The following is a 56,147-nucleotide window of genomic DNA, read 5'->3' as shown; positions in this document are numbered from 1 at the left end:
GGCTCGATCCAAAATACGCCGCCGCCTATAACCTCCGTGGCGAATCCTACCGGCGCAAGGGCGACCTCGATCGGGCGATCGCCGACTACGACGAAGCGATCCGACCGGTTCCCAGCGACTCGGATGCCATCAACAATCGCGCGATGGCCTACGACCAAAAGGGGGATTTCGACCGGGCCATCGCCGACTTAAACGAAGCGATCCGGCTCGTTCCGAAGTCCGTGATTTTCTACGGCAACCGCGGCGACGTCTACCGCCATAAGGGCGATCCCGATCGAGCTGTCGCCGACTATAGCGAGGTTCTCCGGCTGATTCCCGACGGCGCGTCGTCCCAGTACAGCGATCGCGGGATGGCCTACAACGACATGGGAGATTATGACCGCGCCATCGCGGACTTCAGCGAGACGATCCGGCGCATTCCGCACTACCAAGCCGCATATAGCGGCCGTGGATTTGCCTATGCCCGGCGCCACGATCCCGATCGTGCGATCGTCGATCTTGACGAGGCGATCAGGCGTGACCCGAACGATGCGACCGCCCATAGCCATCGCGGCAGCGCGCTCCTTGAAAAGGGCGACTTCGCCGGCGCTATCGCGGAACTCAACGATGCGATTCTGCTCGATCCGAAATATGCCGGCGGATATGTCGAGCGCGGCAATTATTTTAGGCAGCGCGGCGACTTTGCCTTTGCGATTAAAGACTACCAAGCGGCGCTGGCGATTAGGGCGAATTATCCCGAAGCGAGCAAAAATCTCGCCGAAGCCAAGGCGGCACTCGCTGCGGCCCCGTCAAAGCCATCGAAATAAATCAGGGGATTACGGATTACGACGGGCTATGCGCCGCCCGCGCGGCGGGCAAATATCGGTACAGGGTCGCTGGCGACACGCCGAGCCGGTCGGCCACGTCAGCACCGGTAATGTCGGGATTGGCGAGCAACGTCCTCGCTATGTCGAGATCGTCCTCGGTCAGCTTCGGCGGTCTGCCGCCCGTACGGCCCATAAGCTTTGCCGACTTGAGGCCCGCGCGCGTCCGCTCTCGAATGAGGGCGCGCTCGAACTCGGCGAGCGGAAAGATCAGGACTTCTTGCGGCGTGGTCGTGTCGATTGACTCGGTGAGGCTAGCGTCTACGATCCTTGATGGGCACTATCCCAGCGCCACAATCGCGCGGTTAGTTCCTACGCGAATCTCCATAAGGCGACCGTCACCGGAGGCTTACGTCTCTATCGACGCTTGCACGGGCGTTAAGGCCGAGGATCCCGGACGATGAGCTTCGAACGACGAACCGATAGCGCAGGATTCGCTTATTGGCTCACGTGAAAAAATATCGCGTCGCGTGAAAGAAGATCGGCGCCGCGAAGCTCACCGAATCCATCCGGTCCATCACGCCGCCGTGCCCTTTGATCATCGCGCCCCAGTCCTTCGCGCCCAGGCTGCGCTTGACCGCCGAGAGCACGAGGCCGCCAAGAAAGCCCATCAGCACGATGATCAACGCCATGCCGGCCGATTGGAGCGGCGTGAAGGGCGTGATCCACCACATCGCCGCGCCGATCAGCGTGGCGCTCGCCGCCCCGCCGACAAAGCCTTCGACGGTCTTTGACGGGCTGACGACAGGCGCGATCTTGGTTTTGCCAAACAGCTTGCCGAAGACATATTGCAGCACGTCGCTCATCTGCACGACGAGGATGAGATAGAACATCAGCAACGGATTCTGCCCGGAATAGCCGGGGATATCGAGCAGCAACAGCGCCGGCAAATGGCTGATGCAATAGATCGCGATCATCACGCCCCATTGAATCTTGGCGGTGCGCTCGAGGAAATTTTCCGTATCCTGCGTCAGCGCCGAAACCGAGGGAAGCAGCAGGAAGCCGTAAACGGGGATGAAGATCGTGAACAAACCGTACCAGTTCGTCGCGATCAGCAGATATTGAATGGGGATCATCGCGAAAAACGCCGCCGACAACGCGCGGCGATCGCCGATTCTCGTCGGCGTCAGCGTCAGGAATTCGCGCAAAGCGAAAAACGAAACGAGCGCGAACATGGCGATCGTCGCATTCTTGCCGAGCAGGAACGCGGCGGCGAAGATCGCCACCATCGACCACCAGGCGCGCACGCGCGCAATCAGATTGTCCACGACGGCGGCGCCGCTCTCGTCCTTGACGCGCAAACGCAGGACGCGCCCGATCAGCGAGGCGACGATCAGCAGCGCGACGACGCCGCCGATGAGCCAGTAGAGCTTGTGTTCGGGGTTCATTGAGCGAGCCCTATGACGGCGTTGCGCGCACGTTCGAGAAAGGCGGACTTGTCTTCATGGTCGAGGCGTCGCAGCGACGCGCCAAAGCGCACGGTGCAGATGAGCGGAATGGGAATGAAGGTTCCTTTGGGCATGCTGCGATGCAGATTTTCGAGGTAGACGGGAATGAGTTCGACCTGGGGAAAGCGCTCGGCGAGATGATAGAGGCCCGATTTGAACGGTCCAGGAAGAAGCTGGTCCTGGCGCGATCCCTCGGGAAAAATGATGATCGAATCGCCGCGCTCGAGCACGCCATAGAGCGGCTGCAGGGGGTCCGCGTTCGGGTCCGTCCGGTGGCGATCGATCAGCACGGCGTTCAGCCCCTTGAGGGCGATATAGCGCTTGAGCGCGCTGGCGCCCCAATAATCGGCCGCGGCGACGGGGCGGGTTTTTGCCCGCAATTCGGGCGGCAGCGCCGACCACAGCGCGACCGTGTCGATATGGCTTGTGTGGTTGGCGAAATAGATCCGCTGGGTCTGCGCGGGCTGCGCGCCCACCCAACGCGGCGTCGCGCCCAGAAGCGCGCGGACCGACCCGATCAGGATGTAGGACAGCCACATGTTATTTTCGCTGGAGTTGTGTAGCGATGGCGAGGGTGCGCGTCACGCAGGTCGCGACGGAGCCGGCCGCAATGACGACGACGGCCGCGCTGAGCGCATAATGGGTTCCGCTGATCCCATATTCGAGCGCGCCGGCGAGGCAGGCGAGCGTGAGCGCGGCCATTCGGTGCTGTTTGGCCATCGGCCCGCGAAAATCCTGCGGCAGCCCGAGCGAACCGCCAAAAACGCGGATATAGGCGGTCAGCGCCGCGGCCAGAGCCCCGAACCACCCCCATGCGGGCCAGCCGACGCTATAGCCCAGCGCGACGATGAAAAGAGAATCGGCGATGCGGTCGGGAAATTCATTGTAGAGTGCCCCGAGCGGCGATTTCTTGCCTCCCTCGATGGCGACCATGCCGTCCAGAAGATTGCAGGCGAGCCGGGCCTGGACGGCGAGCGCGCAGCCGATAAGGCCCCAGGCGTTAGGATAGAACGCAAGCAGCGCGGCTCCGATCGCGGCGAAGACGACGCTCGCCGCCGACACCTGATTGGGCGTGACCCGCGTTCGCGCCAGGAAAGACGCGGACGCCTTCGCCCAGCCCGACGATCGCGCTTCGATCGGGCGGCGGTTTGTTTCCTCTTCAGGCATGATCCCAGCCGCCTTGATTGGATGCGATCACGTTTACGGGATGTTTGAGCTTTCCCACGCCGCCAAAGAGATAAAGCAGGCGCGGCTAAGGAGGTAAAGCATTCAATTTATATGCAATTCTTGCTTCATCGGATGGCGCAAACACCCAGAATCCTAGAGACGGTCGGTCCTGCTGGGAACCGAACTGTGATCAGTCTAACGATCGATTGGAGCCGAGCGCCATCGCTTTAGCGCCCGTCCGGCGTGCGCAAGCCAAACCACTTGTCCTTGATCTGGTCGAAATGAACCTTCGGGTCATATTGAGTGGCGGCGAGTCCGAGATTGGCCGTCGACAACCGACCGATCGCCGACAGGACCGCGTAAGAGGCGACAACCTGGTCGTGTTGCGCCGAAACAAGCTGAACGCGCGCATTGAGAAGCGTCTGCTGCGCGGTGAGCACATCGAATGTCGTGCGTTGCCCGACCCTGGCTTCCTGGCGTATGCCCGCAAGCGCGATTTCGGCGGCGGCGACTTGCGCTTTCGCCGAACGGATGATGCTCACCGAATTCTCGTTCACGCCCCAGGCGGAAACGACCGCGGCGCGCACTTTGTCGCGTTGCAGATCGGTCTGCAATTCCTGTTGGCCGAGTTGTTCCTTGGCCTGGCGCGTCGAAGCGTAAGTCGCGCCGCCGTCGTAAATGGGAACATTGATCTGGCCGGTCGCCGAGGCTGTAAGAAAGCTGTTGGGCGCTGCGTAGCCCGTCAAGTCATATCGCTGGGAAACTTGGCCAGTCAGGCCGACGGTTGGATAGAGGCCCCCCTCGATAGCCTTGATATTGAGCGCCGCCGCATCGACGCCGTGCAGGGAGCCGACAATGGCGGGATGCTCCACCTGCGAAATGGCGATCGCTTCGGTGAGGGTCTTGGGCAACGGTTTGTCCAAGGGTTTGACCGGCGCGAGATTCTTGGGTTCATCGCCGATCGTCTGCCGATAATTGGCGATCGACGTCTGCAATGTCGATTGAGCGGCCAGGGCGGTCGCCTGAGCGCCGGCCAGACTCGCCTCCGCTTGGGCGACATCGGTCTGCGTGATGTCGCCCACCCTGAAACGATCTCTCGTTTGGCGCAATTGTTCTTGCAACACGTCGACGTTGTTGCGGTCGAGATCGAGAATCGCCGTGTCGCGCAAGACATTCATATAGAAGGTGACGCCGTCCAACAGGACGTTCTGCTCCGTGTTGCGCAGCGTCTCGCGCGCCGCCATCACGCCGGACTCGGCCTGGCGCACTGAGTTGAACGTGCGATCGCCGTTCCATAAGGTTTGATTGACGGTCAAACCGTAGCCGCGCGGCGTTGAATAAATCGAGCTTGTGCCTCCCGCCGCCGCCGGCAGAACAATATTCTCCTGCTCAATGCCCACGTCCGCTTCCCCACTGACGGTCGGTCGATAGGCGGCGGCGGCTTTTGGAACATTTTCGTCGGTGGCGCGAACGGCGGCGCGTTGCTGATTGATGTCGGGGTTTTTGAAATAGGCCTTGACCAGCGCCCCACCGATCGTTTCGGCATGCAGCGCTTCGGCGCCGAGCAACGCCGCAGCAAGAACCATCGTGAGCGCGATGTTGCGCGCAGCGCAATGGCGCTTCAAAACGAATGAACCCACAAACTAACACCCACAAACATCATCGCCACATGCTTGACTCATGTTGTTCAGCGCGCCGACATTTGGATATGTCCGCTGTCGACATGGGCCGTGCAGCGCTTTGTCATTTCAGGCCCCATTGCCTTCAGCGCCGACGAGGAGCTCGATATTTTATGTCCCCCGTGCACAGGGGCGTCTTCACGTTTCCGCCATTCACGCTTAGTTGAGACGCGCATCGCATTGGGTTCGTCCTGTTGCGGAGGAGCGAACGGAGTTCCCGCCGATCACGGTCAGACCTCTATGGCGGCGGCATGCGCGACGAGGCTAACCGTGCGGCCTCACGCGCGTGACAGCCGGCGGGGCGCTCATAGGAACGGGAGCAATTCTTGATGCGGGATATTGGATGGTCGGTATGATGGGGGGCGAGAGATAGGACGGGGTTGGCGTCGGACCAATGAGCGGCGGCGTGACGACCTCAGGGTTGGAGGTCCCGGTAAAGCCTCCGATGCCATTAGCGGCCAAACACGCCGTGTTTGGCGCGATAAACGCGACCAACAGCGCTCCACATTTGAAAAGATTGCTTGTCATAACCACCTCACACGCTGTCCTCACGAGGCTGGCGGGATAAGGCGAGCTCTTCGTTGGTCACGATGAGAAACCGGGGAAGCCGCCTTGTCGCCTATGCCGCCGGGTCCGGTGAACGCACCCGATCCCGCCAAGATAATTCGCCGCATCGCAGGAAGCTCCGTCGCGTGCAAATCAACAAATGGGGAACTCGCCGCAAATCTACACAAGCGCGCTGCGCCACTTGCCGAGCCTTTGGAGAAGGACATTTATAGCCGGACCCCATGAGACAAGGCGGCGGGCCGAAAGCATCGCCTATGACGTGGTCGCGCCCTTCGACCGGAATGAACGAAGCGCCCCCGCAGCGGAGCGACAAACCCAGCGCGACGATCGCGCTTCGATCGGGCGGCGGTTTGTTTCTTTTTCAAGCATGTCGATCTCGCCATATTGGGCAAACATCTCAGGATGGGGTGAGGCGCCACGAGGCCGCGCGAGTGAACATCAAGCGCCCTATCTTTCAAACTGAGACGCTAACCCGGTCGGGCGCCGTGAGCCCATTTCAAGTCCATTTGATTGGAGCCTTCACGTTGCCGGTGCTAATCTTGCGGCTGGTCGACAGAGCGGAGGTTTGCATCATGCGATCGAAGCTACTTGGACTCTTGGTGGGCTGCGGGCTCGTCGCCGCGACAATTGCGCCCGCGTTTGCCTGTCAGTTTCAGACGAACGCCTCTAACGATACCCCGCCGCCGCAACAAGGCGCCCAGGCGGAGACGAATTCAAGCTCGCAATAATAGGGCTATAGCGCTCAGAATCACACGGCCGCCGGCGTCAACGCCGGCCGGTTTTGTGTGCGCCGACGTTTTCCTTCAGCCGTTCCTTGCCATGCGCCGCGGCGGCGGCGCTGGCTCGCCCCTCAAAATGCGTTCGGTGCGCGTGATCGCTCGGGGACCCGGGGATGCTTTGGGCAGAGGATGACGTTCGTAAGCTTGTGGAGAAGCTCACCGCGTCATCACGCGGCGGCAGCGGCGCGAATCTGACGCCGGAAGACGTCGATATCGCCGTGGCCGCCCTCCGAGCTTACTGCGACAAGCTCCTCTCTCCTCCCGCCACCGGAGCGATTGTCAGTTTTCAAATCGAAGCTCTGGACGGCGTGGGTTTGCCGCGAGAAGCGCTGGCGACGACTGTCGACCCACGCGTGGCGCGCAGCGCATTTGCGAGAGCCAAGAGGCGATTCCCCGATCAAAAAATCGTGTTGCGGGGGCAGACCATCAGCGGCGAAAGAGTCCACCCGGACGATGCGTCATCTCGTTGGGAATACCAAACACAGCATTAAAATGGAACGTCGTGATCGCCCGCGACTGAGATCATCGCCGCAATCATGGTCAGAAAAAGTCGATGTTTCACTTGCGCGTGAGGACGGCCACGCGGGCGGCCGCCCGATGTTTTTTTTCCTCGTCCGCTCACTATGTTTTTCTTTCACGTCCTCCCATTTGGACGGACGAGCGATGGAGTAATCAATGCGCAATGTGCTCTTGGCCGGAACCGCCGGCCTGTTTGTTTCTCTTGCCGTGGCTGGCGCAGCAAACGCCGCAAATCCAAACACTCCGACATGGTCGCCCTATACGTTAATGTATGTTCCCGGCTCGGTTCCGGAAGTTACACCGACCAGCAACCCCGTATGGGCTTATAACCGCTACGCTATCGAAGGCCGTGCGGCCTATATCGACGAGGCGCCCCGCGCTCATCGCTATCGCTACAACGCGCCAGGGCAGCCTGACCAAATATTCGGCGACGGTAGCTCCGACAGTGACCATTTGATCAATCCGGACCAATAAGGTCGAAGGACATTAGGGCCGGCGAGGGAAACCTCCCGGCCTTTTTCTCATATCAGCGATCATCGCGGAAATGGGCGACTCGGTTCAACAGACCCACCTGGCCCCTCAGCATTATCGGGCGGACAGAAATTGCCGGCGCAGCGTCAATCTTTCCGCGCCTGGTTGGGCGTCGGAAGCTCATTCAATTCCGCAATGACTTGTTTTAGATCAGCGATCCCGCACCGCAAATTCTCGATATCGGCGACCAGGAAATCAACCTTTTCGCATTCATCGTCGGACCTCAAAATCCAGGCTAGTGGATCGTCCAAACGAGCGCCTCCAGAGCGGCAATACGGGAGATAAAATTGCACCTCGAATAATCGTCAAGCCGCCGCTGAAGCCTCAGAAGGGTTACGGAATTCTTGGCCACACCATTGCTTCCACATGTCCTGGAACGCGGCCTCCAGGGTCGGCGTAAAGAGAGCGCCGTTGCAGAGCGACGAAGCCGCCATTCGGGACCGCAATGCGCGCCGAATCTCCGTCAATCGGTTGGGATCGGCGGCGAGAGCGGTCGCGCAGGCGACATATTCGGCCAGCGATCGCGCCGCATAATCGCCGAGGCCGAGAAGGTTGAGAAACCCGATTGTTTGGCGCGAGGCCGGCCGGTCGCCCGGCAAAGTCACCACGGGAACGCCCATCCACAGCGCCTCGCAGCTTGTCAGGCCGCCCCCGAATGGAAACGGATCGAGCGCAATGTCGATTGCGCCATATTGCGCGAGCATCTCAGGATGGGGTGAAGCGCCGCGAAGATCCAGTCGCTCCGCGGCGACGCCAGCCGCGATGAAGGCGTCGCTGACGCGGCGGCGCTCGTTCTGATCGTCCAGCGACTTCCATTTTAGGATGAGTTTCGATGTCGGCGCCGCCCGCAAGACTTCGGCCCATAGCCCGACGACTTCGGGGCCAACCTTGGACATATTGTTGAAGCTGCCGAACGTGACGTAGCTTTGGCGGCGCGAAGGCGGGTCGACGGGAAGAGGCGCGTAGTCGGGCGGCGCGTAACAAAAGCGTCCATGGGGCAGCCGCACCACGGTCTCGGTATACCAACGCTCTTCGCCGTGCGGCACGGCCGCTTCATCCATCAGCAAATAGTCCATGGCGCCCAGACCCGTCGTCCCGAAATAGCCGAGCCACGAGACCTGGACGGGCGCGGGCCGGAGGGCGAACAGCGGCAGTCTGTTGTTGGCGGTGTGGCCGGAAAGATCGACGAGGATGTCGATGCGATCGTCCTGGATCAGCGCCGCCGCATCGGAATCCGACATGCGAAGAATATCGCGCCAATGACCAGCCGCCGCTTGCAGGCGCCGGGTCATATCGTCAACTTCCGTCTGGTTGGCGTAGCAGAAGACCTCTACCGCGCCGCGATCATGGGTCTCCAGCACCCGGGCGAGCAGAAACCCCACGGGGTGATTGCGGAAATCGCCCGAGACATAGCCGATGCGCAGCCGCCGGTTGACCGATCGATCGTTGGTGAAAGCCCTCGCCGCCGCACACCCCTCGAAACGCGCTCCAAATCGTCGAGCCGTCGCGAGAAGCTCGGCGTTCGAAACCCGACCGTCATAGTTCTGGGTCATCAGCAGGCTGCTGTGCGCCTCAGGAAAATCCGGGTTGAGGAGAAGGGCTTGCTCATAGGATGTAGCCGCCTCGGCTGACTTACCCTGCAACCTCAGCGTGGCCCCAAGATTATAATGGGCGTTGACGTTGCCGGGATGAAGGCGCAGCGCCGTCCGGAATGAGGAGGCCGCTTCGTCCAATTTCCCCTGGTCCGTAAGCGCGGCGCCAAGATTGCTGTGAGCGTTGACGTAATCGGGCTGCAAAGCGATCGCCCGGCGAAAGGAAACCTCCGCTTCCTGCGGATGGCCAAGGTCTTTCAACGCGCAGCCCAGACCGTTGTGAGCCGCGACCAGACCTGGCTCCAGCGCGAGCGCTCTTCGATAGGCTATCTCCGCTTCGCGTGATTTGCCTTGCTCTTTCAGCACGTTGCCGAGATTGCAGCGCGCCGCCGCGAAGTTCGGATTTATCGCCAAAGCCCGCCGATGGGAGGCCGCCGCCTCATCAAATCTGCGTTGAGCGTTAAGCGCGACGCCCAGGCTGTCGTGAAACGCCGGCTCACGACCTTTTAACGCAATGGCGTTCGCGATCATCGCGACCGCTATGTCGCTGCGGCCAAATTGCGTCGCAAGCACGCCGAGGTAATGGCAGCTTTCTGCGTGGCCGGGCTCTATAGCCAGAACCTGGCGATAGAGAGTTTCAGCCTCGACAAACTGGCCAGCGCGGTGGCGCGCCACAGCCGTTTCGAACAGAACGGAAGTCTTGTCCAGCGCCGCAGTCGACGCGATGGCGCGACTCTGTTTTGTCTCAGACCGTCGCTGTTGCCGGTTCATGCCGCCCCCGTCGACGCCGCCACTTGCCCAGCGGCCTCTGTTCAATCAGAGCATCGATACGAGAGAAAACTTGCGCGGCGCTGTGTTTCCCTATTCGCTCGACAGCGTGGCGGCGAGAATGGCGTGTCCTCAATCGCGCCCTTGTCCCCAAACGACAGTGGCATCAGCCGAGCTTTCAGCGACGCCGGACAATGCGGGAGACGGATCGCGGCAAAGCCGCCCCGTGCTGGCCAAGCGACTGTGCCAGGACCGGAGGCCGGCAAGTTTCGTATCTGGATTATCGTTTCTCGTTCAAAGACTTAGAACGATAGTGGCGGAGAGGGAGGGATTTGAACCCCCGATACGGTTGCCCGTATGCCGCATTTCGAGTGCGGTGCATTCGACCACTCTGCCACCTCTCCGGCGCTTCGCTTCGCCATGAGGCGATGGGTCGGCGCGGCGATTAGCATGACGCGGATGCGCGCACAAGGCGCTCGGATTTGGTGGGTCCCGGACGCCGGGCGCGCGCCGCGAAAGCATCGCGCGTAGCTTCCCCCTGAGACAGCGTGCGGGATGAGCCGTTTCACCACGCTTCGAAGGCGCGCTTCACCTCGCCCAGAAAGCGCGCGCGGCGCGCGGGGGTCGTATTGTTCATGTCGTAATGGGCGAAATATTCGCAGGTCGCGCCCAGGCCGAACAGGGAGCGCAGCGAGCGTTTGACGACTTTGCGCGGCGGATCGCCCATCAGCATCGTGCGCCAGCGGTTGCCGCCATAGGTGCAGACGGCGGCGAGCTTTTTCACGCCGCTGAGCTTCGGCTTGTAGTCGCCGTCCGGCGTCAAATCAAAGCTGACGCCAGGCAGAAACACTTTGTCGATAAAGCCCTTCAAAATCGCAGGAAAACCATAGTTCCAGACGGGAAAGACCAGGACGAGGGCCTGAGCGGCGAGCAGACGATCGACATAAGGCGCGACGCTTGCGCGATTCAGGGCCGGATCGTGATAGTCGATGCGATCCTGCCGGCTGGTCAGGGGATCGAATCCCTCCGCGTAGAGGTCGCAATCGTCGACGTCATGGCCGCGCGAGCGCAGCGCGTCGACAGCCTGGCGATGCAAGGCGGCGCCAAAACTCGTCTCGACCGGATTGGCGTAGAGAACCAGAACGCGCATCGCCTCAAGCCTCCGCTGCGCGCGCGCGCTCCTCAAGACCCGGGAAAAGGAAATTGCCTCCCGCGCGATAGTCGAAATCGGGGTCCGCCCAGGCGATCATCTTGCCCGGATTGAGCAGGCCGAGCGGATCGGCCTCTTTCTTGAAGGCGAGTTGCACCGAATCGGTCTGCTTCATGCCGCCCTCCTCCAGCGTGTAGCGATGCGGATTGAAGATCGGTGCGCCCATCGCTTCGTGAATCCGGATGATTTCGTTGAGCCGCTCGGGCGTGGTGAACCGCACCAGCGGCAATCCGAAACAGGTGATCTTGCCGTTGAAGCGGACGAATTCGAGATGGCCCATCACCTCGTCGCCGAAATGATCGTGAATAGCTTTGACTGTCGCCAGTTGGGTGGGGAAGGGATAGAGCGCCTGCAGATAGGTGATGGCCGGATCGACGCGCAGGCCGCGCAACGTGGTGTGGTTCCAGGCCAGTTCGTAATTGGGCGGCAGGCCCTTGCGCGCTTCGGGCGAGGCGAGCGAAGCGTCGAAGACGACGTCCGCGCCCTTGTAGCGGCGCGTGAAGGCGCGCAGCGCATCGAGCGAATGTTCGGCCGCCATGATCAGCACGAGGCTCTGACCCGGCGCCACGAGAGGACGATGACGCAGAAAATAGTCCTGCGGCACGGGGCTTGCGATCACGGTGATGAGTTTGGTGAGCAGGCCGTCCTCTTCGCCCAAAGCGTTGGCGTAGGCGCTCGCCGCTTCGAACGTCTCAAAGCCGACGATCACATCGACCCAATCATAGGCCGCGGCGAGTGGCATTTCGACCTCGGTGATGATGCCATTGGTGCCATAGGCGTGCGCCGCCTTGTGCAGATCCTCGCCCGTCAGTTCGAGGACGCGGGGCGAGGCTTCCATCGTCAGGACGCGCAAGCGCAAGATATTGCCGAAATCGCGCAATCCGCCCCAGTTGATCGACCCGACGCCGCCCGAGCCGCCCGCGACAAAACCGCCGATCGAGGCGGTCGCATAGGTCGAAGGGTGCATGCGCAGCTCTTGTCCGCCTGGCCGCGTTTGCTTGTCGATGTCGGCGAGGATGGCGCCGGGCTCGCTGACGAGCCGCCCGGGCGCAATCGCCCTGACCTTGTCCATCGCCGCCAGATTGAGCACGATTCCCCCCGCCAGCGGCATCGCCTGGCCATAATTGCCGGTGCCGGTTCCGCGCGGGGTGACGGGAATTTGCAAGGAAAATGCGGCGGCGAGGATGGCGACGACTTCGGCTTCGCTCCGGGGCGTGACGATCAGGTCGGCGGTGACGGCGTCGAGCTCGCGCTTGAGAATGGGCGAATACCAATAGAAGTCGCGGCTTTTCTGGCGCACCAGAATCGGATTGTCTTCACAGGGGATCGGCCCGATGGCCTTGCGAAACGCGGCAATGTCATAGGTCATGGACGGAGCCCCTCGAGACGATCAAGCCCGGCATAATCGGGAAGCGCAGCGTTGAGCGGCGCACCGGCGCGAAGCACGGTTCGATCGCTCTGCGGGCGCGCGAACAATTCCGTAAACGAGCGCGCGCGCGTCAGGATCATGTCGGCGGGCTTGCCGACCTCGAGCGCGCCGGCGTCAAGGCCCAAAGCGCGCGCGGGCGCGGTGAAGAGCGCGGGCGCCCAGGGCTCGGCGGGATGATCGAGATGAAGAATGCGCGCGCCCTCGCGCCACACTTCCATCATGTCGAGATCGCCATAGGCGTAGAAGGGATCGCGCGTATTGTCGCTGGCGATCATCGCGTTGACGCCCGCCGCCTTCAATTCGTGCAAGGCGGTGACGCCGCGCCAGCGCGGCGTGCCGGCGCCACGCCGGTCCTGCAGGTAAAGATTGCACATCGGCAGCGAGACGACGGAAAGACCGGCGCGCGCGACAAGATCGATCGTGCGTTTAACATGCTCTTCGTCCTGGCGGCTGAGCGAACAGCAATGGCCGACGAGAATGCGCCCGGCAAAGCGATGATCGAGCGCGGCCTGCGCGATCACGCCAAGCGAAATGGCGGCGGGATCGGCGGTCTCGTCGACATGGAAATCGAGATCGAAGCCCTTGCGCGCCGCAAGGCGGAAAAGAATGTCGAGCGCTTCGCGCAAGCGCGGGATCATGATCGTCACCGCGCCGAGCAGACGCGAGCCATGCGCATCGACCATCGCCTCAATGGCATGCATATGGGCTTCATCAAACGCATGCTCGATCAGAAACAGCGGCGATCCCTGCAGATCGATGCGGCCGCGCCAGCGCTCGCGCGCTTCTGCGAATACGGGCCAAGAGATCGCAATCTGCGGCCCGATGCTGTCGATATGCGTGCGGATCGCGCGCGTTCCATGCGCATAGGCGCAGCGCAGGCCAAATTCCATCCGCGCCGCGACATCCCCGGCGCTCCAATGCGCCGATCTGTCCGCCAAGACCGTCTCAAGGGCGCCGCCGAACGTTCCGTCCGGATTGGCGGCGCGCGGCCAGATATGCCCCTTGTCGAGATGGGTATGCGCATCGACGAAGAGCGGCAGCACGATCGCGCCGCCGAGCGCCAGGGTCGGAAATTCCGCGCCCACAAAGCCGGCGCCCGCCGACGCGATCGCGCCGATGCGCCCGGCGTCGATCAACACGTCGACCAGCGCGAAGCCTTCGCGATCGATGGGACCGGGCGCGATCGCCAGCAGGGAACGCGGAATCCTGGCGTGCAGCAGCGCATAGCGCGACGCGCGGGCGAGCGAATAAAACCCGTTCATTTCACGCCTCGCGACCGCGGGCGCTATCGTGCCAGCGGCGCAGCAACAGATACGAGACGGCCGTGAGCACGAGATAGATCAGAATGCCGGTCAGGGAGATCAACAAGAGCGCCGCGAACATGCGCGGGATCTTGAGACGAAAACCGGATTCGACGATGCGATAGGCGAGGCCCGCCCCCGACCCCGCGGAGCCGGCCGCGATCTCTGCGACGATCGCACCGATCAAAGCGAGGCCGCCGCCGATCCGCAAGCCGCCCAGAAAATATGGCAAAGCGGATGGCACGCGCAGCCAGGCGAGCTGCTGCGCGCGCGATGCGCCGTAAAGCTGGAACAGATCGAGCAAATTGTGATCGGCCGAGGCCAGGCCAAGCGCGGTGTTCGAAAGGATCGGAAAAAAAGCGACGAGAAACGCGCAGACGAGAACCGCCGTATTGGCGCTGAGATAGATCAGCAGCAAGGGCGCGATCGCGATGACCGGCGTCACCTGCATAATGACCGCAAAGGGGAAAAAGGCGCGCTCGATGATTCGCGATTGCGCAAACAGCATAGCAAGGGCGACGCCGCCCAGAACCGCCACCACCAGCGCCTCGAAGGTGATCCGCAACGTCACCAGCAACGAACCGTAGAGCGTCCCCCAGTCGGTGACGAGCGTTTCGAGGATCAGGCTCGGCGCCGGCAATATGAAGGGGGGGATGGCCTCGAACCAGACGACAAACTCCCAAGCGAGGAGCGCCAGCACGAGGGCCAATGTCGGAAAAGCCAATTCAATAATTTTTTGTTTTTTCAACCGCATGGCGCCCTTAAACCTTCTGGGCCGAGGCAAGGGGCTTTGATTCCATCGCGCCATGCAAGGCCTGGGACGTTTCCCGGCATCGATCGGCGTAGAATTTGCCCAGGCGGAATTCCTCGTTGCGCGGCAAGGGCGCATCGACAAGAATCTCGGCGACCACCCGCCCCGGCCGCGGCGCCATGACGATGATGCGCGTCGACAGAGCGACGCTTTCGTAAACCGAATGGGTCACGAAAACGACCGTCGCCCCGAGCGCGCATTTGAGGGCGACGAGATCGTCGTTCAATTTGGTGCGCGTGATTTCATCGAGCGCGGCGAACGGTTCGTCCATCAGCAGCAGCGCCGGGCGCGTCACCAGTGCGCGCGCGATCGAGACGCGCATTTTCATGCCGCCTGAAAGTTCGCGCGGATAGGCGTTGGCAAATCCCGTCAGGCCGACGCGATCAAGCGCTTCATCGATCCGCGCCTGTGCCTGCGTGCGCGAAACGCCGCGAAAGCGCAAAGGCAGCCAGACATTGGAGAACACCGTGCTCCACGGCATCAGCGTCGGATCCTGAAACACAAAACCAAGTTCCGGACGCCCGTTGCTCCAATCGACAGTGCCGCGGGTCGGCTGCGACAGGCCGGACAAAAGGCGAAGCACCGTCGATTTGCCGCAGCCCGACGGTCCGAGCAGCGACAGGAATTCGCCTTCGCGCACATCGAGATCGAGGCCTGCAAGCGCAGTGATGCTGTTGCCAAAGATTTTTTCGACGCCGCGCAGAGACGCCAGCACGCCCCCCGAACTCGAAGCGGCGCTGGGCGAGACCGGCAGCAAATCGGATTGAGCTAACGACGACATGGAACGTTTCCCATCGCCCATCTGTGCGGGACGATCGTCGGATAGATTGTTCCGCAACGAAGGCCGCCGCAAGCTTTAAGTTTTCGGCGGGTCCGAAGGGGCGCGGCGCCGCGGCGCCGACCCTCTCCCATAACCGGGAGCGGGCGTTTTGGTTGCGATCCGTTCATCACCGGCGCATCACTTGGGACGCAGTTCGAGGCCGACGCCCTTGTCGACGAACTTCAGCGTATAGGCCTTCTTGTAATCGATGCTGGCGTTGAGGACGCCCGCTTTGACCATCTGGTCGAAGAAATCCTTCACCCGCGCATCCGTCATGGCGCCGATGCCAAGCTTGAGCGTATCGCCGGAATCGGCGAGGCCATATTCCTTCATTTTGGCGAAGGAAAAGGCGATTTGCTCGTCGGAGATATCAGGATTGTCCTTCTTGATGGCGGCGTTCGCCTTGGAATTGTCGCCATAGAGATAATGATACCAGCCGATCGCGGAAGCGTCGACGAAACGCTGGACGAGATCGGGGTTCTTGTCGACGAGGTCCTGCCGCGTCTCGATCGTCGTCGCATAGGTCGAGTAGCCGTGGTCCGCGAGCAGGAAGATATTCGGCTTGAAGCCGCCCTGTTTTTCAACTTCGAAGGGCTCGGCTGTCACATAGCCCTGCTGGATCGAAGTCTTGTCAGCGATAAAGGGCGCCGCGTTGAAATTATAGGGCTTCACATTCTCGTCCTTGAAGCCATAGGCGGACTTCATCCAGGAATAGAACGACACGAGCCCTTCCTTGCCGACGAAGGCTGGGGAATTGGTCAGATCGGTCCATTTGTCCAGGCCGACGCCGGGATGCGACATGAAAATTTGCGGGTCTTTCTGAAAGTCCGCCGCGACGGTGATGATCGGAATATTCTGCTCCACGGCGGAGAAGCCGAGGATCATATTGCCGCCCATGTAGAATTCGATCTTGCCGGAGGCGAGCAACAGGCCGTTGTTGGCCTGAGGGCCGCCCTGCAGGATGGTCACGTCGAGCCCGTATTTGGCATAGGTGCCGTCGACGACCGCCTGATAATAGCCGCCGTGCTCGGCCTCGGCGAGCCAGTTCGTGCCGAAGGTCACCTTGTCCAGGGCCGATGCGGGGCTCGACAACGCCAATAATCCGGCCAGGCCGGCCCAAACGACAGGACGCATATTGCTTATCTCCAGGACTTCAAACGCCAAGCTGACGCTTCGGGAAGGTTCTAGCAAGTCGCGCGCCATTGTCGACCTTGCCTTGGCCGCGGGCAAGGGTTAGCGATGGCCCAATCATCGCTTTCCCCCAAGGGCTTCGTCCATGCGCCGCCTGACGCCCGACAGTATCCACCCGCCTTTTGCCCGATATGCCCATGGCGTTGAAATCCCTCATGGAAATCGGCTCGTCTTTTGTTCCGGCCAGCTTGGAATCAGCAAGGACGGCATGATCCCGGAAGGCGTTGAGGCGCAGGCGCGGCTGTGCTTTGAGGCGATCGCGGCGATTCTGGCGGAGGCGGAGATGAACCTTGGCGATATCGTCCGCATCAACGCCTTTGTGACCGGCGCCGAATATTTGGCCGGCTATATGAAAGTGCGTGATGAGTTCATAGGCAATCCGCCGCCCGCATCGACGCTGATGATCGTGCAAGGCTTTGCGCGACCGCAATTCAAGGTGGAGATCGAGGCCGTCGCGGCGCGGGCGCCCTAGGCTATCAAGAAAACGGGGAATTTCATGCTGCCGACCAAACTTTGGGCCGAGATGAGCTGGAAGGATTTCCAGAGCGCCGACATGGCCAATGTCATCGCCGTGCTGCCGGTCGCGGCGATCGAACAGCACGGGCCGCATCTGCCCGTCGGCGTCGACACATTCATCAATGAAGGGCATTTGCGCCGCACGATCGCGCGCGTCCCCGCCAGCCTGCCGGTCCTGTTCCTGCCCCTTCAGGCGATCGGCAAATCCAATGAGCATCTCGAATTCCCGGGAACGCTGACCTTTTCGGTCGAAACGGTGATCCGCGCCTGGACCGAGATCGGCGAGAGCGTGGCGCGCGCGGGGTGCCGCAAGATGATCTTCGTCAATTCGCATGGCGGCAATGTGCCGGCGATCGACATCGTCGCCCGCGATCTGCGCGTGCGGCGCAACATGCTGGTGATCAATTCGTCGTGGAGCCGGTTCGGCTATCCCGACGGCATGTTCGGCCCCAAGGAGCGCGCCCACGGCATTCACGCGGGCGATTATGAGACCTCGGTCATGCTGGCGTTCCGGCCCGACATGGTGCGCATGAACGAGGCGCGCGATTTCGTCAGCGCGGCGGTCGATATGGAGCGCGATTTCACCTGGCTGCGCGCGACCCAGCCGATCGGCTTTGGCTGGATGGCGAACGACCTCAACGAATATGGCGCGATGGGCAACGCCTCGATCGCAACCGCCGAGAAGGGCGAAGCCTGCGCCGACTATAGCGCGACCGCCTTCATCGAGCTCTTGGAGGATGTCGCCTCCTTCGATCTGACGCGCCTTGGCAAAGGACCGCTCGGCTGAACCGCATGGGCAAGCCCGATTATAAAGTCGAACGCGGCCTGTTGCGCGAGGGGGCGGGACATATCGCGGGCGTCGACGAAGTCGGACGCGGCCCGCTCGCCGGACCCGTCGCCGTCGCCGCCGTGATCCTCAATCCCAAGGATTTGCCCAGGGGCGTCGACGATTCCAAAGCCTTGTCGGCGACACAGCGCGAAACGCTGTTCGAAACCATATTGAGCAAGGCGCTGAGCGTCGCGATCGCCTTCGCCAGCGCCGAGGAAATCGATGCGCTCAATATTCGCGGCGCGACGCTGGCGGCGATGGCGCGCGCCGTCAACGCCTTGTCGGTGCGGCCCGCCTTTGCGCTGATCGACGGCTGCGACCAGCCGCCGGGACTCTGTTGCGGCGCGCGCGCGATCGTCAAGGGCGACGCCTCGTGCCTGTCGATCGCCGCCGCCTCGATCGTCGCCAAAGTCGCGCGCGACAGGATGATGACCCGCCTCGACGCGCTTTATCCCGATTATGGTTTTGCGCGTCACGTCGGTTATGGCACCAAGGTTCATCTTGACGCGCTCGCGCGCTGCGGACCGACGCCCTTTCATCGCCTTTCCTTCGCGCCGCTGCGCAAGGCGCGCGCCGTCAGCCTGGTGATCGGCCATGACGCCGCAACCGCCGGCTGACACAGCGCGCCGCCGCCTTTCCCTGCGTCTTTGCGCATCGGCGTTTTTGTTGTGTCTCGCGGCCTATATCGCGCTGGCCTATTGGCTCGCGCCGTTCGTCTGGAGACATTTCGAGCATCAAAAAGCCATCGCCGATCTGCCGATGACGACCTTCACGGCGCAGGGCATTCCTGGCGATGCGATCAATGTCGGCCTCGAGGGTTCGCAAGAGGATGTCGTCTGCTCGATGAACGCCGCCGGCTGGTCGCCCGCCGATCCCGTCACGTTTAAATCGAGCCTCAAGATCATCGGCAGCGTATTGTTCAGCCGACCCTATCCGCAGGCGCCGGTGAGCGATCTGTTCTATCAGGGACGGCGCGAGGATCTGGCGTTCGAAAAACCTTCGGGGAAAAGCGCCGACACGCGCCATCACGTCCGCTTCTGGAAAGTCATCGAGACCGGCGACAATGGCGAGCCGATCTGGCTGGGCGCGGCGACTTTCGACCGGGGCGTCGGAATCAGCCATTACACCGGCCAGGTCACCCACCATATCGCGCCCGACATCGACGCCGAGCGCGATCTGATCTCCAGCGATCTGGCGACCGCCGACAAGGTCGCGGACATCTACGAGACCAGCGGAATCGGCCCGACCCTGAATGGCCGCAACGGCGGCGACGATCGCTATTATACCGACGGCGAGATTCTGTTCTCGCGGCTGGCGGGCGGTTGCCAGTCGCATTTCGATCAGCCGGTCGTTCTGTCGAGCCCACCGGCGATCGAGGCCAAGAACCGGTTCTGGGGATGGCTGAAGGGATTGATCGGCGGCGGAAAGTCTTGAGTCAGCACGCCACGGCCGCGGCCTCAGCGTGGCGGCGATCGAGCGCCAGCGAGATGAGCGTCAAGGCGAGGCCGAGCGCGGCAATGGCGACGCCGACCCAGGGCAGGGAATCGTAGGCGGCTCCAAAGCGCAGCGGAATGCCGCCGAACCAGGCGCCCGAGGCGCAGCCGATGTTGAACGCGCCCTGATTGAGGGTCGAGACAAGGTTGGGCGCGCCGCGCGCCATATCCATCACGCGCATCTGCAACGGCGAGACCAGCGCGAAGGCGACGACGCCCCAGGCGAACATGGTGACGCCGGTGAGGATCGCGTCATGGCTCGTCAGCGTGAACGCGGCCAGCACCGCCATGACCGCGATGAAGAGCCCGCCGATGGTGCGCAAAGCGTTCCAGTCGGCCAGGCGCCCGCCGATGACATTGCCGAAGGTGAGGCCGATTCCATAGATCACCAGCAGCCAGGTCACCGCCGGCGGCGTGAATCCCGTCACCGTTTCGAGGATCGGCGCGATATAGGTGAAGACGGCGAAAAAGCTCGCCGCGGAAGCTGCGCTCATCGCCATGCCGATCAGCACGCGCCGGTCGCCGAGCACGGCGAATTCGCGCAGCACATTGCCCTTCGGCGGCCGGGCGTCGCGCGGCACGAAGACAGCGATGCCGCTCAAGGCGATCGCGCCAATCAGCGCGACGCAGGCGAAGGACGCGCGCCAGCCCAGCGCCTGGCCAAGCGCCGTGCCGCCCGGCACGCCCAGGACATTGGCGACTGTCAGGCCGGCGAACATCAGCGACATCGCCTGGGCGCGCTGGTTCTGCGGCGCCAGATCGGCCGCCGCGACCGCGCCGATGCCAAAAAACGCCGCATGGGAAAAGGCGGTGAGCACCCGCGCGGCCATCAACAGCCCGTAGGATGGCGCGAACGCGCAAAGCAGGTTGCCGAACACAAACATCGCCATCAAGGCGATCAACGCGCCCTTGCGCGGAAAGCGGGCGGTGAGGATCGCCAGCACCGGCGCCCCCACCACGACCCCGGCCGCATAACCGGTGACGATGAGGCCGGCCGAGGGGATCGAGACGTCAAGATCGCGCGCGACATCGGGCAGTAAGCCCATGATGACGAATTCGGTGGTGCCGATGCCGAAAGCGCCGACGGCGAGGGCGGCGAGTGGCGGAGTGAGGCGCAAAGAGGAGGTTCCGATCGCGATGGGATTGGGAATCGGCGGGGGGCCGGAAGGCGGGCAGGCTCGTTTATGGGTGCGCCGCACAACGATCCGCAATCGTTTTCCGATCACGAACGCGCGATTTGGGCCCGGGGCGCCAGGTCGATGGGCGCGAAACGCGGCAGGGCTCGCGGCGCCGAGAACCTGGCGGCGCGTCGTCTCATCGTCGCCGCCGGCAGAAGGGCGGCGTGATTTCGCCATCGAACTGCGGCGGCTTTCATGGTATCGATGACGATATGAACAGAGAGGAAGTGCTTGACCGGCTGCGGCAGAACGAGCGCGCCCTGCGCGCGCGGGGGGTTACCCATGCCGCCCTGTTTGGCTCCCTCGCCCGCGACGAGCAAAACACAGAAAGCGATATCGACATTCTGGTCGATCTCGACCCCGCGATCATCGTGACGATGTTCGACTATGCCGGCCTGAAGGATTATGTCGCGGGCTTGTTCAAAGGCACAGTCGACGTGGTGGACAGGGAGGCCCTGAAACCTCGCATCCGGCCCAAAGCCGCCGCCGATGCGATCTATGCTTTCTGAAATTGAAAGAGATGCGCTGGAGGACATACGCGACAACATCGACCGCGCCATGCGCTTCGTGCGTGGCCTCGATCTTGAGACCTTCCTTGTCGACGATAAGAGCTTTTACGCTGCGACACGCTGCCTTGAAATTATCTCCGAGGCGTCGCGGCGGCTCTCGCCTGTCTTCAAGGAGCGGTTTCCCGAAATTCCCTGGAAGGATATCGCCGGCTCGGGGAGCATCTACCGTCACAATTACGAGAATATTTTAGAACGGCGGATCTGGCAGACGATCCATGAAGCGCTGCCGCCGCTTCGCGCTGTCGTCGCCGGCGAATCGGAAGGTGATCCGCCGATCACACCCGCAACGGAACCGCCCCTCGGCCCGCGCGTTGTCTCGCAGCATCATTCTCGGAGGAGACCGCCGTGGACAAGGAAAACACAAACAGCGCAGCCGATGCGGCGAAAGAGACGGCGGAATCATTGGCCCGCCTCAAGCAGGCCTCGCACGATTTGAAGGACAGGATTGTCGAAGAGAAACGCCGCAACGACATGCCGCTCGATTCCGCGCTCGGCAATCCGGCGGAAGAAGCGCGCAACGCTGACGGGCGCCTCGACCTGCCTGATACCGAGGACGATTGAGGCCAGGGTAAATCCTATCAAAGGACGGCGCCGCCCCTCATCCGGGCGCCTCCGGCGCCCACCTTCTCCCGCTTCGCGAGAGAAGGAGGGGCCGTGCCCTCAAAGCGCCGCCCTCCCTTCATCTTTCTTTACATTCGGCCGCATCGGGCGAAACCTTCGCACGGTAGCGTCCTTCTCGACACGGCGCGTTGACGCCGTCGATGAAGGAGATCGTGATGACCGATATCGACCATGAGCCCCTCTGGCCCGAGCCCCCGTTGCAAGAGGAGGCGCCCAGATATGGGCGGAAGCGTTCTTTCGCCTGGCGGCGCTCGCTGGCGCTTTTAGGCGTCCTGGCGGGGGGGATCGTCATCGGCGCGGGCGGCTTCGCCGTCGCGGCGGCGGGGATCGATCAATTGGGCTGGAAACAGGGCGCGCGCCTGGCGATCGTCCAGCACGTCGTTGCGCATGCGCTCGACAGTGTCGGCGCCAATGCCGCGCAGGAAGCCAAAGCGCATGACATTATCGCGATGAAATTCGCCGAGGTCGCGCCCGATCCCGCCCAGCATGACGCGATGCGCAAGCAGGCGCTCGACCTGATCGGCGCGCCGACCATCGATCGCGCCGCGGTCGAGAAGCTGCGCGCCGACGCCGTCGCGAGCATCGACGCCAAATCCAAGTCGGTCGTCGCCGGCGTTCTCGATATCGCCGACCTGCTCACCCCGCCGCAGCGCGCGCAGCTTGCCGTTGAGATCGAAGCGATGGCGCAGCAGCACGGCCCGATGATGGGGCCATGGGGCGGCATGCACGGCCATTCGATGGACGACGGGCCGGACGGCGGGTCGGACAAGGATTAGCGTCAACGACCCGATGCGTTTGACTTGTCGCTAGCGCTCCAATGTCATGGCCGGGCTTGTCCCGGCCATCCCAAGGCGAATGCGCAGCATTCGTCCGCAACGTCTTGCGCCCTCGATGACAAACGCAACCGCAGAGTTGCACCTCGCACAAATGCGCCAGCGGATGCTTTACCGCGTGGATGGCCGGGACAGGCCCGGCCATGACGGCGGATTGGGGTATTGACCGCAACGAGGCGTCCCTCTCACCGTGTCTTGCTATAAGAACGTTTCAGGTCAGGCGGGAACATGGCGGAGCGGCTTCTTATTATTGATGACGACGCACGGCTCGCCGCCATGGTGTCGGACTATCTGACCGCGGCGGGCTTTATCGTCGACCGCCGCTTCACCGGCCGCGAAGGCCTCGCCGCGCTTGAGCGCATGGCGTTCGACGCCGTCATTCTCGACGTGATGCTGCCCGATATCGACGGGTTCGAAGTCTGCCGCACGATCCGCGCGCGCGCGCAGACGCCCATCCTGATGCTGACCGCGCGCGGCGAGGAAACGGATCGCATCGTCGGATTGGAGATCGGCGCCGACGATTATCTGCCAAAACCCTTCAGCCCGCGCGAGCTGCAGGCGCGCGTGCGCGCCATTCTGCGGCGCGGCCGCGCGCCCGCCGAAGACGCGCCGCTGCGCTTTGGCCGCCTGCAGATCGACCGTTCCTCGCGCATGGTGCGCGTCGACGGCGAAGAGAAAACGCTGACAAGCTTCCAGTTCGATCTGCTCGCCGCCCTCGCCGACAATGCCGGGCGCGTGCTCAACCGCGAGCGGCTGATGGATCTCGTCAAGGGCGTGGAATTCGACGCCTTCGACCGGTCGATCGACGTCCATATCTCGCGCATCCGCGCCGCGATCGAGGACGATCCGAAACATCCGCGCCGCATCATCACCGTGCGCGGCGCCGGCTATGTCTTCGCCAGAAAGCAGGACGACGAGAAATGACCGTGTTCGGCCGCCGGCTGTTCTGGAAAGTCTATCTGACGCTGCTGGCGAGCCTTGTCGCCGTCGCCGTCCTGATGGGAACGTTCTGGGGGATGGTCGGCGAAAATCCGCATGACCGCTGGGGCGCCTTCCACATCCGCCTTGACGATCTGAATGTGCCGGCGCGCGACGGCCCGCCCGGCGCCATCGCGGCGGCGGTCGACCGGCTCAGCGAGGCGATCAGCGCCGACGTGTCGGTCTATAGCGGCGACGGGACGCTCATCGCTGCGCATGGCGCGCCGGTCGCGCTCACGGCGCGCGACGGCGGGGGAATGGGCATGCGGCCGGGCATCATGCGCATCGACCTTCCCGACGGCCGCGCGCTGCTGGCGCGGCTGCGGCTGCCCGGACCCCGGCCGGGGCTGCGAATTCTGACCGTCGTGCTGATCGTCGCCGGCGGCGTCGCGCTCGCCGCCTTTCCCGTCACCGCCCGGCTGACGCGCCGGCTCGAGGCCTTGCGCCTCGGCGTCGAAGGCTGGGGCGCGGGCGCGCTGTCGATGCGCGTCGACGATGCGGGCCATGACGAGGTCGCAGTAGTCGCGCGCGCCTTCAACGCCGCCGCCGCGCGCGTCGAGGAATTGCTGAATTCGCAAAAAGCCCTGCTCGCCAACGCCAGCCACGAATTGCGCTCGCCGCTGGCGCGCCTGCGCATCGCGGTCGAATTATGGTTCGCCCAGCCCGGCGCCGAGCTGAAAGATGAGATCGTGCGCAACCTCGCCGAGATCGATCAACTGGTCGAGGAGATCCTGCTCGCCAGCCGCCTCGACTATGGGGCGCCGGCCCGCGCGCATGGGCGCGTCGATCTGCTGGGGCTCGCAGCGGAGGAGGCGGCGCGTTTTTCAGCCTGCGTCGAGGGCATGCCGGAGGGCGGCAAGCCCGTCGAGATCGAGGGCGATGCGATTCTGCTACGCCGCCTCATCCGCAATCTCCTCGAAAACGCCGATCGCCATGGGCGCCCGCCTGTCCATGTCGCGGTGACCTGCGGCGGCGACAAAGCGCGTATCGTCGTCTCCGACCATGGTCCGGGCATCGCGGCCTCCGAGCGTGAGCGCGTGTTCGAACCGTTCTACCGCCCCGCCGGCCGCGCCGAATCCTCAGGCGGCTGGGGCCTCGGCCTGTCGCTCGTGCGCCAGATCGCCACGCGCCACGGCGGCGACGTGCGCTGCGAGGCGGAGCCGGGGGGAGGGAGCAGGTTTGTGGTGGAGTTGGCGCGTGGCGGGCGGAGCGGCCCATTGTAGCCGCGGTCGCTGACCGCGGCCCTCTCGGCCTGCGCCGGCCGCGCTCAGCGAGCGCGGCTACAGGGGTTGCGGCCGCGCCTGTTCGATTTTACTCTTCCGTGGATCGGAGCTGGGGCTCTCTCGTGCAGCGTCACAAACATCTGCGCCGTCTGGATACGGTCCGGATCGCGGCGCCGATCTATTTCATCACCATCTGCACGGCGGCCCGAAGGCCGATCCTCGCGCAACCGGCGGCCTTCGCCATTCTGCGCGCCGAATTCGAAGACGCCCCAAGCCGCCATGGATGGTCGATCGGCCGGTTCGTCGTCATGCCGGATCATCTCCATTTCTTCTGCGCCGAGGGCGGATCGGTCGCGCCGGCGAGCCTCTCGCGTTTCGTCGGCGGCTTCAAACAATGGACAGCGAAGAGCATGGCGCGGAGCCAGATCGCAAAGCCTCCGCTGTGGCAGAGGGAGTTTTTCGATCATCTGCTGCGCGCTCAGGAGAGCTACGATTCAAAATGGCGCTATGTCCTCGAGAACCCGGTCCGCGCGGGTCTTGTGGAACGATCGGAAGACTGGCCCTTCGGCGGGGAAGTGACGGCGCTGCGCTTGTAGCCGCGCTCGCTGAGCGCGGCCCTCCCGGTCGGCGTTGCCGCGCTCAGCGAGCGCGGCTACAGGGCGGCTGTCGCCGCACCTCAGAAGATGCTCAGCGGCGCAAGAACAGGTCACTGGAACCAATTTGGGCGGCCGCCGTTATCCCCCCGGTAAACGGAGGGGTCGCCATGAGAAACGCATCTTCCAGGATAGTTGCACGCAGCTTCGCCGCGACGACTGAGGAGCCGGCGGAAGCCACGCTCATGTTCAACTTGATGATGAACGCAGGCATTGTGGCGGCGGCGATATCGCTCTGCAGCCTGCTCATCTACCTCGCGCCCTGAGGGACGACGGCGAGGCGAGGTTGTAGCCGTGGTCGATGACTGCGGCCCTCCCGATCGGCGCTGGCCGCGCTCAGCGAGCGCGGCTACAGGGGCGGCGCCTGTTCGATTTTACCTTCCGTGCATCGGAGCCGGAGCTCTTTCGGACCGCTTCACAAACACCTGCGCCGGCTATCCCGCTATTTACAGAGGGTAATATTCTGTTTTAGAGAAATATTTTCTGGACATTCCATATTTTCAGACGCATGCTCTTCGGGCTTATCTTATGATTGAATCGAATGGCGTCATGGCGGGGGAAAGGCGGAGCAAATCACGGGGCGTCGATGGGAGAGTTTCGAAAACGCGAATTCCAATTTTTTTTTGCGTTTTTCGCTTGCAAGTCTTTGAAATTCCTCAACCCCGCCTGATAAAAATTTGCAAAGGCTTGCGATCGCAGAAAATTATCTGCGATTTTTCAAAGGCATGAAAAATAGCTACCTGGGCAAAATTCCCTGGGATAAGCCCCGCTCAGCTCGAAAACACCACCGTCTTGCCGCGGTTGAGCAGCACGCGATCCTCAAGATGATGGGCCAGCGCACGCGACAGGACGCGGCGCTCGATGTCGCGTCCCTTGCGCACGAGGTCCTCGGGCGTGTCGCGGTGGCTGATCGTCTCGACGTCCTGTTCGATGATCGGCCCCTCGTCGAGATCGGAGGTCACGTAATGGGCGGTCGCGCCGATCAGTTTAACGCCGCGCTGATGGGCCTGATGGTAAGGCTTGGCGCCCTTGAAGCCGGGCAGGAAGGAATGGTGGATGTTGATGCAGCGCCCCTGCAGCTTGGCCGCCAGCCCGTCCGAAAGGATCTGCATGTAACGGGCGAGAACGACGACGTCGGCCTTGGAATTGCGCACAAGATCCCAGATCTGCGGCTCCTGTTCGAGCTTGGTCTGCCGGGTGACCGGCAGATAGTGGAACGGGATGTCGCCAAAATCGATATGCGCATAGGTCTCGCGCGGATAATTGGCGCCAATGCCAACGATCTCCATCGGCAATTCGCCGCTGCGCCAGCGATAGATGAGATCGACGAGGCAATGATCGAAACGCGACACGAGGATCAGCACGCGCTTCCTCTCGTCGCCCGCGCGGATCGACCAGTTCATCGAGAATGGCGCGGCCACTACGGCGAATCGCTCCTTGAAAGCGGGCAGATCAAGCGCGCCGGCGACGCTGTCGAAAACGACGCGCATGAAGAAATTGCCGGTTTCGGTGTCGTCGAACTGCTGGGCGTCAAGGATGTTGAAACCGCCCTCGAACAGGGCCGTCGAAACGCGGGCGACAATGCCGGGGCGATTGGCGCAGGAGAGGGTCAGGACATTGCGCAGGGCGGGCATGGCTTGGGGCGCCTCGACAGGAGGGAAACGGAAACATGAAAGTCGCGTCGGCTTTGTTTGCGCCCGCAAACGGATGGGGAGGGCTTCGCGATCCGCCCTTTTGCAAGCGCGTCAAACTCAATCCACGTTTCCAAGGGGTTTGGCGACAAGAAAAAACTGTTGGCGCCATGTTTCGCCTGCAAATGCGCGGCGCGGAACGCCTGCGCATAGGGAACGAATGGGCGCGCACGGCGTTGTCGCCTCGATCATCAGAGTCGCCATCATGCCTCGCCACGCCGATTCCATCACCCTCCTGACCACCGGCGCCTTCGTTGTGCTGGCCGCCGCGCTATGGGGCCTTCTGCTCGGCCTCCACTGGCCGCTCTGACGCCTGCATCAATCTTCAGATCCACGAGGCGGCTGGGCGCGCACGCGTTGGTACGCCGATCATTTGCCGCTCGCCTGAGGGCCGAAACCGCGCGGATGAATCGCCAGCCCCTTCGACCCCCATGGCTTTCGACAGTTGCAAGTGGTTATAAATCATGCAAAACGCCGTACGTTCCATGAATCTATCGAATAGGAGCAGGTGTGGCCAAGATTGTAGCACGTAAGACGAAGACGCCGGTCAGGCGACCCTGGTCGAAAGACGACCTCCGCCTTCTCAAGGGTATGGCCCGCAAGGAGCCGCTCGCGAAAATTGCGAAGTCGCTCAAGCGAACAGAGGGCGCAACGCGCCACAAGGCGACCTTGGTGGGCGTCTCGCTCAGGATGACGCCCAAGAAGCGAGCGTCTGCCAAGAAGCGCTGAGACTGCGGTTTGGGGCCCGTTGGAGAGGCCGGCGCATAAGCGACCGGCCCCGATGCCCCTATCGGTTTCTGGAGAAGCTGTCTTCGAGGGGCCCGGGCGCGCTGGCCCCAGGGCTTTTTTGCGCTCCGCCTGACCCGCCGGCAGGGCCCTCGTCAGACCTGTGAGCGGCGTCCCGGACAGCCGCTGAATCAGAGGCCTGCTGCCGTGCGATCGAAGGTCAGATCGCCGACGGCGATTCGCGCGCGCCGCGAAGCCATGGCTGCGGTCACAACTCAACTTTTCGAAGACTGGCCGTTCAAACAAAGCAATGGTGCCCAGGAAAGGACTCGAACCTTCACGGCCGTGAAGCCACTGGCACCTGAAGCCAGCGCGTCTACCAATTCCGCCACCTGGGCACGGGCCGGTTCATACGGGCGGGCGCGCAGGCTTGTCAATGTCTCGCCCGCAACGCCGCCGCCCCTGTTTGAATTTCGGCTCGCCGCTCCATGCGATCTCGGGCCGCGCAGCCGGAATGCCGTGACATCACAAGCGCGGCGCCCCGCGCGGCGGCGCATTCCCACACGCGCCAATTCGTTCTATTGCTGGCGGCGACGCCGAGCAGGGAACCTCGTGAACTCACCTTCAGACTTCACCATAAGCGACGTTTCCGCTCATGACATCGTCGAAACCGTGCGCGGCGCGCTGCTGGTTCTGGACGACGGCCTGACGGTCGTTTCGGCGAATCGGGCGTTCTTTTCGATGTTCGCGACGATTCCCGAGGAGACCATTGGGCGGCGCCTCTACGATCTGGGCGACGGCCAATGGAATATTCCGGCGCTGCGCCGGCTCCTGGAAGAGATCATTCCGCGTGAAAATGTCGTTGAAGCCTACGAAATCGAACATGATTTCGCAGGCGTCGGCTCCCGCACGATGCTTCTCAACGCCCGCAAAGTTTTTCGGCCGGGCAATAATGTCGAATTCCTGCTGCTGGCGATCGACGATGTCACCGAACTCAGGAAGAAAGAACGCGAGGCGGCCCGCCTCCAGCGCGTCGCCCAGACCATCGTCGATTCCGTCCGCGATCCGCTCGTGATCCTCGATGAGGACATGCGGATCGACAGCGCGAGCCGGAACTTCCTGTCGATGTTCGCGCATGGCGCGCAAAATGTCGTGGGGCGGCGCCTCGAAGATCTTATGCAAGGGCAATGGGATGTGGCGGCGTTGCGCGCCATGCTCGATCGCGTCGTTCCCGACGATCATCCTTTCGACGACTTTCTGCTTGAAGATGATTTTCCCGGCCTTGGCCGGCGCATCTTCAAGCTCAATGCGCGCAAGATCAGCGCGCCGGGCAGCAATTTGACGCAGCTTCTGCTCGTGTTCGAGGACGCCACCAAGGCGACGCTGTTCGACCGGCACCGGGACATTTTGGCTGCGGAACTCGCGCATCGAATCAAGAACAGCCTGCAGGTTATCTCGTCTTTTGTCGCGTTTGAGCTGCGGCGGGCGGCCGAACCCTGCGTGGAAGGGTATCGGGCGATGCAAGCGCGCATCAGCGCGGTCGCCGAACTCTATGACGTCATCGCAAGATCGAGCGCGTTCGGGCCCGTGGATGTCCCCACTTATCTCGAGGGGATCGCGTCAAGCATCCGGGCGAGCCTGATTGGCCAACATTCCAAAATCGAGATCATGGTCGAAGCCGAGTCCTACAAGGTCCTGGCCGATCAGGCGGTGCCGCTCGGTCTGATCGTCAATGAGCTCGCCACCAATGCGATCAAATATGCGTTCCCGAAAGGCGCGGGCCGCATTATCCTGGGATTTCAACATCGCGACGGCGAAGTCACGCTGACCGTCGCGGACAATGGCGTCGGCATGGTTCCGACGGGCGCTGGCGATGGTCTTGGCGCCCGTTTCATCGACGCTTTCGCCAAACAGCTTGGCGGAACGCTCGCCAAGGCGTCGGCGGAAACCGGAACGACTTTCATCGTCCGGCTGCCCCTCACCATTCTGGCCGAAAATGACGATTCCCCTTTGCAGGCGATCTGATCGGCCGCTTTCCATTTTCCCGCCGCTTCGCTAGTCCTTCGCCAATTGCAATCCGGGAGCCGCCCAATGACCTATGCCAATATCCTCGTCGAAACGCATGGCCGGGTCGGCCTGATCAGGCTCAACCGGCCGCAGGCGCTGAACGCCCTGAATCAGGCGCTGATCGACGAACTCAACGTCGCCCTTAGCCTTTTCGAGAAAGACGCCGCGATTGGCGCCATTGTCCTGACGGGTTCGGAAAAAGCCTTCGCCGCCGGCGCCGACATCAAGGAAATGCGGCCCAAATCCTACATGGACGCCTATCTCGAGGATTTCATCACGAGTTGGGAAGGCGTGTCGCGCCTGCGCAAGCCGATCATAGCGGCGGTCGCGGGCTTTGCGCTGGGCGGCGGCTGCGAACTTGCGATGATGTGCGACTTCATCCTCGCCGCCGACACCGCCAAATTTGGCCAGCCTGAAATCAAGATCGGAATCATTCCCGGCGCTGGCGGCACCCAGCGGCTGACCCGTTTTGTCGGCAAATCCAAGGCGATGGACATGTGCCTGACCGGCCGCATGATGGACGCCGCCGAAGCCGAGCGCGCCGGGCTCGTCTCGCGCGTGATTCCCGCCGACAAATTGGTGGAAGAGGCGCTCAAGGTCGCCGCCTCGATCGCCGCGTTGTCGCCGCCCTCCGTCATGCTCGCCAAGGAATGCGTCAATCGCGCCTATGAAACGACGCTCAGCGAAGGCGTGCGCTTCGAGCGCCGCGTATTCCATTCGCTGTTCGGGACGGAGGATCAGAAGGAAGGCATGGGCGCCTTCATCGAAAAGCGGGCGGCGGCGTTCAAGGGCCGGTGAAGCGCGCGGCCTATCCCGCCGTCCAGCCCCCGTCGATCGAAAGATTGGCGCCGGTGATCTGCGCGGCGGCGTCCGAGCAGAGATAGACGGCGAGCGAAGCGACCTGATCGGCCGTCACAAATTCCTTGGTCGGCTGGGCGGCGAGGATCACATCATTGATGACCTGTTCCTTCGTCAGATTGCGCGCCTTCATCGTATCGGGAATCTGGCGCTCGACGAGCGGCGTCCAGACATAGCCGGGCGAGATGCAATTGGCGGTGACGCCGAAGGTCGCCAGTTCCAGCGCGACCGTTTTGGTCAGGCCGGCAATGCCATGCTTGGCCGACACATAGGCCGATTTGAACGGCGAGGCGACGAGCGAATGAGCCGAGGCCGTGCTGACGATGCGGCCCCATTTGGCCGCCTTCATGCCGGGAACGGCGGCGCGAATGGCGTGGAAAGCGGCCGACAGATTGATGGCGATGATCGCGTCCCATTTCTCGACCGGAAAATCCTCGATCGGCGCGACATATTGGATGCCGGCATTGTTGACGAGAATGTCGAGCGAACCCAGCCTGCCTTGCGCGTCTTTCACCATCGCGCCGATCTCGGCCGGCTTCATCATATCGGCGCCATTGTAGAAAGCCTTGACCCCGAAGTCCTTCTCGATGCTCGCCCGCTCGGTTTCGATCGCCGCCGCATCGCCCATCCCGTTGATGACGACATTGGCGCCTTCTTTGGCCAGCGCGCGGGCGATGGCGAGCCCGATGCCGCTGGTCGAGCCAGTGACGAGCGCGTTGCGTTTTGAAAGAGACATTCAAGGCTCCTGGGCATGGCCGCGGCGGCGGGACAGGCGTTATATTGCATCGAAATAGGGAAGGCGAGGGTCGAGACGGGCGTCCCAAGGCTTCGGCCCCGTGCTATTATCGTGCAGTCGCAACCGGACGATGAGGCGAGAGCGGCGATGACGAACGGTCGGCGACGAAGCGCCATCGCAGCGGCATTGCTTGGCGTAAGTCTGCTTGGCGCGGCGCCCTGCGCGGGCGCGGGCATGGCGACGACGACGCCGCTCGCCGTCGCGCCGCAGGTCGATCTCGAGAAGATGGCGGGCGGCTGGTATATCGTCGCCAATATTCCCAACTGGTTCGAGGCCCCGCTTGTCGGGCTTTACGATATTTATTCGCGCCGCCCCGACGGCGACATTGCCGAAAATTTCTATACCCATTCCGGATCATTCAGCAGTCCGCTCAAACATTACGAGGTTCACGACTGGGTGGAGCCCGGGTCGAACAACGCCAAATGGCGGGTGCAGATTTTCTGGCCGTTCAATTTTGCGTTCTGGGTGCTTTATGTCGATCCGGAATATCGCACCGTCCTTTTCGGCTATCCCGACCGATCCTTGGGTTGGATTTTTTCGCGCAAGCAAACCATCGATGAAGCGACCTACCAATCGCTGCTGGCGCGTTTCGGCGCTCTTGGTTACGATGTCTCGAAATTCCGCCGCGTCGTGCAATTGCCTTCGCAAATCGGCCAGAAGGGCTTTGGCGGCGACGCCGGTGAGAAATGAGCGCCGCCGTCGCCGCTATGGCTTGACGAATTTCAAGACAAACCGGTCGCTCTCGCCGATTGCGGCGTATTTTTCGCGATCCTGATCCTTGAGGCGATAGGTCGGCGGCAGCGCCCAGACGCCAACCGGATAATCCTTGGTGTCCTTCGGGTTGGCGTTGATTTCCGAGGCGCCGGCGAATTTGAACCCGGCCGCCTCAGCCAATGCGATGGCGTAATCCTGCCGGACATAGCCACTCTTGGCCAAAGGGTCCTGCGGCTGGTCGGCGCGCCCGCGATGCTCTTCGACGCCGAGCACGCCCCCGGGTTTCAACGCTTTGAAGAAGGCCGTAAAGGCTTGATCGGCCGTTCCCCCCGCCATCCAATTATGGATGTTGCGAAAAGTCAGCACGAAATCGGCCGTGCCGGCGGGCGCAAGTTCTTTGACGCCGGGATGGAATTCAGCGACCTCGACCTTGCCGTAGTCGGTAGGATCGGCCGCGATTTTCGCCGCGAATCCCGCATTGTCTTTCTGCACTTCCGTCGAGGGAGAATCCTTGTCCCCGTTGGCGGCGATATAGCGCCCATGCGCCTTGAGATAGGGTCCCAAAATCTCCGTCCAGTAGCCAGAGGCGCCAGGCAGAATTTCAACGACATTGGAATTATCGGCGACGCCAAAAAACGTCAAAACTTCGAAAGGATGGCGAAAAACATCGCGGGCCCGGTTCGCTTCGCTCCGTTGCGCTCCAGCGACCAGCGTTTGAAGAGCGCCGGAATCGACGCCTTGGGCTAAAGCCCCGACCGGCGGGGCGGAAAACGCCATCGTCAGGCCTGTAATTGCGACGACGACCGCCCGCCTCGCCAGCGTGCGTGTAATCCTGGAGGTCACCGGCAAACTCCCGCTATTATTTTCTACTAAAATAATAGACTGATCCCGCCATTCGTCAAGGAAGACGGTTCAGGCTTGGCGCGCTGGCCTGGAAATGCCGCTGATATCCATTTCGCGGCGCACGTCGGCGACCGAATCGCGCAGGAGTTCGGCCATCCGCTCGCGCGCCTCATCCGGGCGCCCTTCGCTGATCGCTTTGAGTACCGCCCGATGCTGATGCAGACGATCGTCGCGGATCGAAGCCTCAGCCCGCCAGCCGAGCTGAAAGGTTCCCACCAGCGCCGTATCGATAAGGCCGCCCAAGGCGCCGATAAACAGATTGCCCGTCGCGTCGAGAATCGCCTGATGGAAGCGCAGATCCGCAGCCGTTACGTCGTCGGTAGCGTCTTTCGAGCCTTCCATATCCGCATAGGCGGCGCCGATGCGCGCAAGCGCCGCCGGATCGCGCGACAGAGCGGCGAGATAGGCGGCCTGCGGCTCGACCATCTGGCGAAGCTGGAAGAGATCGTTGACGAATTCCTCGTTCAAGGCGGCGCGCAAATGCCAGGCGAGAAAATCGGGATCCAGCATGTTCCAGTCGGATTTAGGCCGAACGCTGGTGCCCACTTTCTGGCGCGACACGATCAGGCCCTTGGCGGCAAGCACACGAAAAGCTTCGCGCAAGGTCGGGCGCGAAACCTTGAATCGCTCCAGCAGGATGGCTTCGCCGGGCAAGCGGGAACCGGGAGGATAGACGCCGGCGATGATCTCGCCCCCGAGCGCCGCAGCGAGAAAATCATTGGCGTTGCTTCGCGGCCGCTTTTTTTCCGTCGCAACGCCTCGCCGCCCCAATGCAAGAGGTCCGCCCCCTGACGGCGCCTCCCGCGGAGGCGCCGGTGAGTCGCCTGAAACTGACGTCTGGGTCAAAAATCCACCCCGTCGCATGGTGCGCGCGCCGCCGCGCATAAAAAGATCGATTATCGCATTGATTCCCGTCGCTGCGATGACAACTCATCGGCATGCCGGTCGCCGCGTTGAAATCGACGCTAATGACAAAGAATGGGCGGTGCAATAGAAACATCGGCGCATATATCAGGCAATGGCGCGCCGCCATGGCGGCCGACTGCCTATGCCTGTAGGAGGCTAGCGAGAAGCCCATGACTTTGACCATAAGACAACCCGGAATCGGCCCGGCGGCCCGCCACAGGAGTGTCGGCGTGCGCGTCGGCGCCGGGGCAGGCGCCGTGACGGTGGGGGCTGGCGCGCCAATCGTCGTGCAGTCCATGACCAACACCGACACCGCCGATATCGAGGGGACCGCACGCCAGGTCGCCGCGCTCGCCAGAGCGGGTTCGGAACTGGTGCGCATCACCGTCGATCGGGACGAAGCCGCCGCCGCCGTGCCCCATATCCGCGACCGGCTCGCACAAATGGGCGTCGCCACGCCCCTCATCGGCGACTTTCACTACATCGGCCATAAATTGCTCGCCGATCATCCCGCCTGCGCCGAGGCGCTCGATAAATACCGAATCAATCCGGGCAATGTTGGCTTCAAGAACAAACGGGACAAGCAGTTCGGCCAGATCGTCGAAATGGCGATCAAGCATGGCAAGACGGTTCGCATCGGCGCCAATTGGGGCTCGCTCGATCAGGAATTGTTGACTCATCTGATGGACGAGAACGCCGCTTCCGCCGCTCCGATCGAGGCGCGGGCGGTGACGCGCGAGGCGATGGTCCAGTCGGCGTTGCTATCGGCCGCGCGAGCGGAAGAAATCGGCCTTGCCCGCGATCGCATCATCCTCTCGGCCAAGGTTTCGGCCGTGCAGGACCTCATCACGGTTTACCGCATGATGGCGGCGCGCTCGGACTATGCGCTGCATCTCGGCCTGACCGAAGCGGGCATGGGCTCTAAGGGCATCGTCGCTTCATCGGCGGCGATGGGGGTCCTGCTGCAGGAAGGAATCGGCGATACGATCCGCGTGTCGTTGACGCCGGAGCCAAAAGGCGATCGCACGCTGGAAGTCAAAGTCGCACAGGAAATCCTGCAGACGATGGGCTTTCGCACTTTCGTGCCGCTGGTGGCCGCCTGTCCCGGCTGCGGGCGCACAACCTCGACCGTTTTTCAGGAGCTGGCGAGCGACATTCAGACCTATATCCGCGATGAAATGCCGGGCTGGAAAACGCGTTATCCCGGCGTCGAAACCCTCAACGTCGCGGTGATGGGCTGCATCGTCAATGGGCCGGGCGAAAGCAAACACGCCGATATCGGCATTTCCCTTCCCGGCACCGGCGAGACGCCCGCCGCCCCGGTGTTCATTGACGGCGCCAAGGCCTTGACCCTGCGCGGCCCGACCATCGCCGCCGATTTCAAGGCGCTGGTGGTGGATTACATCGAGAACCGTTTTGGAGCTAAGGGCATGGCGGCCGAATAGAGGCAGCCGAAGAGACCGCCTTTCCCTATTCCCTTCGCCGCCGTTCGCGACGACAACAACGCATCCGTCACGCCCGCCCGCGACTCTCCGCTTCGCAGCCGTTTGTGGAACTCTCCGCAACCCGCGCCGCAGCCCCGGCCAGGCGCCGCTGTCCGAGCCCAGCCGCCAGCAGTGCGCCGACGATATGGCACACGGCGATCAGCAGCATGGTGACGGCGAACGCCTGCGCGAAAGCCTGCGGATCGTTGCGCTGACCCAGGACAGCGTAGAACAGGCCGCCAAGCACCGCCACGCCGATGGCCGCGCTGACCTGCAGCGTTGAATTCACCATGCCGCCGACCAGCCCAGCGCGATGCGTCGCCACCCGTTCGACGATGACCCGGGACTACGGCGACAGATACGCAATTCCCTCTTTCAACTCCACCGTCCGAGCGACGCCAACCCTCCCCTCAAGCGGTCCTGGGAGCGGCGGAATCGCGGTTTGCCGCTCATCCGCCGCGCGCGGCATATCGCCTTTGCAGGCTGACGCGCGAATTTCGGCGTTTGGGCAAGGCGTGGACCACGCCGATCCCACGCCCGGCAAGGCGCAAACCTTCACTGCAACGTCGTGGACGTGAAGGCCCCGTCAAAGTCGAAGGTGTTGCCATGAACCGCGTTATCCTGGAAGGAATGGGCGACGCCGGGGCCGAAGACCGAGACGATCGCGCCATATTCGTTGTTGGTGAGGCTCGACCGTCTCACCCATGCGATGGCGGCGTCGTACACGCCAAGGCCGATGGCGTTGCCGTTCGCCGTCACATTGTCGAGAAACACCGTCGTGTTCGGCGAGGGATCGGCGACGATGTTAAAGCCGGTTGACCTATTACCGGTCGCGGCAACGTCGACGGCCGTCATATAGACCGTGCCCGTCGTGCTTGCGCCATAGACGTCAATACCCTCCGACAAATTGTTGGCGACCGTGACCCTTTTTATGAGGCCGGTGACGCCGGCGGCGCCGGACGGCGCGATAGAGATTCCATCGCCGCCGTTGTCAGACGACGTGACGTCGGTGATCAGCAAGGTCAGCGCGCCGCTGGCCGGCTGTGCCCGAATGCCGGCGTTCCCGGCGAAGTGGCGCACGACGCAATTGGCGATCGTGACCGAACCCGCCGCCTCGACCAAAATTCCCACGCTGGCGACGCCGAGTCCGTCGATGTTGAGCCCACGCAGCGTCACGGAATCGCTCGTCCCGGCGTTGATGATGATGGCGTTCTGACCTGACACGGCCTGCTGCACGCCCGCCGTACCGACGCCGTCATTGACGATGCTGATCGCCTTGCTGATGGTGATCGCGCCATAGCCGGCAGGATCGAGCACGTCGATTTCGCCGCCGGCGGCGATGATATTGTCGTGGACGTACTGAAAGCTGCGGCAGGGCGAGGTCGGCGCGCCGCAACCGGCGGCGTCGGCGCCATGTCCGGACACAAAGGCGCGGTTCGCTTGCGCATAAGCGGGCGTGGCGAGGGCGGCGATAAACAAGGCGCCTGAGAGAACTGACAACGGTACAGGTTTAATCATCAAACGCATCTCCAATCTTGCTCCCGGAGTGTCCGGCGCGGCGGCGGTTAGGAGCGCGGATGATCGTTCTCCAGGTGGTGAAAATGAGACGCAATTTATTGACCGCCGGAGCGCCTGTCTTGGACGGCGCGGCACGGAACTTGACCCGGACGGAACAAAGGAAAGCTTTATGATGGCGCTTGATCGCCCGCGGGGCGGCCACCGCGATGGACCGCGACCGGAATTAGGGCGCGTAGTTCCCTCTTTCAACGCGACGCTCGACTAAAGCAGGACAGCCGCTCAATCCGCACCGTGCCGAACCGCTAGCGTACCGCTATGATTTTGGCATATCCCGAAGCTCAAAAACTTGCTTGAGCGCGCCGAGACCTGCCCGTTTCGACCAAAAATCATCGCGCTCCACAGGATGCCGCTCTCCGGAATCGCCGGCGCCCTTGCCCATCACGCCCGCCCGCGGTTCTCCGCTTCGCAACCGCCTCCGGAAGTCTCCGCGGCGCGCGCCGCCGCCCTCACTGGCCGCCGCTGACCGAGTCCCGCCGCGAGCAGGGCGCCCACGACATGACAAGCGGCGATCAGCAGCATGGTGACGGCGAAAGCCTGGGCCAGGGCTTGCGGATCGGTCCGCCGCCCCAGAACGGCGTAGAAGACGCCGCCGAGCACCGCCACGCCGATCGCGGCGCTCACCTGCAAGGTCGAGTTCACCATGCCGCCGACTAGCCCCGCGCGGCTCTGCGCGACCCGCTCGACGACGACCCGGACCATGGTCGGGATTGACATGCCCATGCCGAGCCCGATCAGCAGCAGCGCCGTCGCGAACGGCCCGAACGGCGGCATCAAACCAGGCGACGTCAGCGCGGCGACGGCGGCGAGAGCGACAAGGCCGGTCGCCGAGAGCGCGAACCCGACGGACGGCGCCGCCGTTCCCATCCGGTCGCCAACCATCGGGCTGGCGAAAGACCCAAGGAGAAAGCCGATCGAGAAGGGCAGGATGGCGAGACCGGCTTCCAGAGCCGTGCGCCCGAGGCCGGCCTGGAGATAGATCGAGAAGGTCAGGAAGAACGCCGCCAGCGCATAGAGCGTGGCGATCGCGCCAAGGCCCCTCAGCAACCCCGGCGAAGCGAAGGCGTCGATCGCCACCAAAGGTTCGCCGCCCGCCTTCGCCAGGCGAATCTCGTAGCGCCGGAAGGCTTCGGCGAACAAAGGCGTCGTCAACAGCATCGCGATCGACCACCAGGGCCAGCCGCGCTCGCGGCCCTCGATCAAGGGCAGCACCAGCGCGGTGAGGGCGGCCGCAGATAAAAACACGCCGATGAGATCGAGACGCGGACGGGTTCCGCCATGGGTTTGGCGCAGCAACGGGATCGCCGCCGCGAAAGCGGCGATAGCGATGGGCAGGTTGATCAGGAAGACCAGCCGCCAGCCGAGTCCGCCGATGTCAGCGCCGACGAGGGCGCCGCCCAACAATTGGCCGACGATCGAGGACAGGCCGAGGGTGATTCCATAAATGCTCAGGGCGCGGCCGCGCTCATGGGCGGGGAATAGGGCATGGACGGAGGCCAGCGCCTGCGGCGCCATGGCGGCGGCGGCCAGCGCCTGCAACAGCCGGCCGAGAATCAGCGAGGTCGGCGACCAGGCGAGGCCGCACAGGGCCGAGGCGAGCGCGAAGCCGGCGAGCCCGGCCAGAAACACGGACTTGCGCCCAAAAATGTCGCCGAGCCGCCCGCCGGTAATCAGAAACACGGCATAGACCGAGGCATAGCCCGATATGACGAGTTGCACGTCGGCCGAACTGGCGCGCAGGCCTGTGGTGATCGAAGGCATTGCGACATTGACGATGAAGAAATCGAGCGGAGCGAGGAAAGCGCCGACGAGCAGCACCGCCAGCGCCGCCCAGCGGCGCGGATCGAGCATTTCGCTTTCGGCCGGCGCAATCGTCGTCAGTGGATTCATCGTCGCAATCCCTTCTTATTATGGAACAGTCAGTTCCTAATTGGAGCCGTTTTCCCGACGGGGCCCGTCTTCAAACCATTGTCCTCAGCGCCACATCGACGACTTCGGCCATCTCGCTTTCGCTCGGCCCTGTCTTGCCGAGCACGCGCAGGCCCTGGACCGTGCAGAGCAACAGCCGGGCGATCGCCCGTTCGTCATAGTCGCGAGGAATTTCGCCCGCCGTCTGGCCACGGATCACCGCCGCCGCGAACAAATCCTGCATCCGCCGGAACATCCGCGTGATAAGGACGCTGACCTCCACGTCGCCCGGCATCATCTCCATGGCGGCGGCCGTGATCAGGCAGCCCTGCCGCCCCTGCCCTTCGGCGGCGCGCCGCGCATAGCCCATCAGAGCCTCGCGGATCGCCGCGCGGGCCGAACCGGGTTGCGCCAGGGCGTCGCCAACCCGCTGCAGCGATCCCGCGGTATAATGATCGAGCGCGGCCAGGAACAACGACCTTTTGTCGTGAAACGCCTTGTAAAGGCTGCCCCGCGCAAGCCCCGTCCCCTCGGTCAGATCCTGAACCGAAGTGCCGTGATAGCCATGCGCACGGAAAACCTCGATCGCGTCCGCGACCGCCGCGTCGATGTCGAATTCGCGCGGTCGGCCAGGTCCGCGATCTGGGAGGGGGGCGAGCTTGGACGCTTGCATAGAGGGTATATAGAACCGATCGTTTCCTAATGCAAGACGGAGGCCGCTGGCGTGGTCGACTGAGGCAACGGGGGTCGCCTAATCCGAACGATCGCACTCAGGCTACCAACCTTGCGTACAACCGCCGCCTATGGGAAGCGCTGCCCAATGGAGAGTACGAGCCAAATCGACTGGAGCTGGCAGGGCAAGCCGCTGCACATGGGCGTCACGCGGATGGGTGAGGGGCCGACGATCCTTCTCCTCCCCGCCCTCAGCTCGATTTCGACGCGCGAGGAAATGCGGCCGCTGCAGGCGCTTCTGGCGACCTCATACGCGACCGTCAGCGTCGATTGGCCCGGTTTCGGCGATCAGCCAAAGCCATTCATCGACTGGCGGCCGGACGCCTATCGCGCGTTCCTCGACCATGTCCTTACCCAGGTCGCCCCAAAGCCGCTTGCAACGGTCGCGGTCGGCCATGCCGCTTCCTATGCGCTGCAGCAGGCGGAGGCGGCGGCGGGATCGACGGGCGCGCTTTGCCTGATCGCGCCGACATGGCGCGGCCCGCTGCCCACCATGAGCGGCAAGCCGGCGGCGGCGTTCGAATGGTTTGTGCGTCTCGTCGATCTCAAAGGGCTCGGCGCGTTCGTCTACGCCCTCAACGTCAATCCGCCCGTGGTGCTGATGATGGCGCGCGGCCATGTCTATGCGAATCCGGCTTTCCTGACGCCACAAAAATTCGCCGAAAAACTCAGGGTGACGCGCGCGCCCGGCGCCCGGCATGCTTCAGTCCGTTTCGTCAGCGGCCTGCTCGACCCCGCTCGAAGTCTGGCCGCCTTTCTCGCGGGCGCCCGCCATGTGCGCGACCCTATCTTGGTGCTTTATGGCGCCAACACGCCGCGCAAGTCGCGCGCGGACATGGAGGCTCTGGCGAGCCTGCCCAACGTCGAGCGCCGCACCATTCCACGCGGCAAGCTGGCGGTGCAGGAGGAGGAGCCGGGCGGCGTCGAGGCGGAGATACGGGCGTTCCTCCGCGGGCGCGCCTAGAAAGCAACGCCCGGCTACACCGTCTCCCAGCGCCCGCTCTCGCCCGATCGAAACAAAGCATCGATCACGCGCATATTGGCGATCGCGTCCTCGATTGGATATTCAAGCGGCGCCTCGCCCAGAACGGCGCGGGAGAAGGCGTCGCCTTGCAGCGTATATTGATCGCAGGTTGCGAATTCCTCCCTGCGCGCGCCGCCGCCAAACAGGTCCGCGCCGCTATCGACCGTAATATGCGTCGGACGGTCGGGAGGCGCGTTGAAGGGAATCGCGATTTCGATGCGGCCCTTATCGCCCGCTATCGTCACACGCTGATGCGCCGAGGTCTGGGTCCCGCAAAGAAAGGACAGTTGGCGACCGCCCGGAAATTCGGCGATCGCGCTGACCAGGCGATCGGTTCCCATGACGGGATCGCGGTCGATGACAGCCATCACCCGCGCCGGTTCGGCGCCGAAAATGTACCGCGCGGTCAGGATCGCATAGCAACCGATGTCGTAGAGCGCGCCGCCGCCTGGCGGCTTGTTGCGGATATTGGTCGGGTCGATGAGATGATACGAAAAAAACGTCTGAATCGCGCGCAGTTCGCCGATCGCGCCCGAACGGGCGAGTTCATGCGCGCGCCGCCATTGCGGATGGAAGCGCACCATGAAGGCCTCGGCGACAAGCTTGCCCGAACGTGCGCGGGCGGCGAGCAAAGCCTCCGCCTCGATGGCGTTGAGCGCGATCGGCTTTTCGCAAAGCACGTGCTTGCCCGCCTCCAGCGCGCGCAGCGTCCAGGGAACGTGGAGCTCATTGGGCAGCGGGTTGTAGACGGCCTCGATGGCGGGATCGGCGAGCAGTTCTTCATAGGAGCCATAGGCCTTGGCGATGCCCAGCACGGCGGCGGCGCTCTTCGCCTTTGCAAGGTCGCGCGAGGCGATCGCGTCGATACGCGAAAGCGCCCCCAATTGCATCGCCGGAATCACTTTCTCGACGCCGATCTTGGCGACGCCCAGCACGCCCCAGGAAACTTTTCTTGTCATAAGCGATTCCCCCTAAAATTGTACGAAATCCCTTCTCCCGCTTCGCGGGAGAAGGGATTTCGTATGTCACTCAACCGGCGTCGGCATGCGCGGACCGGCCTGACGCTCCAGCATCCAACCGGGATATTCAGGAACCAGCGCGCTCGCCTTGTCGAGCGCGGCCACTTCCTCCGCGCTCAAATTCACCTTCACCGCCGCCAGATTGTCGTCAAGCTGCTCGATCGTCTTGGCGCCGACGATGACGCTCATCACGCCCGAGCGCTGCAACAGCCACGCGAGCGCGATCTGCGCGACCGACACATTATGCGCCTTGGCGACCGGCTCCATCGCGTCGACGACATCATAGGCGTGTTCGCGATTGACCGGGGGGAAGTCGAACACAAGGCGGCGCGCATCATTTGGCGTCGAACCCTTGCGCGTAAACTTGCCCGACAGAAGTCCGCCGGCCAACGGGCTCCAGACCATGATTCCAAGGCCTTGGTCCTCAACGAGCGGCACGATTTCGCGTTCGAGCTCGCGGCCGGCGATCGTGTAATAGGCCTGCACGGTCTCAAAGCGCGCGTAGCCCTGCTTGCTGGAAATGCCGAGCGCCTTCATGATCTGCCAGGCCGCCATGTTCGAGCAGCCGATCGTGCGAACCAACCCGCGTGAAACGAGATCATCAAGAGCGCGCAAGGTCTCCTCGATCGGCGTCACGCCGTCGAAGCCGTGAATCTGATAGAGGTCGATATGGTCGAGCTGCAGCCGCTTCAGGCTACCGGCGACCTGGTCCATGATATGTCCGCGCGACAGACCCACCGCGTTGGGACCTGGGCCGGTGCGGCCGCGGACTTTGGTGGCGACGACGACGTCCTCGCGCTTGACCGAGAGATCGCGCAAAGCCTGGCCAAGCAGCACTTCCGATTGCCCTTCCGAATAGACATCGGCTGTATCGATAAAATTGACTCCGGCATCGAGCGCGCGCTTGACGATCGCCGTCGCGCCCTGCTGTTCGACCGTGCCGACATTGCGCCAGAAACCGGCGCCGCCATGGAACGTCATCGTTCCCAGGCAAATTTCAGAAACGAACTGGCCGGTGCGGCCGAGCGGACGATATTTCATGAGTGATCCTGAGAACGAGCGAGGAAAGCGCCGCAGATACGGCGTTGCGGGAGCGCCCGCAGGCAGGCGCTAGAACGCAGCTAAGCGCTCCCCCATGGAATCGCAAGACAAACGAAGGTGAACCGCGCCTGCGCGCGGCGCGGCGCGCTAATCTTGGCGCCGCCGGGTTCATACGACCGCGTTCCTACTGCCCCGAAACTTTCGATTGGATGGATTGCAAAACGCTATTCATCTGCAGGAGGTCTTTGTCGCCGGGGCTCACCGGATGGAGTGTCGCGGCAAAGGGCGCCACCCGGAAATTTTTCTCCGCGCCAGCCGGCGCAGCGAGCCGCTTCGGCTCGCCGGTCCCCTTGGTTGCGACGGTTTGTTTACCGGAGCAGACTGGATTCTTGAGATCGGCGACAATACAGACGTATTCCACGGCGGGCTGAGGCGGCGGCGTTGCTTTCTTTAAGGTAACGTTGACCCTGTCGAATAGTTTTTGAACGGCTCCGGCAGATAATCCGGAATTGCCAAACGGGACGTACCAACCCGGGGTGACGCCCGCCGAAATGTTCATTTTGTACCACTTCTCGATCGCGAATTGAGTTACTTCGGTTATGCCGGCGTCAGTGGCCGCGAGGCTTCTGGTCATAAATTCATAAAGACCGAATACACCACCGATTTCGCTTGGATAGTCGCCTGTCGAAATACTGATGTGATTCTTGAACCCCAAGCTCCTTTCGGCTGCTTCCGAGAACTGACACTGATTCCGCAATCGCGGATTTATCAATCGGTGCTTGTATAACGGACTTGTCACATCGCTGACGACATAAACAGCCGTATCTTCGACCTTTTCTTCGACAACCTGGTACTTTGAAATTCTGAGACTATCTGGATTTTTATATTCTATAGCCACCGTCTTGCCGTGCGATTGTTCGGCGATCGGAAATACCTCGGGATCGAATTTGTTTTTGTTCGAAATGACAAAATCCGGCGTCAAATATAAATTCAATAGTTTGAAAACATATTGATCGTTTGCATTCGCGTCGCCGTTAATCTCAACCCCGGTGTTCGGGGCGACGCCGCCGCCAGACGTCCATTTCGTATATGCTTTCGCGAGACTGTTGACTCCTGAACCGGCGAGATTCACGGACGCGTCGTTCGACAAATCAGGGTTGATCGTGATGTTGGCGATCCAATCGGTGGGCTCGAACGGCCGGCGCGTATCAGGGTTGGCGTCGGTTTCACTCTTCACTCTCTCCGACGCAAGATAGAGTTCGCACTCAAGCTGAGTCATAATTTCGGCGTAGCTGAAACTGGTCTCCGGCTCTAGATCTGGAACAAATGCGCACCCCGATACTAGGCCGCAGATTGCAAATGCGGCCAATGCGCCGCCGGCTAAAGTCAAACGCATGGACTCCCCCAAGCCATTCCGCGTTTAAAGTGTAATTTGAAGTATTATGAAGAGTCTATAGAGATTCCAATCGTTAAAACGCTACACGATAGTTTTCTTATCTGCGCACTTGATTTGCAGCCCAACGCGCACACAGCGGTCATCCTAGGCAATTCAAGATTCGCTCTTCAAAGACGAAACGGAGGCGTCATTCGGTCAAAGCACGGCGGTCACCGACGGCTGCGGCGGATGCGCCCAACGGGTCAGTCAAAGTCCGTTCTGCTTGAGGGGCCGCCTTACGCCGCCTGCTCGACAGGCGGCGCCATGGCGCCGGTCATCATCGCGACCGCGTCCGACATCGTTTGCTTCTTAGGATCAATGACCGTCAGGCGCCGCCCGAGGCGATGGATGTGAATGCGGTCGGCGACTTCGAAGACATGCGGCATGTTGTGCGAGATCAGCACGATCGGCAGGCCACGCTTTTTCACGTCGAGGATCAGTTCGAGCACGCGGCGCGATTCCTTGACGCCAAGCGCCGCCGTCGGTTCGTCCATGATGACGACGCGGCTGCCGAAAGCGGCGGCGCGCGCCACCGCGACGCCCTGGCGCTGGCCGCCCGAAAGCGTTTCCACCGTCTGGTTGATGTTCTGGATCGTCATCAAGCCGAGTTCCGAGAGCTTGTCGCGGGCAATCTTCTGCATCGCGCTGCGATCAAGCAGGCGGAAAACCCGACCCAGAACGCCCGGCGCCCGGATTTCACGGCCCAGAAATATATTGTCGGCGATCGATAGAGCGGGGGAAACCGCGAGATTCTGATAGACGGTTTCGATTCCCGCTTGGCGCGCATCGATAGGCGAGCGGAAGTTGACGACCTCGCCGCCGAGCTTGATCTCGCCGGCATCCGGGATAATGGCGCCGCAAAGCGCCTTGATCATCGATGATTTGCCGGCGCCGTTGTCGCCGATGACGGCCAGGATTTCCCCCGGATACAGATCGAAATCCGCATTGTCGAGCGCGGTGACGCGCCCGTAACGCTTGATGAGACCGCGGGCTTGCAGAACGGGGGTTGGGCTCAATTCGACACCCTCCGAATCCATTGATCGAGCGCGACGGCGACGATAATCAAAACGCCGACCGCAAATTGCTGCCAGAGAACATCGAGTCCGGCCAGCGACACGGCGGAGCGGAAAACGCCGACGATCAGCGCGCCGATCAACGTGCCGACGATCGAGCCGCGTCCGCCGAACAGACTGGTGCCGCCGATGACTACGGCGGTGATGCTGTCAAGATTGGCGTCCTGGCCGCTGGTCGGGCTGATCGCGCCGACACGTCCGATCAGAACCCAGCCGGCGACCGAAGAGATGAAGCCCGCAAGGACATAGACGCTCAGAAGAATGCGATCGGTGTTGATGCCCGCCAGATGGGCGGCTTCGCGATCGTCGCCGGTGGCGTAGATATGGCGCCCGAAGGCGGTGCGATTCAGCATGTACCAGACCACGATCGCCAGCGCGACCAGCAGCAAAGTGCCCAGAATGATGCGCGCGCCGGCAAATTCGATGGGGTAGCCCATCAACTGCAGGAACGGCGCCTGGGCCTCGAGATCCCCCGATCGGACCGTCTCGCTCTGCGAATAGAAAGTATTGAGCGCGCCGATGATGCTGAGCGTGCCAAGCGTCACGATGAACGGCGGCATTTTGAGTCGCGTCACCAGCGCGCCGTTAAGAGCGCCAAACACGATGCCGCACATCAGGCCGGCGGGAAAGGCGATGATCAGCGGCAGGCCGTCGATCACGCCGAGCCGGCCCATGACGACCGACGAAATCACCATAATCACGCCAACGGAAAGGTCGATGCCCGCCGTCAGGATGATCAAGGTTTGCGCGATCCCGAGAATGCCGATGATCGTCACCTGAAGCAGGATCGTCGACAGATTGTTGGCGGTCGCAAAGCGCGGATAATTGACTAGGAGGCCGAGCAGGACGCCCATCATCAGAACGACGAAGGGGACCACGGTCGGGTAAGAATGCAAGAAGCGCTGGATGCGTTTAAGAAGCGGAAGATGTTCCTCTTCAAAAGAGGCCTGCGCAGTCGAGGCCGCCGCCAAAGCGCGTTCGAATTCTTGTGGCGTGCGCCCTTCCGCACTCCCAGCAGCCTCTGTCATTTTCCGCCCCACTGTCGCTTCATGCCGCGTGATCGCCTCCGCTAGAAATGCGATGTCGCTTTGCAGTCCGGCGCTGATGCGCTCTTGTTAGGGAATGATTGCAACTTTTCACCCAAATCACAATCGCTTTGCTACGCCACCGGAACGACAGAGTGCAAGAAAAGCAGGAACGCGCTTCCGATCGCCGGCCGCTTCTAAAAAATCGGCGTCCAAGCGATAGCTCAGGCGCCGATTTCATGCGTGGAAGTTCAATCGAGGGCCAGCCTCAGCCCCAGCAGAGCTTCGCGCCTTCGGTGCTGTCGATCGACTTCACGCCGGGGACGGGGTGATCGGTGATCAGCGTCGCGCCGGTGTCGAAGAAATCGAGGCCGGGAGTGCTCACCGGCTTCTTGCCGGTCTTGACGAAATCGACGATCGCTTCGACGCCCTTGGCGGCCATCAGCAGCGGATATTGCTGCGAAGTCGCGCCGATGATGCCTTCCTTGACGCTCTTCACGCCCGGGCAGCCGCCGTCGATCGCGACGACCAGAACGCCCTTGTCTTTGCCAGCGGCTTTAAGCGCGGAATAACCGCCCGCGGCCGCCGGTTCGTTGATCGCATAAACGACGTCAATGTCCGGCGCCTTCTGGAGAATGTTCTCCATCGCCTTGCGGCCGCCTTCCTCGGCGCCCGCGGTCACGTCAGAGCCGACGATCTGCGCGCTGTCGCTCTGCGCGTAATGCTTCTGGTTCTTGACCGGAATGCCAAAACCCGTGAGGAAGCCGTTGTGACGGAGATAGTCGACCGACGGTTCATTCGGGGCAAGATCGAGCGTCGCGATCTTGGCTGTCTTCGCCTTGTCGCCGAGCGTCGCTTTGGCCCATTGGCCGATCAGCTCGCCAGCCTTGAAATTATCGGTGGCGAAAGTCGCGTCGGCGGCGTTGATCGGATCGAGCGGCGTATCGAGCACGATGACGAGAAGCCCCGCCTTGCGCGCCTTTTCGACGGTCGGCACGATCGCGGACGAGTCGCTTGGCACCAGCATGAAGCCCTTGGCGCCGGCCGCGATCAACTCTTCGATCGCAGCAACCTCGCCGTCATTGTCGCCGTCAGCCTTGCCGGCATAAGCTTGCAGCGTGACGCCGAGTTCCTTGGCCTTCTTTTCCGCGCCTTCTTTCATCTTGACGAAGAAGGGATTGGTGTTGGTTTTGGTGATAAGTCCGATGATGGTGTCGGCGGCATGGGCCGGCGCGCCCATCAGCGCGATGGATAGCGCCGCTGCGGCTGCCGTGGACAGAATTGTGAGCTTCTTTGACACTGACTTCCTCCCGAGAATTCTTCACGTTTTTGCGACGGCTGCGTTGGCGCGCCGAATTTTTCGCGATCTACCGAGACGACCATTCAACAAGCCAATTTCGCATCGTCGCTTTCCTATAGGGGCAAAATCGCGCGGCTAAGTCAAATGATAAATCAATCGGTTTGAATTATTGACATCGACGCCCGGGGCGCCCATTCTCGCCCGCTTTAGCGGCGGCCGGACGGCATGACGGGCGCCGTGGCGCCAAAAGGCCGAAAAGCGAAGGCATCCCATGACGCCGGCCGAAGAGCAGAGTTTGGAGTCCGGGTCCGCGTTTTCAATCGCGACCGGTGCGGACCAAGCCGGTGTGCGCCTCTACAATGAGCGATTGATCCTCTCGCTCGTGCGCCGTTACCGTCAGCTCTCCAAGATCGAGGTCGCGCGGCTGACGGGGCTCTCCGTGCAGACCGCGTCGGCGACAATGAACCGATTGCAATTGGACGGCCTGTTGCGTCGCGAGGCGCCCCAAAGAGGACGCGTCGGCCAGCCGACGGTTCCGCTTTCGCTCGATCCCGAAGGCGCCTTCTCGCTGGGGCTCAAGATCGGGCGGCGGAGCTGCGACCTCGTGCTTACCGACTTCGTTGGCGCGATCCGCGAGCGCGCTCATGAAACATTCCCTTATCCGCAGCCTCGTTCGACGCTTGACTTCGTCGCCCGCGCCTTGCCCGCGCTGACGAGCGGCTTGACGGCGCGCCAGCGCGCCCGGTTGGTGGGGCTCGGCATCGCCACGCCTTTCTACTTGTGGAATTGGGGCGCTGAGGTCGGCGCGCCGCCTGGCGCGATGGACGTCTGGCGCAACGTCGACATCAGGAGCGAGATCGCGGCGCTTTGTCCGGTGCCGGTCATCCTTTGCAATGACGCTTCATCGGCCTGTGCGGCGGAATTCTTCTTCGGCGACGGCTGGCGCCGTCACGATTTCCTCTATTTCTTTCTCGGCTCGTTCATCGGCGGCGGCATTGTCGTCGACGGCGCCCTGTTCACCGGGCGAACTGGCACAGCCGGCGCGCTCGGCCCCGTCCCGATCATACGCCTAGAAAACGGGCGGCTCGTGGCGCGCCAACTCATCCATTGCGCATCGATCTACCAGCTTGAGCAAAAGTTGCGCGAGGCCGGCGTCGATCCTTCATCGATCTGGCGCACGCCCGATTCCTGGGATGATTTTTCGAGCCATCTCGACGAATGGATCGAGGAAACCGCGCTTGCGCTCGCCTATGCTTGCCTTGCTGCGATTTCAGTGATCGATTTCGAGGCCGTCATCATCGATGGGGCGATGCCGATCGCGGTGCGCGCGCGGCTCGTCAAGCGCGTCGCGGAAATTTACGAAACGCTCGATCGGCGCGGCCTTGTCGATCCGGCTATAATGGCGGGCTCCGTTGGCGCCGACGCCCGCGCCCTGGGCGGCGCGGCCCTGCCGCTGATCGCAAATTTTGCGCGTGACAGAGAAGTGTTGTTTAAGGACGCGCCGAGCGGGCTAACCCCAGCGCAGCTCAACCAATGACCCATACGTGACGAATCAAAAGAGGCGCGAATGACTTCGCAGATCATCCAAGTCGAACCGTTCGATCTTGTCGTTTTCGGCGGCACCGGGGATCTGGCCTATCGAAAGCTGTTTCCGGCGCTGTTTCATCGCGACAAAGACAATCAGTTCAAGAATCCGACCCGAATCATCGGCGTTTCGCGCCGTCAGATGGAGCGCGATGCTTTTCGCGAGACGGTCAAGGATGCGCTGCTCAAATTCGGCGGCGTGGACGACGCCTCCACCCCGCTTGTCGCTCGCTTCCTGAACCGCATCGAATATGCGCCGGTCGACGTCACGGGCGACGCCGGCTGGGACGGCCTGAAAGCGCTGCTCGGCGCGGACGAGCGGGTGCGCGCCTACTACATGGCGACAAGCCCTGATCTCTTCGGCCCGATCGCCAAGCAATTAGGCGCAAAAGGTCTGGTGACGCCGAGATCGCGCATCATCGTTGAAAAGCCGATCGGCAAGGACGGCGCGAGCGCGGCCGCGATCAACGACGAGATCGGTTCGGTTTTCCCCGAGAAGCGCATTTTTCGCATCGATCATTATCTGGGCAAGGAAACGGTGCAGAATCTGATGGCGCTGCGCTTCGCCAACGCCTTGTTCGAGCCGCTGTGGAACAACGCCCATATCGACCATGTGCAGATCACCGTCGCCGAAACGCTCGGCGTCGAAGGCCGCGGCGCCTATTACGACACGTCCGGCGCGATCCGCGACATGGTGCAGAACCACATGTTGCAATTGCTCTGCCTGGTCGCGATGGAGCCGCCCGCCTCTTTGGAAGCGGATGCCTTGCGCGACGAAAAGCTGAAAGTACTGAAATCGCTCGCGCGGATCGACGGGTCGAATGTGTCGGCGCTGACGGTGCGCGGCCAGTATCGCGGCGGTTTCGCCGACGGCGCGGCCGCTTCGTCCTATCTGCAGGACATCGGCAAAGAGGCGAGCGACACCGAAACCTTCGTCGCCTTGAAGATCGGGGTCGCCAATTGGCGCTGGGCGGGCGTGCCATTCTATTTGCGCACGGGCAAGAGATTGCCGCAGCGCTTCTCGGAAATAGAAATCGGCTTTCGCCGCGTGCCGCACGCCATTTTCGATTCCGGCGCCGATTCCATTCCCGCCAATCGTCTCGTCATCCGCGTCCAACCCGATGAGGGCATCAAGCTTTGGCTGATGATCAAGGAGCCGGGGCCTGGCGGCATGAGGCTGCAGCATGTGCCGCTCGACATGAGCTTCGAGAAGGCCTTTTCCGGTCCCTCGGCCGACGCCTATGAACGCCTGTTGATGGATGTCGTGCGCGGCAATGCCGCCTTGTTCATGCGGCGCGACGAAGTGGAGGCGGCCTGGCGCTTCATCGATCCGATCCGCGAGGCATGGACCCTGTCGCGCGAGCCCCCGCGCCCCTATACGGCTGGCACATGGGGGCCGGCGGCGGCGATTGCATTGATCGAGCGCGACGGACGCACCTGGAATGAGGAATACGAATGACTCTGACTTTGGCAAAACCGCAACGCCGCGAATTCGCCGATGGCGCGGCTTTGGCGCCCGCGTTCGCGCAATGGACGGCGAACCTGCTGCAAAAAAGCGTCGACGAGCGCGGCGAGGCCTTGTTGATCGTGTCCGGCGGTACGACGCCGAAGCGCTTTTTCGCCGCGCTCGCGCTGAGCGCGATCGATTGGGCGCGCGTGACGATCACGCTGGCCGACGAACGTTGCGTGCCGGACGACAATCCGCGGTCGAATGCGCGGCTGCTGCGTGAGACGCTGCTGCGCGATCACGCGGCGGCGGCGCGCTTTGCGCCGCTGGCGGATTCGCGGCTAGCGCCGGAGCAGGAACTGGCGGCGGCGAATGCGCGCATCGCTGACCTTCCTCTCCCTGCCGATGTTGTCGTTCTGGGAATGGGCGACGACGGCCATACCGCATCGTGGTTTCCCGGCGCCGACAATCTTGCCGAGGCCATCGATCCTGGAGCGCGGACGCTTGTCCTGCCGATGCGCGCGCCCGGCGCTCCCGAGCCGCGCCTGACTCTGACCGCGCGCGTGATCCTGCGCGCCCGCGCGCTGGCGCTTCACATCGAGGGCGCGGACAAACTCAAGACGCTTGAGCGCGCGTTTGGCCCGGGACCGATTGAAGAAATGCCGATTCGCGCCGCGCTGCGCGAAACGGCTGGCAGGCTGACGATATTTTCCGCTTGAGCGCGGCGGCAATAAAAAAGCCCCGGATGCGAAATCCGGGGCTTTGATTATTGTGGCGATCGCTGATCGAAATCGGCGCGCCAAGGGCCATTTTCTCGGCCTCAGCCCTTTGGCGGGATCGGTTGGGCGGAGCCCGCCACGCGCTCCCGCAGTTGCTGGAAGACGACATAGAGCATCGGGATAATGAAGATGCCGAAGACAGACGCCGCGAGCATGCCGCCGAACACCGGCGTGCCGACGGCGCGACGGCTGGTCGCTCCAGCGCCGATGGCGATGACGAGCGGCAAGAGTCCGAGGATGAAAGCGAAGCTTGTCATCATCACCGGCCGGAATCGCAATCGCGCGCCGGCGGCAGCCGCCTCTAAGATCGACTTGCCCTGCCGTCGTTGATCCACCGCGAATTCGACGATGAGAATGCCGTTCTTGGCCGCAAGCGCAATCAGCACCACCAACCCGATCTGCGAATAGACATCAAAGCTCCGCCCCGTCACCACCACCGCCGCTATGCCGCCCAAAATACCGACGCTGACCGATAGCAGCACCGGGATCGGAATGTTCCAACTCTCGTATAAAGCCACGAGAAAAAGGTAAGCGAACAGTAGCGCGAGCCCGAGGACGATCGACGTGCCGCCGGCGGCGGCTTTCTCTTGTAGAGCGGTTCCGGTCCATTCATAGCCATAGCCGGCGGGGAGCGTCGTTACCGAAACGCGCTCCATCGCATCGAGCGCCTGGCCCGAACTGAAGCCGGGTTTCGGGGCGCCGTTGATCAGGGCGGCGCGAAAACCGTTGTAACGCACGAGGAGTTGCGGACCTTGAACGATCTCTGGCTGCGCCAGCACGCGCACCGGCACCATGGCCCCCGATCCGTTGCGCACGTAGACGTTGAAGATGTCGTCGATCTCGTTCCGGAACGGCGCATCGGCCTGGACGTTGACCTGCCAGGTTCTACCGAAAATATTGAAGTTATTGACGTAATAGCGGCCGATGGTCGACTGCAGCGCATTGAACAGGTCGGCGATCTTGACGCCGAGCACCTGCGCCTTGTTGCGGTCTATGTCGAGAGAGACCTGCGGAGTATCGGCCGCGAAGGTGCTGAACACGCCGGCGAGTTCCGGCTGCTGGTTCGACGCAACCAGTAGGCCACGCATGGCTGCGGCAATATCGGCCGGCGACTGACCCTGGAACGCCTCAAGCACATATTGGAATCCGCCGGTGTTGCCGAGACCGAGGATAGGCGGCAAGTTAAACGGGAAGACAACCGCCTGCTGGATCGCCGCCAATTTGGGACGAAGCTGACCCACGATGGCCGAGGCGCTTTGGGACGGGTCGGTACGCTGCTCGTAGGGTTTCAGACGGATGACGAAGAAAGCCTGGTTCGACGACGTGATCCCGTCGATGAAATCGAATCCGACCACCGACAGGACGCCCTCGACGCCCGCAATGCCGCGGATGACGTCTTCCGCCTGCTCGACGACCGCCCCGGTCCGGTTGATCGAGGCGCCCTCCGGCAATCGCATGGCGGCGAAGAGCGCGCCCTGATCCTCTTCCGGCAGGAAGCTCTGCGGCGTCTTAGCGAACAGAAACGCCGAGGCCGCCAGGACGCCGATGGCGACGACGACGCCGACCGCCGCGACACGGACCAGCCGGGTCACGATCGACGCATAGCCGTCTCGGACGCGATCGATGCCGCCAAGCACGTAGCGCATCGGCCCGCGGCTCGTTTGGCCGCGCTTGATCAGCACCGAACAAAGCGCCGGACTGAGCGTGAGCGCGTTGAGCGCCGATATCAGCATCGAGACCGAAACGGCCACGGCGAACTGCCGGAACAATTGCCCAGAGATGCCCGGAATGAACGCCACCGGCACAAAGACCGACAGAAGAACAAGTGTGATCGCGATGATCGGCGCGGTGATCTCCGTCATAGCTTTCTTGGTGGCCTCGGGCACCGTCAGATCCGGCTCCTCCTCCACCACGCGTTCGACATTTTCGATAACGACGATCGCATCGTCCACCACGATGCCGATGGCGAGCACCAGCGCCAGAAGCGAGACCGTATTGGCGGTGTAGCCGAGCGCCAACATGAACGCGAAAGCGCCGATGATCGAAACGGGCACGGCGATCAAGGGAATAAGGGTCGTGCGAAGCTTGCCGAGGAACAGGAACACCACGATGCCGACCAGAACGAAGGCCTCGCCCAGCGTGCGCACGACTTCCTCGATGGTGGCCTTGACGAAGACGGTCGTGTCGAAGAAGACGGAATAGGCAAGATCGTTCGGGAAACGCTTGGCCAACTCGTCCATCGTTTGCTGCACGGCCTTCGTCACGTCGACCGCATTGGCGCCAGGCGACTGATAGATGCCGATCGCCGCCGACGGCGCGCCGTTGAAACGCGTGTAGCGATCGGATGAATTGGCGCCCATTTCGACCCGCGCCACGTCCTTGACGCGAACGACCGAGCCGCCAGGATTGGTGCGCAGCACGATGTTCTCGAACTCGGCCGGACTGGTCAGTCGCCCTTGCGTCTTGACGGTGAATTGGCTCCGCTGATCTTTCGACACCGGAGCGGCGCCAATCCGCCCGAGCGCCGCGGGCACATTCTGTCCCTGCACTGCGGTGACGACATCGTTCGGCGTCAGGTTGAGGGCGGTGAGCTGGTTGGGATCGAGCCAGACGCGCAAGGAATAGTCGAGCGGCCCAAACAGGCTCGCCTGGCCGACGCCCTTGATGCGCGATAAGGCGTCGATGACGTTAATGGTCGCGTAATTGCTCAAATAGAGCTGGTCGTAAGAGCCTTTTGGCGAGGTGATCAGCAGCACTTGCAATAGCGCGGCGGACTTTTTCCGGATCGAGAGGCCTTGCCGCGTCACTTCGTCGGGCAATTGCGCCTCGGCCAAGGTGGCGCGATTTTGGACGTTGACCGTGTCGATGTCGGGGTTGGTTCCGAGAGCGAAAGTGACGTTGAGCGTGTAGCTGCCGTCGGCGCCGCTGGTCGACTGATAGTAGAGCGCGTTGTCGACGCCGTTGACCTGCTCCTCGATCGGCTGGGCGACCGTCGTTTCCACGACCTCGGCGTCCGCGCCGGGATAGTTCGCCGTCAGCGTCACCTGCGGCGGCACGATATCCGGGAATTGCGCGACTGGAATTGTGGCGATGGCGATCAGACCGGCGAGCGTAATGACGATCGAGATGACGAAAGCCAAACGCGGCCGGTCGACGAAGATCGAGGAAATCATCGCTCGGCTCCGGCGCCTGCCGGAATCACTGTCGCCTCAACCACTTGCCCCGGCCGCACTTTTTGAACCCCGTCAACGATCACCTGATCGCCTGCTTCAAGCCCCGAGGCGATGGCGATTTCGGTATTCACCGCCTCCCCGGTCGTGACGCGCTTGGTCTCGACCTTGTGCTCCTTATTGACGACGAGCACATATATTCCCGCTTGGTCCAGTTGCAGCGCCGACCTCGGGATCACAAGGCGCGGCTGCTCTTCGCTCTCCTTGACCTCGACGGTGACAAACGCGCCATCCACCAATTGCCGTTCGGGATTGGGCAGAGTGGCGCGCACGAGCAGCGTATCGGTCTGTTGATCGACCTGATTGCCGATGTAGTTCCATACGCCCGGATGGGCATATTCCTGCCTGTTGGCGAGCTTGATCAACACCTTGATGCTGATCGGTCCGCCGGCATCCTGCTTATGCGCGGCCGTGATATCGGCGATTTGGCGCATGCTCACCGGAAATTCCACATAGATCGGGTCGTCGCTGACGATCGTCGCCAAAACGCCGCTGGCGGAATTGACGAGATTGCCTTGAGTATAAGTTGTCAGACCGATGCGTCCATCGATGGGCGTCGCGATGTCCGTATAGCCGAGATTCTCCTGCGCTATCGCCAATGCCGCCTTGTTCTGGAGAACGCTCGCCTTGGCGCTTTCCAGATTGGCGCGATTCTGATCAAGCGTCGCCTGCGAGACCGTTTGCGTCTTCACCAAGTCGGAGCTGCGATTGAATTGGAGCTGCGCGTTAAGCTCTTGCGCTTCGGCCGCCGCGAGATTGGCGTTCGCCTGATCGACCGCGGCCTGGTATTGCGTCTTCTCGATTTGATAGAGCAGGTCGGCGGTTTTGACGTGCTGACCTTCTGTAAACAGAACTTTCTCTAGGAACCCCTCGACCCGCGCCCGCAACTGCACGGTGTTGACCGCCTTGATCCGGCCGACGAAGTCATAGGAAGGCGTCACGCCTTTCATTTGCGCAAGCTGCACGCCGACGGCGGGCGGCGGCGCGGGCGGCGCGACCTGCTGCGTTTGATTGCACCCAGCCAGCGATGCGGCAAGCATGGCCAATGTCAGAAATCGCGTGCGGTTCATAGTCACGCCGCCCCTCGCAACGAGAAATATGCCGTTCGTGTTCGTGTGGCCTGATCGGCGCCGGAATCCGCAATTTGCGGACCGGCCCGCAAGACCCGTGCGCATAATATGCATGCGTTGGTGGACGTAGTCGAGACCCCTTTCCGCCCGTTGAAATCGCGCCATGAGCACAACGGGATCGGCTCGATTCGT

At 62.6% G+C, this 56,147-nt stretch carries 52 protein-coding genes, 2 tRNA genes and 1 pseudogene (1 of these 55 only partly in view); 22 read left to right on the top strand and 33 right to left on the bottom strand.

What is annotated here, in order from left to right; all coding sequences use genetic code 11:
* Positions 1 to 806, top strand: the 3' portion of a protein-coding gene (locus GSQ90_RS04815) for a tetratricopeptide repeat protein (protein ID WP_158813655.1). It extends 232 nt beyond the left edge of the window; 806 of the gene's 1,038 nt are visible here — the last part of the coding sequence; the start codon falls outside the window, past its left edge; the stop codon is at positions 804 to 806.
* Positions 807 to 822: 16 nt separating this feature from the next.
* Here the strand turns inward: GSQ90_RS04815 and GSQ90_RS32285 are convergent, their stop codons facing one another.
* The 6 genes and pseudogenes from GSQ90_RS32285 to GSQ90_RS04790 all read right to left on the bottom strand — a co-directional run bounded on the left by GSQ90_RS32285 (position 823) and on the right by GSQ90_RS04790 (position 5,118).
* Positions 823 to 999, bottom strand: a complete 177-nt coding sequence (locus GSQ90_RS32285) for a helix-turn-helix domain-containing protein (protein ID WP_246731407.1) — start codon at positions 997 to 999, stop codon at positions 823 to 825.
* A gap of 3 nt (positions 1,000 to 1,002) precedes the next feature.
* A pseudogene (locus GSQ90_RS32660) lies at positions 1,003 to 1,131 on the bottom strand (recombinase family protein); the annotation flags it as partial.
* Positions 1,132 to 1,309: 178 nt separating this feature from the next.
* Positions 1,310 to 2,251 (bottom strand): phosphatidate cytidylyltransferase, encoded by a 942-nt coding sequence (locus tag GSQ90_RS04805; protein WP_158813654.1) that lies wholly within the window; start codon positions 2,249 to 2,251, stop codon positions 1,310 to 1,312.
* Positions 2,248 to 2,850: a 1-acyl-sn-glycerol-3-phosphate acyltransferase gene (locus tag GSQ90_RS04800; protein ID WP_158813653.1), complete on the bottom strand. Its 603-nt coding sequence runs from the start codon at positions 2,848 to 2,850 to the stop codon at positions 2,248 to 2,250. The genes GSQ90_RS04805 and GSQ90_RS04800 overlap by 4 nt, the downstream gene beginning before the upstream one ends.
* 1 nt (position 2,851) lies before the next feature.
* Positions 2,852 to 3,478, bottom strand: a complete 627-nt coding sequence (locus tag GSQ90_RS04795) for a CDP-alcohol phosphatidyltransferase family protein (protein WP_158813652.1) — start codon at positions 3,476 to 3,478, stop codon at positions 2,852 to 2,854.
* A gap of 227 nt (positions 3,479 to 3,705) precedes the next feature.
* Complete coding sequence (locus GSQ90_RS04790; protein ID WP_246731406.1) at positions 3,706 to 5,118, bottom strand: TolC family outer membrane protein; 1,413 nt, start codon at positions 5,116 to 5,118, stop codon at positions 3,706 to 3,708.
* 1,498 nt (positions 5,119 to 6,616) lie between these two features.
* On the opposite strand from GSQ90_RS04790, the gene GSQ90_RS04785 reads away from it, so the two are divergent.
* Positions 6,617 to 6,994 carry a hypothetical protein gene (locus GSQ90_RS04785; protein WP_158813651.1) on the top strand — a complete coding sequence of 126 codons (378 nt, stop codon included), beginning with the start codon at positions 6,617 to 6,619 and terminating at the stop codon, positions 6,992 to 6,994.
* 184 nt (positions 6,995 to 7,178) lie between these two features.
* Positions 7,179 to 7,496 (top strand): hypothetical protein, encoded by a 318-nt coding sequence (locus GSQ90_RS04780; RefSeq protein WP_158813650.1) that lies wholly within the window; start codon positions 7,179 to 7,181, stop codon positions 7,494 to 7,496.
* 362 nt (positions 7,497 to 7,858) lie between these two features.
* Here the strand turns inward: GSQ90_RS04780 and GSQ90_RS04775 are convergent, their stop codons facing one another.
* From GSQ90_RS04775 to GSQ90_RS04740, 8 genes are all read right to left on the bottom strand, one after another.
* Positions 7,859 to 9,916 carry a glycosyltransferase family 41 protein gene (locus tag GSQ90_RS04775; protein ID WP_158813649.1) on the bottom strand — a complete coding sequence of 686 codons (2,058 nt, stop codon included), beginning with the start codon at positions 9,914 to 9,916 and terminating at the stop codon, positions 7,859 to 7,861.
* Between the two features lie 311 nt (positions 9,917 to 10,227).
* Positions 10,228 to 10,317 (bottom strand) — tRNA-Ser (locus GSQ90_RS04770).
* A gap of 161 nt (positions 10,318 to 10,478) precedes the next feature.
* The gene (locus GSQ90_RS04765; RefSeq protein WP_158813648.1) at positions 10,479 to 11,063 is read right to left on the bottom strand and encodes an NAD(P)H-dependent oxidoreductase; all 585 of its coding nucleotides are present in this window, start codon (positions 11,061 to 11,063) and stop codon (positions 10,479 to 10,481) included.
* Between the two features lie 4 nt (positions 11,064 to 11,067).
* Positions 11,068 to 12,492, bottom strand: a complete 1,425-nt coding sequence (locus GSQ90_RS04760) for an FAD-binding oxidoreductase (protein ID WP_158813647.1) — start codon at positions 12,490 to 12,492, stop codon at positions 11,068 to 11,070.
* On the bottom strand, positions 12,489 to 13,814 hold the full coding sequence (locus GSQ90_RS04755) for a cytosine deaminase (RefSeq protein WP_158813646.1): 1,326 nt from the start codon (positions 13,812 to 13,814) through the stop codon (positions 12,489 to 12,491). The genes GSQ90_RS04760 and GSQ90_RS04755 overlap by 4 nt, the downstream gene beginning before the upstream one ends.
* 1 nt (position 13,815) lies before the next feature.
* Positions 13,816 to 14,607 (bottom strand): ABC transporter permease subunit, encoded by a 792-nt coding sequence (locus GSQ90_RS04750; RefSeq protein ID WP_158813645.1) that lies wholly within the window; start codon positions 14,605 to 14,607, stop codon positions 13,816 to 13,818.
* 7 nt (positions 14,608 to 14,614) lie between these two features.
* A complete protein-coding gene (locus GSQ90_RS04745; protein ID WP_158813644.1) occupies positions 14,615 to 15,445 on the bottom strand; it encodes an ABC transporter ATP-binding protein in 831 nt (276 codons plus the stop codon).
* A gap of 177 nt (positions 15,446 to 15,622) precedes the next feature.
* Positions 15,623 to 16,618: an ABC transporter substrate-binding protein gene (locus GSQ90_RS04740; RefSeq protein WP_158813643.1), complete on the bottom strand. Its 996-nt coding sequence runs from the start codon at positions 16,616 to 16,618 to the stop codon at positions 15,623 to 15,625.
* 142 nt (positions 16,619 to 16,760) lie between these two features.
* On the opposite strand from GSQ90_RS04740, the gene GSQ90_RS04735 reads away from it, so the two are divergent.
* Genes GSQ90_RS04735 through GSQ90_RS04720 form a run of 4 tightly spaced genes read left to right on the top strand, consistent with a single transcriptional unit; the run spans position 16,761 to position 19,454 of the window.
* Positions 16,761 to 17,147 carry a RidA family protein gene (locus tag GSQ90_RS04735; RefSeq protein ID WP_158813642.1) on the top strand — a complete coding sequence of 129 codons (387 nt, stop codon included), beginning with the start codon at positions 16,761 to 16,763 and terminating at the stop codon, positions 17,145 to 17,147.
* 24 nt (positions 17,148 to 17,171) lie between these two features.
* Positions 17,172 to 17,978, top strand: a complete 807-nt coding sequence (locus tag GSQ90_RS04730; RefSeq protein WP_158813641.1) for a creatininase family protein — start codon at positions 17,172 to 17,174, stop codon at positions 17,976 to 17,978.
* A 5-nt stretch (positions 17,979 to 17,983) separates the two neighbouring features.
* Positions 17,984 to 18,637, top strand: coding sequence for a ribonuclease HII (locus tag GSQ90_RS04725; protein ID WP_158813640.1), 654 nt, complete (start codon positions 17,984 to 17,986; stop codon positions 18,635 to 18,637).
* Positions 18,615 to 19,454, top strand: a complete 840-nt coding sequence (locus GSQ90_RS04720) for an LssY C-terminal domain-containing protein (protein WP_158813639.1) — start codon at positions 18,615 to 18,617, stop codon at positions 19,452 to 19,454. Before GSQ90_RS04725 ends, GSQ90_RS04720 begins: the two co-directional genes overlap by 23 nt.
* A 1-nt stretch (position 19,455) precedes the next feature.
* Here the strand turns inward: GSQ90_RS04720 and GSQ90_RS04715 are convergent, their stop codons facing one another.
* Entirely contained in the window at positions 19,456 to 20,631 is a 1,176-nt protein-coding gene (locus GSQ90_RS04715) for an MFS transporter (protein ID WP_246731404.1), read from the bottom strand.
* A gap of 272 nt (positions 20,632 to 20,903) precedes the next feature.
* Between GSQ90_RS04715 and GSQ90_RS04710 the strand changes: the two genes are divergently transcribed.
* The 7 genes from GSQ90_RS04710 (at position 20,904) to GSQ90_RS04685 (ending at position 25,511) form a co-directional block, all read left to right on the top strand.
* Positions 20,904 to 21,200, top strand: a complete 297-nt coding sequence (locus GSQ90_RS04710; protein WP_158813637.1) for a nucleotidyltransferase family protein — start codon at positions 20,904 to 20,906, stop codon at positions 21,198 to 21,200.
* Entirely contained in the window at positions 21,181 to 21,696 is a 516-nt protein-coding gene (locus GSQ90_RS04705; protein ID WP_371418327.1) for a DUF86 domain-containing protein, read from the top strand. The genes GSQ90_RS04710 and GSQ90_RS04705 overlap by 20 nt, the downstream gene beginning before the upstream one ends.
* On the top strand, positions 21,606 to 21,821 hold the full coding sequence (locus GSQ90_RS31965) for a hypothetical protein (protein ID WP_174247436.1): 216 nt from the start codon (positions 21,606 to 21,608) through the stop codon (positions 21,819 to 21,821). The genes GSQ90_RS04705 and GSQ90_RS31965 overlap by 91 nt, the downstream gene beginning before the upstream one ends.
* Positions 21,822 to 22,036: 215 nt before the next feature.
* Positions 22,037 to 22,657, top strand: coding sequence for a Spy/CpxP family protein refolding chaperone (locus GSQ90_RS04700; protein WP_158813635.1), 621 nt, complete (start codon positions 22,037 to 22,039; stop codon positions 22,655 to 22,657).
* Positions 22,658 to 22,942: 285 nt separating this feature from the next.
* Positions 22,943 to 23,638, top strand: coding sequence for a response regulator (locus tag GSQ90_RS04695; protein WP_158813634.1), 696 nt, complete (start codon positions 22,943 to 22,945; stop codon positions 23,636 to 23,638).
* Positions 23,635 to 24,915 (top strand): HAMP domain-containing sensor histidine kinase, encoded by a 1,281-nt coding sequence (locus tag GSQ90_RS04690; RefSeq protein WP_158813633.1) that lies wholly within the window; start codon positions 23,635 to 23,637, stop codon positions 24,913 to 24,915. The genes GSQ90_RS04695 and GSQ90_RS04690 overlap by 4 nt, the downstream gene beginning before the upstream one ends.
* 122 nt (positions 24,916 to 25,037) lie before the next feature.
* The gene (locus GSQ90_RS04685) at positions 25,038 to 25,511 is read left to right on the top strand and encodes a transposase (protein ID WP_158813632.1); all 474 of its coding nucleotides are present in this window, start codon (positions 25,038 to 25,040) and stop codon (positions 25,509 to 25,511) included.
* Positions 25,512 to 25,602: 91 nt separating this feature from the next.
* On the opposite strand, the gene GSQ90_RS04680 is transcribed toward GSQ90_RS04685, so the two are convergent.
* The 3 genes from GSQ90_RS04680 to GSQ90_RS04665 form a co-directional block, all read right to left on the bottom strand.
* Positions 25,603 to 25,818, bottom strand: coding sequence for a hypothetical protein (locus GSQ90_RS04680; RefSeq protein WP_158813631.1), 216 nt, complete (start codon positions 25,816 to 25,818; stop codon positions 25,603 to 25,605).
* Between the two features lie 520 nt (positions 25,819 to 26,338).
* The gene (purU, locus tag GSQ90_RS04675; RefSeq protein ID WP_158813630.1) at positions 26,339 to 27,202 is read right to left on the bottom strand and encodes a formyltetrahydrofolate deformylase; all 864 of its coding nucleotides are present in this window, start codon (positions 27,200 to 27,202) and stop codon (positions 26,339 to 26,341) included.
* A gap of 1,094 nt (positions 27,203 to 28,296) precedes the next feature.
* Positions 28,297 to 28,383: transfer RNA gene (locus GSQ90_RS04665), tRNA-Leu, on the bottom strand.
* Positions 28,384 to 28,597: 214 nt separating this feature from the next.
* Between GSQ90_RS04665 and GSQ90_RS04660 the strand changes: the two genes are divergently transcribed.
* Positions 28,598 to 30,010 carry a sensor histidine kinase gene (locus tag GSQ90_RS04660; RefSeq protein WP_246731403.1) on the top strand — a complete coding sequence of 471 codons (1,413 nt, stop codon included), beginning with the start codon at positions 28,598 to 28,600 and terminating at the stop codon, positions 30,008 to 30,010.
* A 66-nt stretch (positions 30,011 to 30,076) separates the two neighbouring features.
* On the top strand, positions 30,077 to 30,850 hold the full coding sequence (locus GSQ90_RS04655) for an enoyl-CoA hydratase (RefSeq protein ID WP_158813628.1): 774 nt from the start codon (positions 30,077 to 30,079) through the stop codon (positions 30,848 to 30,850).
* Positions 30,851 to 30,860: 10 nt separating this feature from the next.
* On the opposite strand, the gene GSQ90_RS04650 is transcribed toward GSQ90_RS04655, so the two are convergent.
* Positions 30,861 to 31,646, bottom strand: coding sequence for a 3-hydroxybutyrate dehydrogenase (locus tag GSQ90_RS04650; RefSeq protein WP_158813627.1), 786 nt, complete (start codon positions 31,644 to 31,646; stop codon positions 30,861 to 30,863).
* Positions 31,647 to 31,793: 147 nt separating this feature from the next.
* On the opposite strand from GSQ90_RS04650, the gene GSQ90_RS04645 reads away from it, so the two are divergent.
* Positions 31,794 to 32,396 (top strand): lipocalin family protein, encoded by a 603-nt coding sequence (locus GSQ90_RS04645; RefSeq protein ID WP_210254813.1) that lies wholly within the window; start codon positions 31,794 to 31,796, stop codon positions 32,394 to 32,396.
* 15 nt (positions 32,397 to 32,411) lie between these two features.
* On the opposite strand, the gene GSQ90_RS04640 is transcribed toward GSQ90_RS04645, so the two are convergent.
* Positions 32,412 to 33,263, bottom strand: coding sequence for a class I SAM-dependent methyltransferase (locus GSQ90_RS04640; RefSeq protein WP_246731402.1), 852 nt, complete (start codon positions 33,261 to 33,263; stop codon positions 32,412 to 32,414).
* 69 nt (positions 33,264 to 33,332) lie between these two features.
* Entirely contained in the window at positions 33,333 to 34,094 is a 762-nt protein-coding gene (locus tag GSQ90_RS04635) for a FadR/GntR family transcriptional regulator (RefSeq protein WP_158813626.1), read from the bottom strand.
* A gap of 305 nt (positions 34,095 to 34,399) precedes the next feature.
* On the opposite strand from GSQ90_RS04635, the gene ispG reads away from it, so the two are divergent.
* On the top strand, positions 34,400 to 35,674 hold the full coding sequence (ispG, locus tag GSQ90_RS04630; RefSeq protein ID WP_158813625.1) for a flavodoxin-dependent (E)-4-hydroxy-3-methylbut-2-enyl-diphosphate synthase: 1,275 nt from the start codon (positions 34,400 to 34,402) through the stop codon (positions 35,672 to 35,674).
* 67 nt (positions 35,675 to 35,741) lie between these two features.
* On the opposite strand, the gene GSQ90_RS04625 is transcribed toward ispG, so the two are convergent.
* From GSQ90_RS04625 to GSQ90_RS04610, 4 genes are all read right to left on the bottom strand, one after another.
* Complete coding sequence (locus GSQ90_RS04625) at positions 35,742 to 36,005, bottom strand: hypothetical protein (protein WP_158813624.1); 264 nt, start codon at positions 36,003 to 36,005, stop codon at positions 35,742 to 35,744.
* 263 nt (positions 36,006 to 36,268) lie between these two features.
* On the bottom strand, positions 36,269 to 37,231 hold the full coding sequence (locus GSQ90_RS04620) for a right-handed parallel beta-helix repeat-containing protein (protein ID WP_158813623.1): 963 nt from the start codon (positions 37,229 to 37,231) through the stop codon (positions 36,269 to 36,271).
* 438 nt (positions 37,232 to 37,669) lie between these two features.
* The gene (locus GSQ90_RS04615) at positions 37,670 to 39,178 is read right to left on the bottom strand and encodes an MFS transporter (protein WP_158813622.1); all 1,509 of its coding nucleotides are present in this window, start codon (positions 39,176 to 39,178) and stop codon (positions 37,670 to 37,672) included.
* A gap of 70 nt (positions 39,179 to 39,248) precedes the next feature.
* A complete protein-coding gene (locus GSQ90_RS04610; RefSeq protein ID WP_158813621.1) occupies positions 39,249 to 39,869 on the bottom strand; it encodes a TetR/AcrR family transcriptional regulator in 621 nt (206 codons plus the stop codon).
* A 147-nt stretch (positions 39,870 to 40,016) separates the two neighbouring features.
* On the opposite strand from GSQ90_RS04610, the gene GSQ90_RS04605 reads away from it, so the two are divergent.
* A complete protein-coding gene (locus GSQ90_RS04605; protein WP_158813620.1) occupies positions 40,017 to 40,892 on the top strand; it encodes an alpha/beta fold hydrolase in 876 nt (291 codons plus the stop codon).
* 14 nt (positions 40,893 to 40,906) lie between these two features.
* Here the strand turns inward: GSQ90_RS04605 and GSQ90_RS04600 are convergent, their stop codons facing one another.
* The 6 genes from GSQ90_RS04600 to GSQ90_RS04575 form a co-directional block, all read right to left on the bottom strand.
* Positions 40,907 to 41,911, bottom strand: a complete 1,005-nt coding sequence (locus GSQ90_RS04600) for a Gfo/Idh/MocA family protein (protein ID WP_158813619.1) — start codon at positions 41,909 to 41,911, stop codon at positions 40,907 to 40,909.
* 66 nt (positions 41,912 to 41,977) lie between these two features.
* Positions 41,978 to 43,012 carry an aldo/keto reductase gene (locus GSQ90_RS04595; protein ID WP_158813618.1) on the bottom strand — a complete coding sequence of 345 codons (1,035 nt, stop codon included), beginning with the start codon at positions 43,010 to 43,012 and terminating at the stop codon, positions 41,978 to 41,980.
* Positions 43,013 to 43,196: 184 nt separating this feature from the next.
* Positions 43,197 to 44,408: a hypothetical protein gene (locus tag GSQ90_RS04590; protein WP_158813617.1), complete on the bottom strand. Its 1,212-nt coding sequence runs from the start codon at positions 44,406 to 44,408 to the stop codon at positions 43,197 to 43,199.
* A 275-nt stretch (positions 44,409 to 44,683) separates the two neighbouring features.
* Positions 44,684 to 45,484 carry an ATP-binding cassette domain-containing protein gene (locus GSQ90_RS04585; RefSeq protein WP_174247440.1) on the bottom strand — a complete coding sequence of 267 codons (801 nt, stop codon included), beginning with the start codon at positions 45,482 to 45,484 and terminating at the stop codon, positions 44,684 to 44,686.
* The gene (locus GSQ90_RS04580) at positions 45,460 to 46,548 is read right to left on the bottom strand and encodes an ABC transporter permease (protein ID WP_158813615.1); all 1,089 of its coding nucleotides are present in this window, start codon (positions 46,546 to 46,548) and stop codon (positions 45,460 to 45,462) included. The genes GSQ90_RS04585 and GSQ90_RS04580 overlap by 25 nt, the downstream gene beginning before the upstream one ends.
* A gap of 265 nt (positions 46,549 to 46,813) precedes the next feature.
* Positions 46,814 to 47,785: a sugar ABC transporter substrate-binding protein gene (locus tag GSQ90_RS04575; protein ID WP_158814224.1), complete on the bottom strand. Its 972-nt coding sequence runs from the start codon at positions 47,783 to 47,785 to the stop codon at positions 46,814 to 46,816.
* A 331-nt stretch (positions 47,786 to 48,116) separates the two neighbouring features.
* Between GSQ90_RS04575 and GSQ90_RS04570 the strand changes: the two genes are divergently transcribed.
* Genes GSQ90_RS04570 through pgl form a run of 3 tightly spaced genes read left to right on the top strand, consistent with a single transcriptional unit; the run spans position 48,117 to position 51,595 of the window.
* Complete coding sequence (locus tag GSQ90_RS04570) at positions 48,117 to 49,382, top strand: ROK family transcriptional regulator (RefSeq protein ID WP_158813614.1); 1,266 nt, start codon at positions 48,117 to 48,119, stop codon at positions 49,380 to 49,382.
* Between the two features lie 30 nt (positions 49,383 to 49,412).
* Complete coding sequence (gene zwf, locus GSQ90_RS04565) at positions 49,413 to 50,888, top strand: glucose-6-phosphate dehydrogenase (protein ID WP_158813613.1); 1,476 nt, start codon at positions 49,413 to 49,415, stop codon at positions 50,886 to 50,888.
* Positions 50,885 to 51,595, top strand: coding sequence for a 6-phosphogluconolactonase (gene pgl / locus GSQ90_RS04560; RefSeq protein WP_158813612.1), 711 nt, complete (start codon positions 50,885 to 50,887; stop codon positions 51,593 to 51,595). Before zwf ends, pgl begins: the two co-directional genes overlap by 4 nt.
* Before the next feature lie 101 nt (positions 51,596 to 51,696).
* Here the strand turns inward: pgl and GSQ90_RS04555 are convergent, their stop codons facing one another.
* Both GSQ90_RS04555 and GSQ90_RS04550 read right to left on the bottom strand, forming a co-directional pair.
* On the bottom strand, positions 51,697 to 54,828 hold the full coding sequence (locus GSQ90_RS04555) for an efflux RND transporter permease subunit (RefSeq protein ID WP_158813611.1): 3,132 nt from the start codon (positions 54,826 to 54,828) through the stop codon (positions 51,697 to 51,699).
* Positions 54,825 to 55,955: an efflux RND transporter periplasmic adaptor subunit gene (locus GSQ90_RS04550; protein ID WP_158813610.1), complete on the bottom strand. Its 1,131-nt coding sequence runs from the start codon at positions 55,953 to 55,955 to the stop codon at positions 54,825 to 54,827. Before GSQ90_RS04550 ends, GSQ90_RS04555 begins: the two co-directional genes overlap by 4 nt.
* Between the last annotated feature and the right edge of the window lie 192 nt (positions 55,956 to 56,147).

This window comes from Methylocapsa sp. S129 (assembly GCF_009765995.1).
GTDB lineage: Bacteria > Pseudomonadota > Alphaproteobacteria > Rhizobiales > Beijerinckiaceae > Roseiarcus.
This window is presented reverse-complemented; position numbering and strand designations above follow the sequence as displayed.

What these genes read in the sequence shown, in the direction of transcription:
- GSQ90_RS04735 (WP_158813642.1), top strand. Translation starts at nt 16,761, where the DNA reads ATGCGCCGCCTGACGCCCGACAGTATCCACCCGCCTTTTGCCCGATAT.
- GSQ90_RS04595 (WP_158813618.1), bottom strand. Translation starts at nt 43,012, where the DNA reads ATGAAATATCGTCCGCTCGGCCGCACCGGCCAGTTCGTTTCTGAAATT.
- GSQ90_RS04805 (WP_158813654.1), bottom strand. Translation starts at nt 2,251, where the DNA reads ATGAACCCCGAACACAAGCTCTACTGGCTCATCGGCGGCGTCGTCGCG.
- GSQ90_RS04760 (WP_158813647.1), bottom strand. Translation starts at nt 12,492, where the DNA reads ATGACCTATGACATTGCCGCGTTTCGCAAGGCCATCGGGCCGATCCCC.
- GSQ90_RS32285 (WP_246731407.1), bottom strand. Translation starts at nt 999, where the DNA reads ATGGGCCGTACGGGCGGCAGACCGCCGAAGCTGACCGAGGACGATCTC.
- pgl (WP_158813612.1), top strand. Translation starts at nt 50,885, where the DNA reads ATGACTCTGACTTTGGCAAAACCGCAACGCCGCGAATTCGCCGATGGC.
- GSQ90_RS04590 (WP_158813617.1), bottom strand. Translation starts at nt 44,408, where the DNA reads ATGCGTTTGACTTTAGCCGGCGGCGCATTGGCCGCATTTGCAATCTGC.
- GSQ90_RS04695 (WP_158813634.1), top strand. Translation starts at nt 22,943, where the DNA reads ATGGCGGAGCGGCTTCTTATTATTGATGACGACGCACGGCTCGCCGCC.
- GSQ90_RS04755 (WP_158813646.1), bottom strand. Translation starts at nt 13,814, where the DNA reads ATGAACGGGTTTTATTCGCTCGCCCGCGCGTCGCGCTATGCGCTGCTG.
- GSQ90_RS04795 (WP_158813652.1), bottom strand. Translation starts at nt 3,478, where the DNA reads ATGCCTGAAGAGGAAACAAACCGCCGCCCGATCGAAGCGCGATCGTCG.
- ispG (WP_158813625.1), top strand. Translation starts at nt 34,400, where the DNA reads ATGACTTTGACCATAAGACAACCCGGAATCGGCCCGGCGGCCCGCCAC.
- GSQ90_RS04570 (WP_158813614.1), top strand. Translation starts at nt 48,117, where the DNA reads ATGACGCCGGCCGAAGAGCAGAGTTTGGAGTCCGGGTCCGCGTTTTCA.
- GSQ90_RS04740 (WP_158813643.1), bottom strand. Translation starts at nt 16,618, where the DNA reads ATGCGTCCTGTCGTTTGGGCCGGCCTGGCCGGATTATTGGCGTTGTCG.
- GSQ90_RS04615 (WP_158813622.1), bottom strand. Translation starts at nt 39,178, where the DNA reads ATGAATCCACTGACGACGATTGCGCCGGCCGAAAGCGAAATGCTCGAT.
- GSQ90_RS04730 (WP_158813641.1), top strand. Translation starts at nt 17,172, where the DNA reads ATGCTGCCGACCAAACTTTGGGCCGAGATGAGCTGGAAGGATTTCCAG.
- GSQ90_RS04585 (WP_174247440.1), bottom strand. Translation starts at nt 45,484, where the DNA reads ATGGATTCGGAGGGTGTCGAATTGAGCCCAACCCCCGTTCTGCAAGCC.
- GSQ90_RS04750 (WP_158813645.1), bottom strand. Translation starts at nt 14,607, where the DNA reads ATGCGGTTGAAAAAACAAAAAATTATTGAATTGGCTTTTCCGACATTG.
- GSQ90_RS04650 (WP_158813627.1), bottom strand. Translation starts at nt 31,646, where the DNA reads ATGTCTCTTTCAAAACGCAACGCGCTCGTCACTGGCTCGACCAGCGGC.
- GSQ90_RS04610 (WP_158813621.1), bottom strand. Translation starts at nt 39,869, where the DNA reads ATGCAAGCGTCCAAGCTCGCCCCCCTCCCAGATCGCGGACCTGGCCGA.
- GSQ90_RS04720 (WP_158813639.1), top strand. Translation starts at nt 18,615, where the DNA reads ATGACGCCGCAACCGCCGGCTGACACAGCGCGCCGCCGCCTTTCCCTG.
- GSQ90_RS04655 (WP_158813628.1), top strand. Translation starts at nt 30,077, where the DNA reads ATGACCTATGCCAATATCCTCGTCGAAACGCATGGCCGGGTCGGCCTG.
- GSQ90_RS04725 (WP_158813640.1), top strand. Translation starts at nt 17,984, where the DNA reads ATGGGCAAGCCCGATTATAAAGTCGAACGCGGCCTGTTGCGCGAGGGG.
- purU (WP_158813630.1), bottom strand. Translation starts at nt 27,202, where the DNA reads ATGCCCGCCCTGCGCAATGTCCTGACCCTCTCCTGCGCCAATCGCCCC.
- GSQ90_RS04620 (WP_158813623.1), bottom strand. Translation starts at nt 37,231, where the DNA reads ATGATTAAACCTGTACCGTTGTCAGTTCTCTCAGGCGCCTTGTTTATC.
- GSQ90_RS04680 (WP_158813631.1), bottom strand. Translation starts at nt 25,818, where the DNA reads ATGAGCAGGCTGCAGAGCGATATCGCCGCCGCCACAATGCCTGCGTTC.
- zwf (WP_158813613.1), top strand. Translation starts at nt 49,413, where the DNA reads ATGACTTCGCAGATCATCCAAGTCGAACCGTTCGATCTTGTCGTTTTC.
- GSQ90_RS04555 (WP_158813611.1), bottom strand. Translation starts at nt 54,828, where the DNA reads ATGATTTCCTCGATCTTCGTCGACCGGCCGCGTTTGGCTTTCGTCATC.
- GSQ90_RS04780 (WP_158813650.1), top strand. Translation starts at nt 7,179, where the DNA reads ATGCGCAATGTGCTCTTGGCCGGAACCGCCGGCCTGTTTGTTTCTCTT.
- GSQ90_RS04600 (WP_158813619.1), bottom strand. Translation starts at nt 41,911, where the DNA reads ATGACAAGAAAAGTTTCCTGGGGCGTGCTGGGCGTCGCCAAGATCGGC.
- GSQ90_RS04690 (WP_158813633.1), top strand. Translation starts at nt 23,635, where the DNA reads ATGACCGTGTTCGGCCGCCGGCTGTTCTGGAAAGTCTATCTGACGCTG.
- GSQ90_RS04800 (WP_158813653.1), bottom strand. Translation starts at nt 2,850, where the DNA reads ATGTGGCTGTCCTACATCCTGATCGGGTCGGTCCGCGCGCTTCTGGGC.
- GSQ90_RS04550 (WP_158813610.1), bottom strand. Translation starts at nt 55,955, where the DNA reads ATGAACCGCACGCGATTTCTGACATTGGCCATGCTTGCCGCATCGCTG.
- GSQ90_RS04775 (WP_158813649.1), bottom strand. Translation starts at nt 9,916, where the DNA reads ATGAACCGGCAACAGCGACGGTCTGAGACAAAACAGAGTCGCGCCATC.
- GSQ90_RS04575 (WP_158814224.1), bottom strand. Translation starts at nt 47,785, where the DNA reads ATGGGCGCGCCGGCCCATGCCGCCGACACCATCATCGGACTTATCACC.
- GSQ90_RS04785 (WP_158813651.1), top strand. Translation starts at nt 6,617, where the DNA reads ATGCTTTGGGCAGAGGATGACGTTCGTAAGCTTGTGGAGAAGCTCACC.
- GSQ90_RS04605 (WP_158813620.1), top strand. Translation starts at nt 40,017, where the DNA reads ATGGAGAGTACGAGCCAAATCGACTGGAGCTGGCAGGGCAAGCCGCTG.
- GSQ90_RS04710 (WP_158813637.1), top strand. Translation starts at nt 20,904, where the DNA reads ATGAACAGAGAGGAAGTGCTTGACCGGCTGCGGCAGAACGAGCGCGCC.
- GSQ90_RS04700 (WP_158813635.1), top strand. Translation starts at nt 22,037, where the DNA reads ATGACCGATATCGACCATGAGCCCCTCTGGCCCGAGCCCCCGTTGCAA.
- GSQ90_RS04580 (WP_158813615.1), bottom strand. Translation starts at nt 46,548, where the DNA reads ATGACAGAGGCTGCTGGGAGTGCGGAAGGGCGCACGCCACAAGAATTC.
- GSQ90_RS04705 (WP_371418327.1), top strand. Translation starts at nt 21,181, where the DNA reads ATGCGATCTATGCTTTCTGAAATTGAAAGAGATGCGCTGGAGGACATA.
- GSQ90_RS04765 (WP_158813648.1), bottom strand. Translation starts at nt 11,063, where the DNA reads ATGCGCGTTCTGGTTCTCTACGCCAATCCGGTCGAGACGAGTTTTGGC.
- GSQ90_RS04645 (WP_210254813.1), top strand. Translation starts at nt 31,794, where the DNA reads ATGACGAACGGTCGGCGACGAAGCGCCATCGCAGCGGCATTGCTTGGC.
- GSQ90_RS04625 (WP_158813624.1), bottom strand. Translation starts at nt 36,005, where the DNA reads ATGGTGAATTCAACGCTGCAGGTCAGCGCGGCCATCGGCGTGGCGGTG.
- GSQ90_RS04745 (WP_158813644.1), bottom strand. Translation starts at nt 15,445, where the DNA reads ATGTCGTCGTTAGCTCAATCCGATTTGCTGCCGGTCTCGCCCAGCGCC.